Origin of the sequence: Flavobacterium zhoui (assembly GCF_042787235.1) — a bacterium.
Lineage (GTDB): Bacteria > Bacteroidota > Bacteroidia > Flavobacteriales > Flavobacteriaceae > Flavobacterium > Flavobacterium zhoui.
The window spans coordinates 115,343-173,013 of record NZ_JBHZPY010000005.1; the positions used below are offsets into that span (position 1 = coordinate 115,343).

Below are 57,671 nucleotides of genomic sequence, written 5' to 3' on the forward strand. Positions count from 1 at the left end.
AATTTAACGAGATGCAACTGGGGATGATTTCCGCCAATCGAGTTTTTGATATTTTGGACACTGAAGATCAGATTCAGGATACAGGAACAATTGAAGCGCCACTTTTTAAAGGCGATATTAGATTTGAAAATGTACGTTTTGGCTATATCCCTGAAGAAGATGTAATAAAAGGAATAGACCTTGACGTAAATGCCGGTCAAACTATTGCCATTGTAGGTTCTACGGGTGCAGGAAAATCAACGATTATAAACTTGTTAAACCGTTTTTACGAAATCAACAGTGGTTCTATTTATATTGACAATCACAACATCGAGAATTATACTTTAAGTACGCTACGAAATCAAATCGCGGTGGTTCTGCAGGATGTTTTCCTTTTTGCTGATACTATTTTCAATAACATCACATTAAATAACCCCGCTATTTCTCGTGAACAAGTTTTGGCTGCAGCCAAAAAAATTGGGGTGCACGATTTCATCATGAGTTTGCCAGATAATTATGATTTTGACGTAAAAGAACGTGGTGTAATGCTATCATCCGGACAACGCCAATTAATTGCGTTTTTGAGAGCCTATGTGAGTAATCCAAGTATCCTTATTCTGGATGAAGCCACTTCATCGATTGATACGTATTCTGAGGAACTGATTCAACGAGCCACCGAAACTATCACTGAAGGCAGAACTTCCATCGTTATTGCTCATCGTCTTGCAACCATTGTAAATGCTGATAAAATTGTAGTTATGGACAAAGGAGTAATAGTCGAAAAAGGGACGCATCAGGAATTAATCAACCGCGAAAGTGGGTATTACAAGAACTTGTATGATTCCCAGTTTTCGGTAGCTAATTAACTGTTAATTCGGTTATTTGTTTAAGTGAAAATAGCACAAAGTTTTAATTGATAAGGCTTCATAGCCGTTGTTCAAGTAATTACATTTAAAATAACAGTGAATTTCTGAAAATTTGTTAGTTTATTACTTTATTACTTTGAAACTTTCTCAAAACAGAATAAATCCTTAAATTCGCCCAATCAATTAAATAAGAAAAACACACATAATGAAATGAGTTTTTACGAATTCATTTTACCAATAAAAAACAAATAAAAAACTTTGAAATGAAATACGATATTATAGTTTTAGGAAGTGGTCCTGGAGGGTATGTTACCGCCATAAGAGCATCACAATTAGGCTTTAAAGTGGCCGTAATTGAAAAAGAAAACTTAGGTGGAGTTTGCCTAAACTGGGGTTGTATCCCAACAAAAGCATTACTGAAATCAGCTCAGGTTTTTGATTATCTAAAACACGCTTCTGATTACGGATTGACTGTTTCATCATTTGACAAAGATTTTCCTGCGGTAGTACAACGCAGTAGAACTGTTGCAGACGGAATGAGCAAAGGAGTTCAATTCCTGATGAAAAAAAATAAAATTGACGTCATCGATGGTTTTGGAAAACTAAAACCAGGAAAAAAAATTGATGTTACTGATAAAGATTCAAAAGTTACTGAATATGAAGCAGACCATATCATCATTGCCACTGGAGCACGCGCTCGTGAGTTGCCTAACTTGCCACAAGATGGCGTAAAAGTAATAGGATACCGTCAAGCAATGACTTTGGCTACACAACCAAAATCGATGATAATCGTAGGTTCTGGAGCAATTGGAGTAGAATTTGCACATTTCTATAATTCCATGGGAACTGATGTTACCATCGTTGAATTCATGCCAAATGTAGTTCCTGTTGAAGACGAAGACATTTCGAAACAAATGGAACGTTCTTTGAAAAAAGCGGGAATCAAAATCATGACCAGTTCTTCTGTAGAAAGAATTGACACAACTGGAGCAGGTGTGCAAGCATTTGTGAAAACAGCAAAAGGAGAAGTAGTTCTGGAAGCAGAAATCTTGCTTTCGGCAGTTGGAATCAAAACCAATATTGAGAACATTGGTCTTGAAGAAGTTGGTATTGCTACTGACAAAGATAAAATTTTAGTAAACGATTTCAGCCAAACTAATATTCCGGGTTATTACGCAATTGGTGATGTTACGCCAGGTCAAGCATTAGCCCACGTAGCATCTGCCGAAGGAATCAATTGTGTGGAAAAAATAGCAGGATTACACGTAGAACCTATCGATTACGGAAACGTACCTGGTTGTACCTATGCTACTCCTGAAATAGCATCTGTTGGTTTAACTGAAAAACAAGCTAAAGAAAAAGGATACGAATTAAAGATTGGTAAATTCCCATTCTCTGCTTCTGGAAAAGCGAAAGCTGCCGGAACACCAGATGGTTTTGTAAAAGTAATCTTTGATGCCAAATACGGCGAATGGTTGGGTTGTCACATGATTGGTGCCGGAGTTACGGATATGATTGCTGAGGCAGTTGTAGCGCGTAAACTGGAAACTACAGGACACGAAATCCTAAAATCAATTCACCCACACCCAACGATGAGTGAAGCTGTTATGGAAGCCGTGGCTGATGCTTACGGCGAAGTAATCCATTTATAGACATAAAACGCGTAGAGATGCACTGCAGTGCGTCTCCACAAAACAATATAAATCCGATTTGCGAAAGCAAGTCGGATTTTTTTATGGTTTTTCCTTACACACCTATTATCAATTAATTATGAAACTTTTCTAAATAATTTCGTAACAAAAAAAATTCGTCTAATCACGTACTTTGAATATATCAAAATAGTTAAAATATACGGAGTTCATTTTCTTTTTATAATTATTTAAAAGTACGTCTTATGAAAAATATTTATCTTAATACCGGAACAATAAATGAAGTTTTTACTGAACTTGAAACCTCGTTCAAAGGGATTTTAAATTCAAACAATAACGAATTTAAATTAGCCTTAGATTCCAATTTAATTAAGGGAAATATTGATGGAGTAACTTTTATAAATGGCATCACCTCTATTCAGGCCAGCATTACTTTTTCTGATGACACCGTGCTAAGTATTGAACCATTAAGTAAATCTTCCATTTTATTTGCGTACTGCACTGAGGGATCCGTCAAACATAGCTTTGGAGTATCTGGACACGAATCAATCCTTAGAAAACACCATTCGGCAGTAGTAACCAGTACCCGAAGTATAAATACTATTTTACATTTCCAAAAAAATATACCTGTTAAACTTTCTCTTATAAAAGTGGAAACTGAAGAAGCAGCACACGCTAACAGTTCCTTAATTTCACAATTGAAAAAGACATTTTTGCATAGAGAGCCGAATTATAGTTACCAAGGTCTACAAAATCTAAAAATCGCAGAAAAATTCGAGCAAGTCGCAGCCGTTACAGCGCATGGCATGATTGGCCACACAATCAAAAAAGAAATCTTACAATCCATAATAGCCCTCGAAATCGAAGATAATACCGCTAATTTGATTAAAATGTCCCGCGCAATCAAACGCTCGGCTCTAAACCAAATTAACGAATTAAAAAAGATATCTAGCTTTATCACCCATTATGCTGTTGAAGCAATTAATAATAAAGTTAGTATTGCAAAAAATAGGATTACAATTAAATAACCTTAAGTATTTAGCATTACCCTTGTTTTTCCAATTTTCTATTTGTAGAAACCTTCCAAAATATTTCCGTTCTTAGTAACAATAAATTACATTATAACTAAAAAACACCCTGTAATTTCAACAAATAAATCATTATTAATTCGTAAATTTAATAGTCCTACTGGTTATTTATGTAAAATATATTAAAATTTAATCCTTTAATTTATTTGCTATAAAAACACTACGACAATTCAGTTTAAAGCCCGTATTAATCATTATTAAAATTAATGCAACTTGCCCACCACGAGCAAATGATTTCAATACAGGTAATTACTTAAAGGGTATAACACCAATAGCTAACCAAAATAATGTTACTATTATTGTTACCGAAGGAACTTTGAAAATAACTTTTTATTGGGATTCAAATCTTAATGAAACAATTAATTTCAATTCATTTAATTTTAGTTTTGGAGCAAATAACGTATTAATAGCCACTGAAGGTACAAATACATATAAAGGAACCTGGTCAATTACAGATACAAATGGCTATATCGACTCTTTATCCAATTTTAAATTCGACATTACTTTTACCGCTCCAATTCATTTTGTGGAAATAATAGATGATTGGAAAATCATTGATGAATCCGCCAGTTATATCAAATTAAGATACGTTATAGAACGCAACGATCAAAAGGACTTTTTAGCATTTAGCAAAAATTAAAAATTGGGTTAAGCCCAAAAATAATCTGGTTTCAAAAACGAATATTTGAAATTCAATATTGCTTTTAAGAACACAAAAAAATCGTCCCGATATTTTACGAGGTGATTTTTTTTGATTAAACTTTTTAGCGGTACTGTGAATACAAAACCCCATAAAGCAAAGATTCAGCTATACAAAATATTACTTTTTTTAATTATATTAGCAAAGTAGTTAAAATCCGATTAGTACAATCGAAGGTTTAGCTCAATAGAAGTTTGACATGATTTCATTTTCGGCCCAATTAAAATTGGTCTAGTATTTAAAAATTAGTATCAAACCGAAAAAAATATTAATTTAGTCCTAACCTCTTTTTAATACTAGATCATTGTACATCAGCATCAAAAAAAACAAACTGAAATTTCAAACCACAACTATAATCAGAAAAAATGACAGAATTAAATTCCGATAAGAAAAACACTTCTAACATTAGTAACGGAGTAATGCTAAATGCATATCCAGATAGCATTGGAACCAATTTGAGTGATATTGTTACCATGTTAAAAATGCCACATTTTAAAAATACATTTTCGCTTTTTTATGTTTTACCTACCTTTTTTAATAGTGACTTAGACCGAGGCTTTTCGATTATAAATTATGACATTAATGAAGAATTGGTTTCAAAAAAAGATCTGCTAGCTTTACGTGAATTAAATATTATGTTAAAGTTTGACATTGTTTTAAATCATTTATCTGTTGCTTCACCACAATTTAAAGATTTAATTAAAAATGGAGATCAATCTAAATTTAAAGACTTTTTTATCGACTGGAACGAATTCTGGCAAGGCAACGGGGACCTTAACGAAGATGGAGTGATTGTTCCTAAAAAAGATTTTTTGGACAAGCTTTTTATGCGCAAATCAGGCCTTCCTATTTTAAAAGTTTTATTCCCTGATGGAAAAGAAAAACCATATTGGAATACATTTTACCAAAAAATCACCTATCAAAAAATTTCGACAGCAGATTTAAAATCTATAGTAAATTTAAGTACGGAAAACGCAGTTCAGATTTGCGAAAAAGCAAACAGGGCTATTGACGAAAATCAAGATTTACAGTCTTTAGATTTAGGCGATCAATCCGCGTTTAAAACTGATGTACTGCAAATACTAAATAGAAATCTCACCTATTTAGGTCAAATGGATGTCAATGCAAAATCGCCATTAGTCTGGGCATTTTATGAAGAAGTGTTGGCCAAGGTATCAAGTTACGGCGGTCAGATTTTGAGATTGGATGCATTTGCCTATTTACATAAAGAAATAGGAGAAACCAACTTTTTCAACAAGCCGGGGACTTGGGATTATTTGGCAAAAATAAATAAAATAGCAAAAAAAAATAATTTAGTACTACTTCCGGAAATCCATGCGGAGTTCGGATTGCATCTCCATGATGAAGTTGCTGAAAAAGGTTATGCTATTTATGATTTTTTCCTTCCCGGTCTCACTATTCATGCAATCGAAAAAGGCACCAATAAAGCGCTAATGACTTGGGCAAAAGAAATCATTACTAAAGGATTCAAAACTGTCAATATGCTTGGATGTCATGACGGTATTCCAGTATTGGATTTAAAAGGCAAAGAGGTAAACGGCGTTTATCATAAGGGACTTTTAGAAGATGAGGAAATTTCAGAAATGATGGATCTTATTATAGAACGTGGTGGTCAAGTAAAAAATCTTTATGGAGCAGATGGAAAAAAAATTTCTTACTATCAAGTCAATGCAACTTATTTTAGTGCTTTAGGTGAAAACGAGCAAAAACTACTCTTGGCCCGTGCTATTCAACTGTTTATGCCGGGCATTCCTCAAATATGGTATTTAGATATTTTTGCTGGAGCAAATGATTACGAAGCAGTTGAAAAAGCTGGAAAAGATGGACATAAAGAAATTAATAGAACCACTTTAAGTTTAAAAGATGTAGAAGATGGTCTAAAAAAAGAAGTGGTGACCAAACAGTTAGAAATTATTCGATTAAGAAATACTTCAAAGGCATTTTCAGGAACTGTGGCATTTAAGGAAACTACTGATGAGGAAATTAATATAATTTGGACCAATGATGGCGAATTTGCGCAATTGCAAGCAAATCTTAAAACACATGATTTTTCAATTCGATATTCCGAATTAGGTCACGAGAAAAGTATCAAATTATAAACAACGAACCGTCTATTAAAAGGGATTAGCTAAAGACAACAAAAACCATTTTATTTTTTTTTAAAATGGTTTTGTGTCTTAGGAACCAAATAAATATCATGCTGACATTTAACAAAAACTACTTTGCTTTAGCTGTTTTAATTTTTTTCATTGAAATTTTGATTACCCTATTTATCCACGATGATTTTATTAGGCCATATCTTGGAGATGTTTTGGTTGTTATTCTACTATATTGTTTTTTAAAATCATTTCTCAAATTGCCCGTTTTAAACGTTGCACTATTTGTTTTGATTATCTCCTTTACTATTGAATTTCTTCAATTTTTAAATATTGTCGAAAAGCTAAGCTTAGAAAAATCACAAATTGTCAAAACGGTTCTTGGAACTTCATTCTCATGGATTGATCTACTGACTTATATTGCCGGAATTACAATCATTATTGTCACCGAAAAATATTGGTTACAAAAAAAAATGAAATTTGCATATAAGCCATAACTCACAAATATTCTATAAATGAACGCTCCTTTAATCCTGAATTGGTTGAAACGATTATTTTGCGTTTTGATCTTTTTTTTATAGGAAATCTTGATTATTACCAAGGAATAGGGTTGTAATCTTTTAAGAATTTCCCACACCAATGTTTTCCAGAATTAATTCCGTCAAACAACGGGTCCATAACCCGTGCAGCACCGTCAACAATATCTAAAGGAGGTTGAAAGTCCTCTAATTCTTGTTTCTTTTTAGCTAATTCTGCTGGATCTTCATCGGTTACCCAGCCTGTATCCACCGCATTCATAAATATACCGGCTTTAGCCAGTTCTCCTGCAGCGGTATGAGTAAGCATATTCAAAGCGGCTTTAGCCATATTGGTATGGGGATGACGGGCTTCTTTAAAAAAGCGATGAAACTTCCCTTCCATTGCCGACACATTAATGATGTGCTTTTTCCCCGTATTGTCTTTCTTCATTACTTCAGAAAGACGGTTGCACAATACAAATGGCGCTACCGAATTCACAAGCTGTACTTCAATCATTTCGGTCGTTTCTATTTGCCCTAGCTTTAATCGCCAGCTGTTCGTCTTCCTTAAATCTACCTGCTGCAAATCAGCATCTAACTTCCCTTCTGGAAAAACTTCATTGGCTACAAGCGTGTTATCAAAACTGTACGGAATCTGAGATAATTTGGCAGAAGCCCTTAATCCAATTCCCGGTTCTGGGCCATGCCATGTGACCGGCATATTTTGATTTGACGAAACCCCTGCTGTTAGTACTTTTAATTCCTGTAGACAGTCCGTATGATCCTGTAATAAATCCTGGGCGTATTTTGGTAAAGAGACTATTGTACACTCTTCATTTTCCATTAAATGTGTATAGAAACCCGCTGGACGTCTCACGGTTTGCGCCGCATTATTAATCAAAATATCCAAACGTTCATATTTTTGTTCAATAAAATTGCAAAAAATCTCTACACTCGGAATATGACGTAAATCCAATCCATGAATCTTCAGTCGATGTCCCCAATCCATGAAATCTTCTTCCTTAGCGAAGCGCAATGCCGAGTCTACCGGAAAACGAGTTGTTGCAATAACTGTTGCTCCTCCTCGCAAAAGCATTAATGTGATATGATATCCTATTTTTAACCGAGAACCAGTGATAACCGCAATTTGTCCTTTTACATCAGCAGTTTGAAAACGTTTTGCATAATTAAAATTGCCACAATCCGTGCACATAGTATCATAAAAGTGATGCATTTTAGTAAACTCCGTTTTACATACATAACAATTTCTGGGTGTCTCTAATTCTAGTTGTTCTTTATTAGCCAAATCATTCATGGCCAGCAATTTTGGTGCAACAAAAACACTCGCTTCACGCGCATGGCGTATTCCTGTTTCCTTACGAGCTGTTTTATCCCGCTTTTCCATTTTTCGTTTTGCTGCTAATTTTCCATCCTTAACTCTGCGGGAAAACTCCTCACGATCCGGTCTGGAAAACATTCCGGCCTCTTTAATTAACGCTGTTCTTTGCGTTGTAGGAATATCAAATATTTGGTCTGTATTTGTATTCAATTGTGTCAAAATAGCGATGCACTTATCAATTTCTTCTGAACTAATTGCACTCTTAGTATCTATTTCACTAATCCTCATCATAAAAAAAATCGTATCGATCTCAGCGTAAATACCAAGGCCGCAAATATAGTTCTAAAATTTTGGCTGTCATTCCTTTTTTTCTGTTAGTCGCTACAAACTATTTGCCTTAAATTATTTAAATATATTTTTTTATGTTACTCCTCTTACTTTATTGTAGTTTGATAAAAATTTAACACTTTACAATATCAATTGTAATTGCAGAACAATCACTTTAAAAAAGCCAGAAAATAACTGACAGTTACCCCAACAGTAGTGAATTCCGAACTTAATACCACAATCTATGTAGTAACAATAACTAAAAATTAGTTGAAATTATAAGATCTTAAAAAAATGGTATTTGTTGGATTAATTCCTTTTTTCATATCTTTGTAAAGTAATAAAACACGGCCAATATCTCCCAAAATCATCACAGCTGCAAGAAGTTAGCATTAACCTACACAAACTTTACGTCTATCTTAAAAACAACGAAATGAGACGAATCATTTTTGCTTTAATTTTAATTGGAACATTATTATTGAGCTTAACAATTTCATCAAAAAGTTTGGAGAATACAATTTCTAAATCAGATAATTCAATAGAAGAAAAGCTTTTAAAACATGTTAATATAATAAAGGATTTAGTCCGTACAAATCCAAATTATAATAATGAAATTGCTTTTTTTATCGATATGGAAATCATGTCTGGAAAAAACAGATTTTTCATCTATGACTTAAAAAAAGAAAAAATAATTGATCAGGGTTTAGTTGCTCAAGGTTTTGGTTCAAGAATTAATGCGGAGGGGAAATTAAAATTCAGTAATGAAAACAATTCCCTTTGCACTTCATTAGGTAAATATTCTGTAGGGAATAGCTACTATGGACAATACGGTAAAGCCTACAAATTATATGGATTAGATGCCACAAACAACAATGCAGAAGTACGAAACATTGTGTTGCATAAAAATCAAAAATTGCCTTATGAAGAACAAGATAAACCAATAGGTTACAGTTTTGGTTGTCCTATGGTAAATGATATCTATTATTCCCGAATTGAAAAAATAATTGACAACTCTAAAAGAAATATTGTTTTAGATATTTACTATTAAACATATTATTATTAATGAGTATTTGTTAAAACTCGTGAACATCTAAACCCGTAACGTATGGGCATATTTGCTTATTATTTATCTCATCAACAATCGCTTAATCCTTACTATCAACTCGTTTGGACTAAATGGCTTAGTTATAAAATCATCTGTCCCTAATTCAAAAGCTTTCAACACCGTTTTTTCTAAACCTACGGCAGACAAAATAATGATTGGAATATCTAGTTTCAATTCGATTTTTACTTTATTTACTATATCAAGACCTGAAGCAAACGGCATCTCTATGTCGGAAATAATTAAATCTGGATTTTCCGAGACTATTTTCTCTAATGCTTCTTTGCCATCATTACATGAAATGACCTCATATCCTTCGCGAATTAGTTTAAACTCCATGGTTTTTAACATCATCTCATCATCCTCGGCAATTAGTATTTTCATTTTTTATTATTATTTTTTAAAAGCAAAATTAAACGGGTCTAACCTAAAATAATTCTTTTATTTAAGAGAAAAGATTTTAATTACAAACTCTGAAAATCATATTTAAATATCAATTTATAACTCATCTATTTATCAGCATAGCCATATAGAATTTCTAATTCTGCAAAAACCTGCTGGCAGATCTCATTAAACTTTTCAACTTCTTCTTTTCGCTTCTCTCCGAAAGGATTTACTTCGATTTCATTTTCAATAATTTCAATACTTTTAGATGCAGGTACAATTCCTAACAAAGTGATTGACGATTTTAATTTATGAATCTCAGCTTTTAAAATTTTAATATCATCCATTTGGTTTGAATTCAATATTATTTCTAAAGCCAAAGGGAGATTTTGCATAAACAAATCTACCATTTTTTGAATAAAAGCCGCGTCACCCTCGGCAAATTCATTTAAATAGGTAAAATCTACAAGTTTTGGGGTATTTATTTCCTGATTCACTTCGTCAATAAAACTGTTATTATTAGCGTTCATTAAATTATGATATATTTTTTCAATTAATTCATTAAAATCAAATGGCTTAGATAGATAATCATTCATCCCATTATCTAAGCAACGTTTTTCTTCAATTGAAGTGGCATGCGCAGTTAATGCAATTATGGGTATTTTTGATTTCGCTCCAAAGTGTGTTCGTATATATTTTGTTAATTCAATACCGTCCATTTCCGGCATTTGAATATCCATCAAAATGATGTCATAGTTGTTTTTCTCTATTTTATCAATTGCAATTTTCCCATTATCGGCAATATCAATTGTTTTATCAAATTTTGCAAAAACTTTAACCGCTAATAGTTGGTTGAGTTCATTATCTTCGACTAAAAGAATATTAGTATTTTTCAGGAAATCAGGATTTATCTTCTCTTTCCTTAATTTCACCGTTTTAACAATTCCTTTTTGCGCCTTTTTAAATTGAATTAAAAATGAAAATTTACTTCCTTTATCAATTTTACTTTCTACTGTAATTGAACCTCCCTGTAGTTCAATAAGTCTGCGGGTTATGGTAAGTCCTAGACCTGTCCCTCCAAATTTTCTTGTCGTTTCATTTGACGCCTGATTAAAACTTTCAAAAATTGAATCAATTTTATCATCAGGAATACCAACTCCTGTATCAATTATTGCAAATTCTAAAAAACTTTCCGTTTCTGATTCTTTCAACTGAGAAACAATTAATTCAACATACCCTTTATCCGTAAATTTCAAGGCGTTTCCAATCAAATTGATTAAAATCTGGGATAATCTTGTAGGATCTCCAATCAAAAAGTCATCTATTTTATTGTCAATGTTAAAAATTAATTTGATTTTTTTATCGTTTGCAATTGGAGAAAGCAGCTCCATTACTGCTTTTATATTTTGAGACAAAGAAAAATCTACTTCTTCAAATATCATTTTATCAGCTTCAATTTTAGAAAAATCAAGGATATCATTAATAACAATCATTAAATTCTTACCTGCTCTCTTTATTGCATTGACACTTTGCTTTTGTTCGTCATCTAAATTAGTGTCATCCAGAATTTTTGCAAATCCAAGAATTCCATTCATTGGCGTCCGAATTTCATGACTCATATTAGTCAGAAACTTCTCTTTTACGCGAGTTGATTGTTCCGCTAAATCTCTTGCTTTTATTAATTCTCTTTCTATTTCCTTTTGATCACTGACATCTTGAATAGTCCCTAAAATTTTGAGTGGTTCATTATGTTCTCCATTCAAGCATTTTATATATTCGTTGATATATTTGATTGTACCGTTTTTACTGATTAAACTGTGGGTAAACTGTACTTCTGAATTATTTTCTTTAACATAATTAAGGTTCTTTTCAAAAAGCAGGACATCAGTCGCATTAATCAACCGTGATTTTAACAGGTCAATAGTTGGGCTATTATCATTCTCGATTTCAAAAATAGTATAGAATTGATCCGAAATAAATACTTCACCGTCCTTTAGATTAATTTCCCAGCTTCCTATTTTTGCTAGTTGTTGCGCTTCAAAAAGTCTTTTTGCATTTAATTTTAAAGCTACCTCCGTCTTTTTACGAAGGATAAGACTTTCGTGTAGTTTAAGTGCATTTCGAATACTTTGCGAAACACCGTCAGGAGTCAATAATGTTTTTGGGATATAATCTGATGCGCCTCCTAATATAGCCTGACTTGCAATTTTTTCATCCCCTTGCGAAGTCACAAAAATAACTGGAGTTTCTATATCTAAATCTCTTAGTTTTTTCAGAAATGAAATTCCGTCACTATCCGGCATCATATAATCTAAAAAGATCAAATCATAATTAACTGCTTTAATCTTTTCTATTCCATCTCGAGCCGAAAAAGCACTTTCAACATCAGCAATAATTCCCGAATGTGATATCGAACGAATTATGGTTACCGTATCGACTTTGTCGTCATCAATTATTAATATTTTTAAAGTAACAGCCATTTTTAAATTTATTTAGCTTGAAAATTCTATACTATTCCAATAATCATTCAAAGTGGAAAAAAAATCGATCATTTCTCCTTTTTCAAATGGCTTATGCATATATCCTGCGATATTCAAGTTTAAAGCAGCACGTTTATTTTCGCTGTTATTTACATCGCTGACCACGAATATTAAAATCGATTTTAGTTCAAAATCAAGTCTAATCTTATTTATTAAATCAATGCCGTTTAATCCTTCAGCATTAATATCAATCAACATAATTTTTGGCATTGGCAATAATTTATCATCTCCTTTAAGCATTGACCATGCTTCGATGTCGTTCTTTGCAAAACGTAAAGTAGCCTGGATACCGATTTCAGAAAATGCTTTTGCAGCATTTTCGAAATAAGTTTTACAAGTATCCACTAATAATATGTTTGCACCTACCATAGATTATATTGTTTAAAAATTTACATCTCACATAACGACCAAAAATTCTTTAGTGTAGCAACTGAAGTAATAAATTTTTCAAAAGACAATGGTTTTAAAATATATCCGGCAACATTAAGATTGTAAGCATTAATCTTATCACTATCTTCATTAGAAGTAGTCATTACAAAGACAGATATGTTTTTAAGATTATCATCATCTCTTAAATTTTTAAGAAATTCAATCCCATTCATTTTTGGCATATTAATGTCCAAAATAATAATTCTTGGCAAGGGAACAATTGATGTACGCAGCATATCTAGGGCTTCGACTCCGTTACCGGCAACAAAAAGTTCATTCTTTATATTATTTTTTGAAAAGGCTCTTTTCACATTCATTACATCAACCTCATCGTCTTCTACTAATAAGATATTCACCAATTTTTGTATCATAATTTAATTTTTTAAGCTTATTATTTTTGGCCAATTAATCTGAAAAATTGAACCATTATTTATTCCTGGAGTGTAGTGAATTTTTCCACCAACCATTTCTACTATTTTACTGCTAATTGTTAACCCTGCTCCTGTCGAATCTAAAACGTCTTTTGAATTGACGGTATAAAAAATAGCGAAAATTTTATTTCTCATTTCTTCAGCTATGCCGGGACCATCATCACTTATTTTTATTTCATAATCGCTTTCATTTTCACTGACATCCACAAACACATTTTTGATTTCTTTATTGTGAAATCGAACCGCATTGTCTAGCAAATTAAAAACAACCTTATTCAATTTTTTCCCTAAGGTAATGCAGTTTTCATTGGACAAATTATAATTTACGTGAAACTTAACATTTACTCCATGATCCAGACTAGCGATACATTCCTCCACCATCTTAGGAAAATTAACTTCATATAGTTCCATTTCGGTTCTGTTGACTCTTGATAGTTCCAGTAAAGCATTCAGCATATTTTCAAGACGTCCTACCCTATTTTTTAATAATGTGAAATTATTTAAAATATCTTCACCAGCATCAGGACCTAGATCATCTTCAATCCATGTTGTTATATTAGAGATAGCTCTCATGGGTGTTTTTATATCATGAGAAACAATATAGACAAAGTCTTCATACTCTTTTTTTAGTGCTGACAACTCTTCCTGACAACTTTTAGCTGACTCTTCCATCTAGATTTCTTTAGGAATTGTAAAAATAAAACTTGCCCCTTTACCCTCTTCCGATTCTATGCGAATGGTCCCTCCCGCTTCGTCAATTATCTTTTTAACAATTGACAATCCTATACCGGTACTTTCTTTTTTGTCACGTGCTTCAATGGTTTGAAAAACTTTAAATACTTTTTGATGGTATTCTTCGGCAATTCCTGGTCCATTGTCTTTGATTGTAAACTGGTGAAAATCAGGCAAAGATTCATAATAGCATTCTATTTCCCCAATAGGTTTATCATTATACTTTACGCTATTACTTATAAGGTTACTGAACAACTGTTGAAACAATATTCTTGCAATTTTTATTTCAGGAATGTTGTCAGCAATGTAAATTTCAAATCCTTCCGTTGGAACAATTGAATCAACAATCTGATGTAACATAATTTTCAAGTCAGTGTCTTGTTTTTCAATTTTTGTCTTACCAATACGGGAATATTCTAATACGCCATTAATTAAATTCTCCATACGCATAATTCGACCGCGTAACAATCCAAAATTAGAATTTACAGCCTCAGGCATTTCAGGCATATCCTCGACAATCCATTCTGAAAGATTGTTTATGGCACGCAAAGGTGCCTTAAGATCATGCGAAACAATATAAGCAAACTGATCTAATTCTTTATTCGTTTTTTCAAGGTCTAACAGGGCGTTATCTAAATTTTCTTTGGCTAATTTCTGTTCCGTAACATCCGAGCTTATGGCTATATATTGATACGGTTTCCCTTCATTATCCAAAAATGGAACAATCGTTGAATTCACCCAATAATGGGAACCGTCTTTTGCTCTATTTTTAATATCTCCCTTCCATACTTTGCCATTGGCAATTGTTTTCCAGATCTTCTTTATAAATTGATTTAATTGGTACTCTGGGTTGTCAACGTAGTGATATTGCCCAATAAGTTCTTCTTTTGAATATTTAGAAATAGAGCAAAACTTATCGTTTACAAAAGTGATTACTCCTTTTTGATCTGTAATTGTTACGATTGTAGACTCATCTAATGCGCATCTGATATCATTTATTTCTTTTGCTTTTTCAGCAATTTTTTGCTCTGCAAGGCTTTTTTCAGTAACATCTAATATAGATCCCTGAAGTCCAATTACTTCCCCTTTTTCATTTTTAAATGGTTGACCTATTTCGGATATGTATTTTATCCTATTATCAGGAAATAAAATTCGGTAATTAGTTTTATAATCTTCCCCTGTTTTTATAATATTTTCATCAAACTCATCCAGTGTCGTTAAATCGTCATAATGTATTCTATTGCGATACGATTTATACAATTGGTCTGCAGGAACACCATCTAATTCAAAGATGCTGTAGTGTCCTTTAGACAGCATAAGATCTTTTGTAATTAAATTAAATTTCCAACTTCCAATTTTAGCAATACTTTGCGATTCATCTAATAATTTATTACTCTTTATTAAATTTTGTTCAGCGATCATTTTTTCAGTAATATCCTGAGTACTTCCCTGGGCACCAATTACCTGTCCAAATTCATTTTTAATAACTTGGCCTAGTGTCAAAATATGTTTAACTCTGTTATCACTAAAATCAATACTGTTCATAAACTCAAAATCCCGTCCAGTAGTTATGCTTTTTTCTATCGCCTTGTCCAAACGTACCAAGACTTCTGGACGAAGTATCTTTCGATATGCGTCGTATAATTTATTCGCAGGTAATTCTTCAAATTCAAAAATTTTATAATTCCCTTTTGACCAAACTAAATCCTTTGTAGTTAAATCAAATTTCCAGCTTCCCGTTTTAGCAATACTTTGGGATTCGGCTAATAATTTATTGCTGTTAATTAAATTCAGCTCTATTTCTTTTTCTTTAGTAATATCCTTAGATATACCTAAATACCCTGTCAGTTCACCTTCACTATTCTTTATTCCTGTAACTGATAAAACTATTGGGATCAGACTACCGTCTTTCCTCACATAAGTCCACTCATTAGAGTCTGCAACTCCTAATTCTCTCGCTTTGAATACAAATGTATCGTATCCAGGCGCTAGATCTTTTCCAAACTCTATTGATAAATCTTCTGTTCGTTTTACAACTTCATCCCATAAGTGAAAAATAGATGGACTGGTCTTTCCTATTACTTCTTCTGATTTATATCCAAGTAATATCTCCGCACCTCTATTGAATTCTTTAATCGTTCCATCTAAATCAGAGGATATTATTGAAAAATCAGTCGAATTAAGTATTGCCGATAATTCGCTACTAGTTTTAACCAATTTCTCTTTTTGCTGATACTCTAAAGTCATGTCCCTGGCAATACAATATAAATTTCCAGAAACTGGATCGGGAGATGTATTCCAGCTTAACACAATATATTCGCCATTTTTACAGCGGTACCGATTTTCAAAACTGATTGTTTTGTGTCCTTCTGCTAATTTAGCAACTTCTTTATAGGTTTTATCTAAATCATCCGGATGAACAAGATCAACAAAAAGCGTCCCTTCTAATTCTTCTTTTGAATATCCTAATACAGTCGAAAAAGCAGGATTTACTTTATAAAACATTCCATTTACATTAGCAATGCAAACCAAATCCTTTGAAAGGTCAATAAAATTCTGAAATTCCTTTTGGGTAGTATTTAAATCCGCATTCTTTTTTCGCAATTGCAATAATAAAACGACTTGGTTTGCCAGTAGTTTTAAAGCATTTTTTTGTTCTATATTCAAGGTCCTAGGCACTGTATCAATAACGCACAGCGATCCTAAATTAAAACCATCTGAATCTTTTAGAGGTGCTCCCGCATAGAATCGAATGTCGGGATTCCCAGTTACCAGAGGATTATCCGCAAATAATTTATTCTCTGAAGCATTTGTAACTTCATAGACTTCCTCTCCCATAATGGCATATTGGCAAAACGAAATCTCTCTAGGAGTTTCGGATACTCCTAATCCAATACTTGATTTAAACCATTGTCTTTCTTTATCCAACATACTGACTAAAGCTATTGGAGTTCCGCAAATATAGGAGGCCAGTTGTGTTATTGCGTCATACTGTTTTTCAGGCAAAGTATCCAGAATTGAATAACTTTCAAGAGCCGTTAGTCGGTCAGATTCATTTGTAGGTAACGGGATTTTTTTCATTAATTTGGGTGCTTATTCTTTTAAATTTCATTAAATATGAATTTAAGTCCGTTTAAATACCTTTTGATTATTAGCTAACAATTTTATAGCACTTCCCGCTTTAAGAAGGTGTACGTACAAAAATAATTTTTTTTTTGAATAATTGGAGTCTTAATACCATTTTATATGATAAAAACTAAAATCAAACTTAAATTTACCTATTAACCTTAGTTCAATTACTAAAATACTGATTTCATTGCTGTTTATAATCCTGCAAGGTTTTAAAAACCTTTTAGGTATATTTTTTTAAACTTAAATGCCTGAAAGGCCTAAAAAAGACTTTGCTGAAACGCTATTTATTCGTAAATGATTGAAAATTAATTTATTAAATATTGAGTAACAATCGAATTCAATCTATACTGACTCCAAAAGATTAATCTTAGCTGGGATAATAGACAATCGAACGAAAATTTCGTTCTTATTTTTCCCCCCAACTCAATAACAATTTGAACCTCAAATTATTTCAATATTTATATTTTGTAATACAATTCTATTTTTGTTTTTGGAACAAAAAGAATAATGGAAATTGCAAACTTTTGCGAAAGCTTCATGATTTTTAGAAATGGAAAAGAAGCATTTGATAAACTAAAAGCCATAATTATTGCTGATGCGAAACTTCCTGATTTAATTCTTTTGAATTTGAATATGCCAATATGGGATGGATGGCAATTTCTGGATGAGTTTATAAAAATCCCGTAACTACATACGTTGATCCTGCAGATATTGAAAAAGCCAAAACTTACGATGCCGTTAGCAATTATCTAGTAAAACCTATCACCATGGCTGAGTTAAAAAAGCTTATGGAATAAAGGGTAAATTATTTCTATTCAACAAGAGCTAAAATATATAAAACTATGATTTTAGTTCCTGTTAAATTTAAAATTTCAACTTTCCTTTTACAGTACTTTATAAATATGTTTTTTTTTTGAAGCAAAAATAGCTTTTTAGTAACCTAAAACTGTCTCGATCCTAACAAAAATAAAGCTACAAAAACCTAAAAATCAAATACATATTTAAAAAAAACAATCATTTTTATATTTTTTTTAAGTAAATTTATGTAGTGGTTTTTATACCAATAAATATTTGATCTAAACAAAAATTTAAATACCATAAACACGGTTAATAATAAAATTTAAACCAATTCTTATGGAGGCTCATATTGTTAAAGTGACAAAAGCGGTTTACATTACCCACGATGTAAAATGCTTTACAGTTGAAAAACCTGCAGGCTTTAATTTTATACCAGGTCAGGCAACCGAAGTTTCCGTAAATCTCCCATTATGGAAAAATCAATTACGGCCTTTTACCTTTACCTGCCGGAGAGAACAAGACTATCTCGAATTTATGATCAAGATTTATAGAGATCATCAAGGCGTAACCAATATGTTAGGGCGAACTAATGTAGGTGCCGAATTGATTCTGCACGATGTTTTTGGGGCAATTCAATACAAAGGCCCTGGCGTTTTTATTGCTGGTGGTGCGGGAATCACCCCCTTTATTTCAATTTTCCGTAATTTGTATCATAAAAATCAGATTGAAGGCAACAGCCTAATATACAGCAACAAAACCTCTGAAGATGTCATTATGCAAGACGAGTTGCAGGAGATGCTTAAAGACAATTTTATCAAACTGTTCACCCGTGAAAACGTTTTGGGTTTTAGGGGACGAAGAATTGATCGTTCCTACCTAATTGATCATATATCCGACTTCGGGCAGCATTTTTATGTATGCGGACCAACTGAGTTCGTAAAAAGCATTACCAAAGACTTAATGGAGCTGGGTGCAAGCATTGACATTATTGTAATTGAAATGTAATGCACTCAAAGCAGAGCTTTTCTAAAAACTAACATTACGATGAATATTTTTTTATTTACCACAAAAAATAGTCTACAGTAATTAAGCTAATAAAATCCTCTCCCTTTTCTAAGTTTGTCTTTTGATAAAAAAAAGAAAAATAAATTCTGCTATCTCACTAAAAAATCAAAAAAAATCCGACGACTGTCAAAAACTACCGTTAAATACTTAATTAACTGTATAACAAATATTTAAATTAGAAAAAACATCGTATTTTGTACCTACAAAAACATTATTTGATTAAATTTACTAGAATAAGATGCAAATCCTACTACTCTTTCATCTTAGCTCTAAAACCGGCTTTTAATATAAAGTACGCTTGGACAGCTTGTTTTTAATATTTTATAAGAAAAAAAAGGTCCCCAATCTTTTTTCTGTTGTCTTACTTAGCCAAAATAATGGTTTCTATTATTTAATATCATCTGAATGGAAAAGTATAAATACATATTATTTTTCAACGAAATCAGCATTACCTCCATTGATAAAGTAGGTGGTAAAAATGCCTCTTTGGGTGAAATGTACAATCAACTCAATCCTATAGGTATCAATATTCCTAGCGGATTTGCTTTGACTGCTAAAGCCTATCGTTTATTTCGTAAACAAAACAAGTTAGAAAAACCGCTCAATGATTTACTTTTTATATTAGATACAAAGGAATATTCAAATCTATCGGCAATTGGAGAGAAAGCAAGAGCTCTTATTTTATCGGCATCAATTCCTAGCGAAATATACGATGAAATCCATAGGGCTTATCAAACGCTAAGCGAACAATCCGGAACGGATAATCTTGATGTAGCAGTGCGCAGTAGCGCTACTTCAGAAGATTTACCATCGGCGAGTTTCGCAGGACAAATGCAATCGTTCCTGAATATTAGCGGTGATAATCAAGTCATGGATGCGATACATCGTTGCTTTGCATCGCTGTTTACAGACCGGGCAATAAAATACCGCCATGATATGGGGTTTGCAAATTTTGATATTGCCATTTCTGTAGGAGTACAACAAATGGTGCGAAGTGACAAAGCGGCTTCTGGTGTGGCCTTTACCATCGATCCGGACACGGGATTTCAGAATGCAATTATAATAAACAGTATTTGGGGGCTTGGTGAAAATATTGTTCAGGGAACTGTTACTCCTGACGAATGGATGGTCTTTAAACCTACTTTAGGAAAGGCAAATTTGAACCCCATCATAAAAAGACACTGTGGAAGAAAAGAATTCACGATGATTTATGCTGAAAAATCAAATGCTGAATCAGCAGAAAATACAATTATTAACACGGAAACCTCGCTGGAAAAGCAAAACCAATTTTCATTAACCGATAAAGAAGTAATTCAGCTTGCGCAATGGTGCTACCAAATAGAAAAACACTATGATAAAGCAATGGATATCGAATGGGCAAAAGACGCTTTGAACAACCAACTTTATATCGTTCAGGCACGCCCGGAAACTGTTCATGCCAAAGAAAATAAGCTGGTAAGAGAAATTTACCAACTCAAAGAAAAAGGTACTTTGTTGACCAAAGGAATTGCTCTTGGCGATAAGATTGCTACAGGCAAAGCTAGAATCCTGAATAATGCCCATGAAGGGAATCAGCTACTTGATGGTGAAATTTTAATAACTGACTTTACCAATCCTGATTGGGATCCGATAATGAAAAAAGCTTCGGCCATAATTACCAACAAAGGCGGACGTACCAGTCATGCGGCAATAGTAGCCCGCGAACTGGGAACAGTTGCTGTTTTGGGATCCGGAAATGCAACTTCAGTCATAAAAAATGGTCAGCAAATAACCGTGTCTTGTGCTGAAGGAAAGGAAGGAAACGTGTACAATGGCGAATTAAAATGGGAAATAAAAGAACATGATTTCAGCCTGTTAGCAGTACCTGTTACGAACCCAATGCTGATTCTTTCCGACCCCGAACGGGCTTTTGAATTAAGTTATTATCCCACTAACGGTATTGGATTAATGCGTGTCGAATTTGCTATTTCGAACACCATAAAAATTCATCCTTTGGCACTTTGTGAACCTAAAAAAATAAGTGACCCGTCCGTTCAATCAGAAATAGCAGCATTAACGAAAGACTATGATGATGGCAAAAATTATTTTGTTGATAAACTCGCCGAAGCCGTTTCTATTGTCGCAGCGGCTTTTTATCCTAAGGAGGTCATTGTGCGGATGAGCGATTTTAAAAGCAATGAATATGCGAATCTAATAGGCGGAAAATACTTTGAACCAGTTGAGGAAAACCCGATGATTGGCTTTCGGGGTGCATCGCGTTATTACAGCGATTTTTATCGAAAAGGTTTTGCCTTGGAATGTGAAGCAATGAAAAAAGTGCGCAATGAAATGGGACTTGATAATGTAAAATTGATGATTCCTTTTTGCAGAACCATTGAAGAAGGCAAAAAAGTATTAGACGAAATGAAAGCAAATGGTTTAGTTCAAGGAGAAAACGGATTAGAAGTATATGTAATGATTGAAATTCCAAGTAATGTGATATTAGCAAATGAATTCGCAAAACTATTTGATGGATTTTCAATTGGTTCTAATGACCTGACTCAACTTACGCTGGGACTCGACCGTGATTCCTCGTTGGTAAGCTATTTATTTAGCGAACAAAACCCAGCGGTCAAACATTTGATCTCAGAAACGATACGCGCTGCCAAGAGAAACAAAATTGAAGTGGGATTGTGCGGTCAAGCTCCAAGTGACATTCCTGAATTTGCTCAATTTTTAGTAGAAAAAGGCATTAACAGTATATCCTTCACTCCTGATGCTTTGATAAGTGGCATAGAAAATATTTTGAAAGCGGAATCCAAACATGAAGAAAAACGCAATGAAATGCTAAACACATTAAATCATGGAAACAATTTTTAAAGGTAAAGTAGCAGGGGTTACAGTGGGTGCATCTGGAATTGGCAGAGCAACCTCCCTCGCTTTTGCAAAACAAGGAGCCAAAGTAGCCGTTGTAGACTGGAAAGAAAATGACGAAATGGTAGGCCTCATCAAAGAATTGGGAAGTGAGGCAATTTTTATCAAATGCGATCTTTCCAAAGCGGAGGAAGTAAAAGCAATGGTTGCCAAAGCTATTGCGGCTTTTAGTAGATTGGACTATGCTTTCAATAATGCAGGAATCGAAGGAACCCAAGCCAATACATTTGATTGCACAGAACAAAACTGGGACAAAACCATAGGTGTCAATCTAAAAGGAATCTGGCTCTGCATGAAATATGAAATTCCAGAAATACTGAAACAAGGAAAAGGAGCAATAGTAAACTGTACTTCTGTAGCCGGGCAAATTGGTTTTGCAGGTTTACCAGCTTATGTGGCATCAAAGCATGGTGTCGTTGGGTTAACAAAAACCACCGCTTTAGAATACGCGTCCCGGCCTCATACAAACCCCAATGATTGATCGCCTGTCATGCCATGCCGGTTGATGGCGGATTTGTAGCTCAATAATTTTTATTAAAACTATCGCATCATGCATACTTACGAAGTAAATCTAAAATGGACTGGTAAAACAAAAGGAATTTTAAGTTCCACTATTTTGCCAAAGGAAATTGAAATGGTGACACCTCCAGAATATTCGAATGGAACGGAAGGCATGTGGACACCTGAGCACTTATTAATTGCAAAAATAAATAGCTGTCTAATTAGTACTTTTTTGACCATTGCCGAAAATTCTAATCTTGAATTTACAAGTTATGAAAGCAAATCGATATGCACTGTTGAAATTATAAGAGGAAAATACTTTATAATTGAAATTGTATTAAAACCAAAAGTAGTCATCCCCTATTCTCAAAAACCGGAAAGAGTCAAACAGATTCTGGAAATGAGTAAAAATGTGTGTTTGATCTCGAATGCCATTAAAACTCCAATACGACTTGATCCTGAAATTATAGTATCCGAAATTCAACTGAGTTTTTGAGTTAAATTTAGGAAGAGTCGATTTTGCTGAAGCAAGAACATTAAAACCTATGAAACTGTTGAAAGCCTTTGTTTATAGTGGGAAGAAGAGCTAACGCAAAAAAGAATAATAAAACACCTGTTTGTGCAACCTTCAAAATAAAGAATTATGGAAAATATCGTATTATGTCAAAGTTGTGGATTACCGCTTGCAAATGAAGAAGTAAAAGGAAAAGAGAAAAACGGCTTGAAGAATGATTTGTATTGTAAATATTGTTACGATGATGGTACGTTCACAAAACCAAACATGACTTTAGAAGACATGAAAGATATCGTATCTACACAAATGAAGAAATTAAAGCTTCCGATATATACTATTCAGAAAGCCATAACTATTTTACCATCATTAAGTCGCTGGAAAAACAAATAGAACTTTGACAATCCTGAAAAAGTTGTAGTGCAGTCAATTAAATTTTTGAACCCGAAAAACGATGCAATGAAAACATTAATTTACAGTATATCTGGTTTTGACAAACCATTTATTGAGAAAGCGTTGCATGGAAACATCGATTTGGCTTATACCGAGCTATCGCTGAATGAAAGCACGGTAAAAATGGCAAAAGGATTTGATGCTATTTCAATTTTCACTTCAGATGATGCCTCAGTATCAGTACTGCAAAAATTACATGCTTTAGACGTAAAATATATTGCTTTGCGCTCCAAAAGTTCTGATTATATTGATATGTACAAAGCGCATGCCTTGGGAATTAAGGTTGCCAATGTTCCAGATATACCTTCTGCATATGCTGTTGCCGAACATGCCATAGCCCTATTATTGGCTTTGAACAGAAAACTGATATTAGGTCAAAAAATGATGCAGCTGGGTGATTATAGATTAGATCATTTAGTCGGTTTTAATTTGCATGGAAAAACAGTGGGTATTATTGGAACCGGAAAAACAGGAAGTGCTTTCGCAAAAATTATGCACGGCTTTGGTTGCAAAATTTTAGCTTTTGATCCCGTAAAAGAGGAGGAACTGAAGCTTCAAAGTAATATTTTCTACACCACATTCAATGATTTATGTGCAAATTCAGATGTAATATCTATTCATTGTTCACTAAATAGCAAAACAAATCACCTGTTTAACCAAACTACTTTCGCAGTGATGCGCAAAGAAGTCATTTTGATTAATACCGCCCATGGCAGCATCGTAAATACAGCAGATTTATTAAAAGCTTTAGATTATGGAGTTATTGCTGCTGCAGGTTTAGACGTGTATGAACATGAAAAAGAAATCTTTTTCAAAGATCATACTCGCACTCCGATCAACGACGATTTATTCCTAAAACTGTATGCTCATCCGAACGTCATAATCACCGGTCATCAATCCTTCTTGACTGCGGAAGTACTGCATGGAATTGCAAGTACAACAATTGCAAATTTAAATGAATGGGCCTATAATAGCGTTTGCAAAAATGAAATCAGATAAAAAAAATCCTATCTTTTTTAGTTTTTCTCTATTAAATCCACGCATAATCTTCCTGTTTGATTTAAATTTAAAATTCGTTTTTTTTTCGTAACTTAGTTTGTAATTCATTGACAATCAATAACTATTATCTCAAAATTTGAGTGTTAAAAAATAGTTATACTGTGCTTGTCCAAATGTATTACAGAACCATTTTTATAAAAAATAAAAAAAATGAAAGGATCATTAAAACTCGGAAAAATAGCGGGAATAGGATTGTATCTTCACTGGACATTCTCACTGCTTATTCTATTCATTATTTTTATAAACTATAAAAATGGTCAAAATCTAACGCAAATTCTATGGTCCGTTCTTTTTATTTTAAGTGTATTTGTTACTGTTTTTTTGCACGAATTAGGACATGCTTTAGCCGCTAAAAAATATAATATAGTTACAAAAGACATCACACTGCTTCCTATTGGCGGGTTAGCCAGGCTCGATAGAATTCCTGAAAAACCCGTCGAAGAATTAGTGGTTGCATTTGCAGGTCCACTTGTAAATATAACTTTGGCGTTCATCACCGGATTTTTTATTACCATCCCAAATGATTCAAATCAATTAATGGCAGAACTATCAAAAGGGGTAAATGCAGATAATTTTTTTCTCAATTTCTTTATCGTCAATTTTTGGTTGGCACTTTTTAATTTGATACCGGCTTTCCCTATGGATGGAGGCAGAGTTTTACGTGCATTGCTGTCCTTCAAACTACAAAGAAATGTTGCTACAAAAATCGCTGCTCGAATAGGCCAATTCATAGCGGTTGGTTTTATTCTTTTAGGTTTTTTATACAATCCCTTTTTAGTGTTCATTGGGATTTTTGTAATTATAGGAGCCCAAGTCGAATCTGATTCTATAGAGTCAAAACACGTATTGACAGGCTATAAAGTTAGAGATGTCTTGATGCGCCAATATCCTGAAATTGACGCTCATGAAAAACTAAAAACAGCTATTGATTTGTTACTTGACAGTCAAAACAAGAATTTTTTAGTAACCGATAATACAATTCCCGTAGGTACACTAAACCGCGATCAAATTATTATGGCATTAGCTAAAAACGGAGAAAATGAAACAATCGCTAATGTAATGGACCCGAATTTGATTTTTCTTGATGCTGATTCGGCATTAGAAAATGTCTTTGAAGACATGTACAAAAACAAAGAAACCCTAATGCTCATCATGGAAAACAACAAACTCATAGGGACGTTGGACACAGAGAATATTTTAGAATTTATTTTGATAAAAGAAGTACATTTGAAAAAAGACCATGCCGCATAATAAAAATTCCAATGTTGTATCTGAAAACATAGTGCTTGTGCGCAGCGGTGAAGATTATTTTTCCCGTTTGGAAAGTATTATCCACAATTCAGAATATGAAATTCATATCCAAGTTTACCTTTTTGAAAATGATGCAACAGGAAACAGGATTATAAATGCACTAAAAGAAGCCGCTTCCCGTCAAGTTAAAATATATCTTATATTAGATGGATTGGGTTCCTTATCGTTTCCTTCAAAAATTAGAAATGATTTGGAACAAAGCGGTATTAACGTTCGTTTTTTTGCCCCATTATTTTCCGCTTATACCTTTTATCTGGGTCGTAGATTACATCAAAAAATAGTAGTTGCCGATTCTAAGGTCGCTCTGATAGGCGGAATTAATATTGCTGACAAATATCATGGAACCCCAACCGAAGCGCCTTGGCTTGATTATGCAGTGCAATTAAACGGAGAAATTACAAAACCCATCCAGGAACTATGTAAAGCAATTTTTTTCAAAAAGAGACGCCTGCACAGTCAAAAAATAAAATCTGTTTTTCATCTTCAAGAAGACACCTTAGTTCGTATTCTTCAAAATGACTGGTTAAAAAGAAAAAACGAAATCAGTAATGCTTACATAAAATCAATTGGCAGTGCCAAAGAAGAAATAACAATAATGGGAAGTTATTTTCTTCCTGGCAGAAGAATAACTCAAGCCTTGAAAAAAGCGGCCAAAAACAAGGTTAGAATTAGATTAATTCTATCCGGAATATCAGATCTTCCCATGACAAGAAGAGCAACTTGCTATCTATATTCCAAACTTCTTAGTTACGATATAGAATTGTACGAGTGGAATAGTTCAATATTGCACGGAAAAACGGCTGTTATAGATAGTTATTGGACAACAATTGGATCCTTTAACTTAAACAATCTAAGCTCATATGGCAGCATCGAGACGAATGTCGAAATAAATTCGTCCATATTTGCTCAAATGTATCAGGAAGACCTCAACCAAATAATAGCTCAATGTCAAAAAATAACTCCCCAAACACTTGCAATCAAGAATACAGCATTGTCAAAATTCACCAATTGGATTTCCTATTATAGCACTCGATTTATAGAAATAATTGTCACTTTCACTCCCTACAGAAGATTCTATAATTGACAGATGTAAAAGATAGCATAAAAAACGCTTTTTCAATCCAAAAAAATAAAAATCACCTTAAAATTTATTATTATTAATACTGTTAATAAATTATTATTTTGTAACTTTAAAAGTATAATTAAAACATACAAAATACTAATAACAAGATACTTAAAAAATTAAAAAATCTAAATTAGACATTAAATAAATGGAACCTCCTAAAATAAAAAACAAGAAAAAAGAGGAATGGATTCGAAAAGATTTCGAGCATAAAATCCCGAAGATGGACAAAAGAATATTATTTGTTCCCCTTCAAAGGGAGTTGTTCTTTTAATCGAATTCTTAAAGAACTCACATAGCCTTGGCTAGTGACGGAACCGTGAGTCACTGTTCTGTATTTGAACGCTTTTTCAAGCACCAGGTTTAAAAGATCCTCCGCAGAGCTCCGAACTTTTAAACCGGTATTCTTAATTGGGGTTAGGGACAAAACAGTCCCTACTCCATTAACGATTTGTAATTATGGATTTTACACATTACAAAGAAGCCTTTATCCAGGAAGCCTCTAAAAATAGCTTCTCAGAATATAATATTGAAAGATGTTTAGAATATGCCGCAGTATTGTTTTTAAATAATGTCCCTGTAATTTACAACACTTCCCATCTATCTGCACTTGTAGGCTACAAAAAAGAATATCTCAAAAAAGCATCCCTTTATCCCAAATACTTTTATCGCGATTTTGAAATCATAAAAAAGAACGGGTTAAAAAGAGCCATTTCCGAACCGCTTCCCAGCTTGAAAGAAATACAAATCTGGGTTCTAAAAAATATACTTTACAAAATACCCATAAGCGCTTTTGCTAAAGCGTATAAACCTAATTCAGGTCTTATCGAAAACTTAAAATTTCATAAAAAACAACCCAAAGTATTCACTTTGGATTTGGAAAATTTTTTCCCCTCTATTTCGATTAAATCAATTGAAAAAGTGTTTGTTACTTTAGGCTATTCGCGAATGGTATCAAAACTACTTTCAAAATTATGTACGCGCGATGGAACCTTACCGCAAGGAGCACCAACCAGCCCTTATTTATCAAATCTTATTTTTAAAGATGATGATGCTGTCATTTCCAGTTTTTGCATAGAAAGAAAAATAAGATACACTCGCTATGCTGATGATTTGAGCTTCTCCGGTGATTTTGACGAAAAAGAACTGTTGTCAAAAATTACCACTATAGTTGAAAACTTAAATCTTCATATCAATACTGCTAAAACAAAACTCATGACGCCCAATATGAGACAAACCGTAACTGGCATTGTAGTCAATGACAAACCGCAGGTCGCATTTCATAAACGAAATGAATTGAGACAAGATATGCATTATATCAAAAAATTTGGCATAGACGAACATCGCGAATACAGGGAGATTAACCATAGTTATTATCTGGAACATCTACTAGGAAAAGTAAATTTTGTACTGCAAATAAACCCAAAAGATGTAGAATTTATAGGCTATAAAGCAGTATTGATTGCTCTAAAAAAGAAACAGCAGAAAACAAAAATGATCCAACCACTGCTCATGTAACGAGAAGTACTGCCAGTGTGAAACATTGACATCATAAATAGCTCCGTTTTTGCTTCCGTCTGGACACAAGTTTAAAATAGGAAACAGATAGCACTGATTAAGCAGATTTACAGTGATTTTTAAGTTGATATTAAAAAGTTAAACATAAATTTCACGAATTTACACGAATTAATTTGTGCAAATTCGTGAAATTCGTGTTTAAGATCCTACCCAATTTTTGTGCCCGCATGATAGCTTTTGGCTCTTTTTCTAATTTATATAGACGGAATCTGTTTGACTAAAAATTGAAATTAATGAAATCTAAACTGATACTTATTAAAATCATACACACTCTGATTTGGCTATTTTTCAATTTAGTAATTTTCTAAATGCTATATGCCGTAGTAGCTGATAAACTAGATAAATGGCTGTGGATAGGTTACGGATTAATAATTATGGAAGGAATTACTTTATTAGTCTTTAAATTCTTTTGCCCGCTGACTATTTTGGCGCGTAAATATTCCAATTCTACAAAAGACAATTTTGATATTTACCTTCCCAATTGGTTAGCAAAGTATACTAAATTAATCTATTCCGGAATTGTGGCTATTATCCTTTTGATAATAATTTATCGACTTCTGGACTAAGGAAAATTATTGAAATCTACAAGAAACCTAAGCTCCATTTTTTTATTACATAACTATCTGAAATAAAATGTTTTAATTTATTTTAACCATCAAATAATTGATTAAATTTGATAGACGAATAGCTAAAAATTACAATCATTTACACCATTGATTTGGTCAATACAAAATTTCTAAAATCTTTATCGAATATTTAAAAAAATTAATCCATGAAAAAAATTACAGCAATTATCGCAACCTTATTTTTCTCTACTTTTCTATTGGCACAAACCACATGGAAAGCAGATCCAATGCATTCAAAATTAACTTTTAGTACCGTGCATCATGGCATTTCTGATATTGCCGGATTATTCAAAATATTTGAGATAGACGCGACAGCTACCAAAGCTGATTTTAGTGACGCCTCTTTTGAACTTTCAACAGAAGTGGCCTCCATCAATACCGAAGTGGAGATGCGGGATAATCATATACGGAGCGCTGAATTCTTTGATGTGGAAAAATATCCTAAAATGACTTTTAAAAGTACATCTATAAAAAAAATCGGAAAAGAAAAAGGTAAATACAAACTAACGGGGAATCTCACGCTACACGGAATCACAAAGCCAGTAACCATCAATATGTGGTATAGAGGAACTATAACAAATCCGCAATCAAAAGCAATTACCGCCGGATTTCAATTTAGCGGAATTATAAAACGTTCCGATTTTAACGTCGGTTCAAAATTTCCTCCTCCAATGATTAGTGATGAAGTGAAAATTAAGGCAGACAGTGAATTTGTAAAACAATAAATTTCTTCTAAGGGATTTAAAATCTTGTCAATCATAAGCTAAAATAATTATAGAAAAAACAAATTTCTTCTCTTGAGTAGTCCAAAAAAAAATGCCTTTTTGAGCTACTTCATTCATAACAAAACACTTAAATCCTATTTTAACAATGAAAAATTGATTAAATTTGAAAGTCCAAATCGACTGATAGCAGGATATTATGTTTTACTTCCGAGCGCCGAAAAGATTAATAAAACAGCAATTATAAAAATCAAAGGACATGGACAACACGAAAAAATTAATAATAGCAGTTGACAATGATCCCACATCCGAAAAAATTGCTTTAAATGGGTTTCAACTAGGTAGTCAACTAAATGCCGAGATTGCATTACTAAGCGTTGTTGACCTAACAATGCTCATAACAGAAGGTGCCGTTACGCCAAAGGAATTTGCAGATATCACAATAAACGACTATCGAAAAAATCAGCAAATGCTCATTGAAACCCTATTTAAGGACTATAAAGTTTCGACGTTTGTAGAAGAAGGGATTCCCTATGAAGTAATTTTGAATGTGGCCAAAGAATGGCGCGCAGATATAATCGTTATGGGTACGCATGGCAGAACCGGAATTTCACATTTGATTATGGGCAGTGTAGCTGAAAAGATTGTCCGACATTCGGAAATACCCGTATTCATAATCCCTATTTAACCATGACAGAAAAACTTTGTCCCAATAGAAACAATCCGCAGATAAAATCTCATAATTGCAACACTGATAATTATTAAACTAATCTACGATGGCATTTATAGACTATTACAAAATCCTAGAAGTGGATAAAAAAGCAACGGAAGCCGAGATCAAAAAGGCGTATCGAAAAATGGCTCGAAAACACCATCCTGACCTAAACCCAAATAACAAAGAAGCCGAAAGAAAATTTAAGGAAATCAATGAAGCCAATGAGGTACTAAGCCATGTTGAAAATCGCAAAAAATATGATGAATACGGCGAAAACTGGCAACATGCTGAGCAATATGAAAAAGCAAAACAGCAAGGACAGTATTCGCGAGGTGGACAACAAGGTGGTTATGAAGGTGGGGGATTTTCAGGATTTGGTGGGGGTGGCGATTATTCAGACTTTTTTGAATCAATGTTTGGTGGTCGTCAATCAGGGAGACAAGGAGGACGTAGTGCCCAGTTTAAAGGACAGGATTTTAATGCTGAATTGCACCTTGATTTAAAAGATGTGTATACAACCCACAAGCGAACATTAACCATCAATGGCAAAAACATCCGAATAACTATTCCTGCCGGAGTAGAGAATGGTCAGCAGATAAAAATTAGTGGTATGGGCGGTGAAGGTTCTAGTGGCGGACCAAAAGGAGATTTATACATCACTTTCACAGTGGAGAACCACACCAATTTTAAGCTAGACAAGCACAATTTATACTCCACAGTGACTCTGGATTTATATACCGCTATATCAGGTGGTGAGGTGACTGCAGACACTTTTGACGGAAAAGCAAAACTTACAGTAAAACCCGGAACTCAAAACGGTACAAAAGTAAAACTAAAAGGAAAAGGATTTCCGGTATATAAAAAAGAGGGAGAATTTGGAGATTTATATATTACCTATCAAATTCAAATACCTATCAATCTTTCTGAAAAAGAAAAAGAATTATTTATGGAACTTGCTAAGTTAAGAACGTCATGAACATAGAAAAACTCATCCCCTTGTCCTCGTTATACAACCATTACAATGTAGAAATGTCATTCATTTTTAATTTAAATGAAATTGGATTAATCGAGATTCTTACGATCGATGAAACCAAATACATTAGCCCTGACGCAATTTATGAAATCGAAAAAATGATCCGCATGCATCAGGAGCTAGCTGTTAATATTGAAGGAATTGATGTGGTATTTAATCTCTTGCAGCAAATAGATAAATTACAAAACGAGTTGATTTCTGTCAAAAACAGATTGCGGTTGTATGAAAGTTGAGATTGATATATCAAAAAACATTTTTGATGTTCCGTAAAAAGTAAAAAATAAAGTTATGAACTGGCATCTACTCCCTCTTTCAGAAATAGCTAGCTTATTAAATACAACCCCATTAGGTCTTGATCAAACAACGGCTTCACATCTTTTGACCGAACATGGGAAAAATCAAATTGAAGACTCGAAAAAGAAAACTATTTTACAGATGATTCTTTCTCAATTGTCTGATTTTATGATTCTGATTCTGATCGCGGCAGCAATCATTTCGGGAATAATAGGTGATATAACGGATACGGTTATTATTCTCGCTATCGTAGTAATCAACGCTTTTGTAGGATTAATTCAGGAATACCGTGCAGAAAAAGCAATGGAAGCCTTAAAAAATATGGCCGCTAACCATGCGCTGATTTTACGTGAAGGAAAGAAGTTTAATATTCCTGCTTCTGATCTAGTGCCCGGAGATGTCGTTATTCTAGAAGCAGGAAATATCATTCCTGCTGATGTCCGTTTTTTTGAAACGAACCAAATAAAAGCGGATGAATCAGCACTTACAGGGGAATCTAATAACGTGGAAAAAATCCCAGAAGAACTTTCAGGAGGGGACTATTCACTTGGTGACCGCAGCAATATGGGCTATAAAGGTACGTCTATAACTAACGGGCGAGGACTTGCTTATGTGGTCGCAACGGGAATGAAAACCGAACTGGGGAAAATTGCAAAAATGCTTCAAACGGATGAAATCACTACCCCCTTACAAAAAAGGTTAGGTGCTTTTGGCAAACGATTATCATTAGGTATTCTGATAATTTGCACCATAATTTTCTTTATTGGATGGTTGCGGGGAGAATCTGTGATGACCATGTTGATTACTTCTATTTCGCTTGCTGTTGCAGCAATTCCAGAAGCTTTACCAGCATTAGTAACCATTGCATTGGCTTTCGGCGCCAAGAAATTAGCCAAAAATAATGCACTTATACGCAAATTGCCAGCTGTGGAAACACTGGGTTCCGTAACCTACATCTGTTCTGATAAAACAGGAACGCTTACACTAAATAAGATGACCGTACAAGAAATTTTTGAAACAGCAGATACTGAAAACAATTCCCTTTTTCTGGAAAATAATCCGTTGCTGCATGCAATAGCCTTAAATAATGATGTTTCAGAGGGGCAAAATGGTAAATGGATTGGAGATTCAACTGAAGTAGCCTTAGTTCAATATGCCTTTGAAAAAAACTCAAATCGAGCCGATCTAGAATCAAAATTTCCCCGAATTGCAGAACTACCTTTTGACTCCAAAAGAAAATGTATGACCACAATACATCAAACCCAAAATAGTGATGCTGAAATCCTAGTGATTACAAAAGGAGCCGTTGATGTGTTGTTTGATAAACTGAGTGCCGATCAAAAATCACATATTGTCGAATTTGAACACAAAGTCAACGAAATGGCAGCGAAAGGCTATCGAGTGTTAGGATATGCCATAAAAACGATTCCTTTTTTGCCTGAAAATTTAGATGCTAACACAATTGAAACGGATCTTACCCTTATTGGTTTTGCCGGGATGATTGACCCTCCGCGTGAAGAAGCTAGGCAGGCTGTCACTGAATGCAAAGAAGCAGGTATTATTCCCGTGATGATTACGGGCGATCATAAGCTCACTGCCAAAGCCATTGCAGAAAAACTTGGGATTATTTCTACGGACGAAGATCTTGTAATGACAGGTTCAGAACTTTCCCATTTAACACAGATTGAGTTTATAAATATCGTCGAAAAAGTAAAGGTATATGCCCGAGTAAATCCGGAACAGAAATTAAGAATTATTAATGCCTTACAATCCAAAAAACATTTTGTAGCCATGACAGGTGATGGTGTGAATGATGCGCCTGCACTTAAAAATGCCGATATAGGTATTGCAATGGGAATCAACGGCACAGAAGTTTCCAAAGAAGCCTCACACATGATTTTGCTTGACGATAATTTTGCCACTATCGTAGTTGCGGTTATGCACGGCAGAAAAATATTCGATAACATCCTAAAATTCATAAAGTATATTATGACTGGAAATTCTGGAGAAATATGGGCAATATTTTTAGCCCCATTTTTCGCATTGCCCATTCCGTTGTTGGCCATACATATTCTTTGGATTAATTTAGTTACCGATGGTTTACCCGGATTAGCACTAGCTTCAGAACCATCCGAATCAAACATCATGAAACGACCACCCAGAAATCCGCAAGAAAATATTTTTTCAAATGGTATGGCGGTACATATTTTGTGGGTGGGATTTTTAATGGGTGTTGTCACCATTGCGATGCAAGCCTATGCAATACACGTTGCGAACTCACATTGGCAAACGATGGCTTTTACGGTACTTTGTTTCAGTCAGCTGGGTCACGTAATGGTAATTCGTTCCCAGCAATCCATTTTTAAGATTGGATTATTCTCCAATAAACCCATGCTCGGTGCTTTATTAATTACTGTTGCATTACAGTTTATGATTATTTATACCCCTTTCTTTAATCAAATTTTTAAAACACAACCACTAACTATCTATGAGTTCCTATTAACCTTAGCAGTTTCAAGTATTGTATTTTGGGTCGGTGAAATGGAGAAATGGATAAAAAACAGGAATAAACAAACGATAATCGTCTTTTAATTATTTATTCCATTTCCGCAAAAAAAAGCTATTAATGGATAACGTTTCCCGAAGAATATTTTCCCCTCACGACAATGAACCATTGAAGTGAAATTTCTCTTATTGAAAAATAAAAAGAACCGTTCTATAAGTATCTCTATTTTTCTAAATGCCTTTTTTTTCGACAAAACCATCAAAAAAACAAATTAACAAACATTCAAAATCTCTGATATTCAGACAAATAATCGTATATTTGAGTAGCCATTTTCTGTTAAAAATTAATTCATAGACTAATGAATAGTATTTTTAAAATAATAGAATTATTCAAAAATTTTCTACTTGAAATAGGTGAACTCTCCTATTTTGCCGGTCGTTTTTTCAAGGAAGCATTTAAGCCTCCTTCAGAATTCAAAGAATTTCTTCGTCAATGTTTTAATATGGGAAATCGTTCCTTACTTCTTGTTGCTGTAACTGGATTTATCATAGGTTTAGTTTTCACCTTACAATCACGGCCTACCCTTCAAGAATTTGGTGCTGTTTCCTGGATGCCCTCCATGGTGAGTATTTCCATCATTAGAGAAATTGGCCCTATTATTACCGCTTTAATTTGTGCTGGTAGAATTGGTTCAGGAATTGGTGCCGAATTAGGTTCCATGAGAGTAACAGAACAGATTGATGCAATGGAAGTTTCAGGAACAAATCCCTTTAAATATTTAGTGGTCACCCGTATTTTGGCTACCACTTTTATGCTTCCCGTATTAGTTTTTTTTGGAGATGCTATCGCAATTTTCGGCTCCTACTTGGTAGAGAACTTAAAAGGAAATGTCTCTTTTTTATTATATTTCAATCAGGTATTTAATGCTCTGGAATTTGGCGATCTAATACCCTCAACAATTAAAACCTTCTTTTTTGGTTTTGCCATAGGATTAGTCGGTTGTTTTAAAGGGTATTATTGCAAAAAAGGAACGGCAGGTGTAGGTTTAGCGGCAAATTCTGCGGTGGTTTTCACTTCAATGCTTCTCTTTATTATTGATTTTATCGCGGTTTTTGTTACTGATATTTTTTATGATTTATAGATTAATATGGATACAACAGTTCCAAATTTAAAACCCATTATAGAAATCAAAGATCTGATGAAGAGCTATGGTGAAAATCACGTATTAAATGGTTTCAACATGGTCTTGTATGAAGGTGAAAACTTGGTTATCATGGGGAAATCCGGCTCCGGAAAATCCGTAATGATAAAATGTCTCATCGGATTGGAAGAACATGACAGAGGCTCTATTCAAGTGATGGGAAAGGATATCAGTGAGCTCGACCGGGAGGAATTAGACGAACTTCGAACAGAAGTTGGATTTCTTTTTCAGGGAAGCGCGCTCTATGATTCTATGACGGTTAGAGAAAATCTAGAATTTCCGTTACGGCGTCACACCAAAAAATTTGGAGTAATCAAAGACACCACGCCACTGGTGATGGAAGCCCTAGAAAGTGTAGGTTTAGCAAATACGATAAATTTAATGCCGGAAGAACTTTCGGGAGGAATGAAACGCAGAATTGCTTTGGCACGAACGCTAATCCTTCGACCCAAAATAATTCTTTATGATGAACCTACGACTGGGTTAGATCCTATTACTGCAAAAGAAATTCTGATGCTAATGAAATCCATTCAGGAAAAATACAATACATCATCAATCATAATTACTCATGATGTTGACTGCGCGAGAGTAATTTCAAATAGAATGATATTATTGGTAGAAGGTAAGAATTATATCGAAGGAACTTTTGAAGAACTATCAATCTCAACTGATCCTAAAGTACAAGCATTTTTTAAATAAGGATAGAAATGAAACAAACAGCATCACAAAAAATACGTCTTGGAATCTTTGTAATTATTGGGTTACTAATTTTTATTGTAGCCGTCTATTTTATTGGGGACAAGCAAAAAATGTTTGGGAAAACAAACCATTTAAAAGCGGTATTCAATAACGTAAATGGTTTACAAATAGGCAATAACGTGCGGTATTCAGGAGTAAATTCAGGAACGGTACGAGGAATCAATATGGTCAATGATTCTGTTATAGAAGTAGATATGATCATTGACAAAACCCTTTTTAGTCATATAAAAAAAGATGCAGTTGCCATCATAGGCTCTGATGGTTTGGTGGGAAGTATGATCATCAATATTATACCCGGCAAAGGAATATCGCTTCCGGTTGAGCCCGGAGACGAAATAAAATCGATGAACCGCGTTCGCACAGATGAGATGTTAAATACTCTGGGAGTTACCAATAGAAATGCAGCTCATCTTACGGCAGATTTACTTGAAATTACGTCACAAATAAACGAGGGAAAAGGAACAATTGGCCTATTGATTAGAGACTCTACTTTAGCAAAAGATTTAAAGGAAACCATGCACTATTTAAAAATAACAGGAAAATTAACTACCGAGTCTGTAACAAAATTGAATAATCTTATTGGCTCATTAGATAATAAAAATAATGTGATTGGTGTAATGAAAGACACTGCTGTGGCCAATAATATCAAAACAATTGTACACAATTTAGACAAATCTAGCGCAGAAATAAATAAAGTGTTAAGCAATCTCAACTTAACGATCGCAAATGTTAAGGAAGGAAAAGGAGCCATAAATTATCTATCAAACGATCCAAAATTAGTTTTGAAAATAGATTCCACTATGGCAAATATTAAAGAAGCTAGTTTCCGTTTAAACGAAAATATGGAAGCCTTGAAGCACAATTTTCTATTTCGGGGTTATTTTAAAAAACAGGAAAAAGCAAAACTGAAAGAGCAAAAAAAATAGATTAATGAAATTAATATTGAATTAGAAAAGAATATAAACCATGGTTACAATAGAAAAGCTAGGAATAATTCTGAGCCCCACTGACAAAGAATTTGAAAATACAGGGGTTTTAAATCCTGGTATTTATCAAGAGGGCAATACAGTTCATATTTTATACCGAGCAGCGCAAAAAGGACACTATTCTGCCATTGGATATGCAAGGATGGAAGGGCCTCTGAAAATAGTCGAAAGAATGGAACAACCTATTATTACCCGGGAATTTGATTATGAAAAACAGGGAGTGGAAGACCCTCGAATTGTAAAAATTGAGGATACGTACTACATAACTTATACAGCTTATGATGGTATCAATGCCATGGGAGCGCTTGCTACTTCAAAAGATTTAATTCATTTTGAAAAACATGGAATAATTACTCCCCAAGTTAACTATCAGGAATATGAAAGCTATGTAAATTTTTGCAATGCAACGAAACTAAATCCAAAATACCATGAATACTATAATCTTTTTGCGCAAATAGGGCTGAAAGGTGACGAAACCCGCTTATTACGTGATAAAGATTTGGTATTGTTCCCCAGAAAAATAAACGGACAATTTGTTCTTTTGCATAGAATTTGGCCGGGTATCCAAATTGTAAAGTTTGATAACTGGAAAGATTTAACGCTATCTTTTTGGGAAGACTATCTAACGAACTTGACCGATCATATTATTTTAGACCCAAAAGATGCATACGAAATGAGCTACATTGGAGCCGGGGTACCCCCAATTGAAACTGCTGATGGATGGTTATTAATTTATCATGGGGTACACGAAACTACAACTGGGAGAATCTACCATGCAAAGGCTGCTTTATTACATTTAGAAAAACCTGAAATGGAGATATCCAGATTGCCCTATCCGCTTTTTTCTCCAACGAAACAATGGGAAATAGAAGGTGAAGTCAACGATATTGTTTTTCCAACGGGTCATTCGTTATTTGGAGAGGACCTCTATATATACTATGGTGCGGCTGACAAACATATTGCCGTTGCTAAAATGAATATTCATGAATTACTTCTTGAATTGAAAAAACAACCTTAAAAAAAAAGAATTGCCATGAAATTTGAAAAAGGAATAAAAATGCTAATTGTAAGTACGTATCCGCCTAGAGAGTGTGGAATAGCAACTTTTTCAAATGATATTGTAAATGCAGTGAAAACTGTTTTTGGCAATACATTACCAATTGAAGTATGCGCTTTACAAAATAATGAATATCATTTTCAATATGGTGATGAAGTTGAATATATTTTACGTTCTTTTTTTTAGATGATTACAGACTGGTTGCTGAAAAAATAAACGAAAGAAGTGATATTGGATTAGTTTGTATCCAAGATGAATTTGGTCTTTTTGGTGGGGAATATGGAGATAACATACTGGCTTTAAACAAACCTATTGTAACCGTTTTCCATACCGTACTTCCAAATCCTAATGAAAAAAGAAAAAAAGTAGTTCACGCCATAAATGATTTATCGGATCAAATCATTGTACTCACCAAAAAATATAAATAAATTCTGACATATTTTTATGACTGCCATATATCTAAAACTATAATAATTCCTCATGGTAGTCACAACAACAAAAAAACCTTCTTTTCAGTCCATTTCTTATAAACTTTTCAATGCTTCTACTAGCAAATCAATATCCTCTTTTGTATTATAATGACTCAAAGAAATACGCAAACTTGGTTTTTTCAAATCTTCAGGAGAAAGCATTTCAGCTAAAACATGAGATGGTTTTATCGTACCTGATTGGCATGCACTTCCGCGGGAAACTGCAATTCCTTTCATATCGAGATGAAATAAAATCATTGCCGTTTTATCTTCTGAAAAAGGCAATAAAACATTCAACATATTATAGAATCCATCGACAGTTCCGTTTATCACAAATGCTGGAAATTCAATTTCAAGTTGACTAATCAAATAGCTTTTTAATTCGGAGATATAAGTTCTTTCCGTTTGTAAATTAGTGTAGGAAAGTTCTAATGCTTTTGCCATTCCGGCAATTTGATGCAGTGCTTCAGTCCCTGCCCTTAATCCTTTTTCTTGTTCACCTCCAAAAAACAAAGGTTGCAAACCGGAGTTCTTGCGAACAAAAGCAAATCCAACACCTTTAGGCCCGTGAAATTTATGCGCACTAGCTACTATGAAATCAACAGGAATAGCTTGTAAATCTATTTCTGTTTTTCCTATAGACTGTACTGTATCTGAATGGAATAATGCATTGTGCTGCTTGCAAATGCGTACTACTCTTTCTAAATCCAAAATAGTTCCTGTTTCATTGTTGACATGCATCAGGCTAACCAAAGTTTTTGTTTCCTGTGAAAGCAACTCCACTAGATCCGTAATATCAATTTCACCATTTGGTTTAACCGCAACATAATCGACTTGAATATCATACTCAGTTTGCAACGCCAGCAGCGTATACAAAACGGCATGATGCTCTATTTTACTGGTTATTATACGTTTTATTTTTAAATCTTTGACTGCCGAACGAAGAATCCAATTATTGGCTTCAGTTCCGCAGGATGTGAAAATAATTTCCTGTGCAGCAATATTCAATTGCTTTGCTATAGATTTTCTGGAAAGTTCTAAAATGCTTTTGGCATTTCTGCCAAAACTATGCGTTGATGATGGATTTCCAAAATCTTCCGTCATCACTTTGGTCATTTCCTGAATCACTTCAGAGCGAATGGCAGTAGTAGAGGCATTATCGAGATATACTTTTTTCATTATTTGAAAATTATAAAAATTATTTTAAGCCTTCTATTTCTGATGGAACTACTTTCATTTTTCTGGGAAATAGGAGTTTCTCATTAAACACCACGATAGAAACCAAAATCAGAAAATAAGAAAACAATTGAAGCACACTAACTTGTTCTTTGTAATAAAAAATAGCAATCAAAAACCCAATTATTGGATTTATATAAATCATAATCCCAACGGCTGAAGAATTAATTCCTTTCAGTGCGTACAAGTTTAAAAATAAAGGGATAATTGTAAAACAAACCACAATTACTGACAAACAACCGTAGAATAAAGTTTCTGTAGGCAACGTTCCGCTATAAGTTGGATAAAAAGGGATCAAAATCAGCGCTGTAAAGACCAACTGAATAGTTAACACCAAAAATTTATCCATTTCACTATTTTTTCGCTGACTAATAATATACAAAGCATAAGTTGCTGCAGTTATAAGGCTATAAAAGATATCTTCAAAATGATTTAATGATAATAAAACACAGCTAAAAACACTTAACAGCACAGCAAACCATTGCCATTTACTCAATTTTTCTTTCAATATAAAAAAAGCCAATATCGTAGTCAAAATGGGACATATTAAATAAGCTAACGAAGCTGCTTTTACACTTATATGATTCATTACATATATAAAAACAAACCAATTTGAAGACAAAAACACGCCGCCTCCAAGCGTCAAAACAACAACACTTCGTTTTTGTTTTGCAGTCATACTTTTGAACTGATTCCAGTCTTTTTTCAGTACTTTTTTTCTAAAGCAAAGATTAATCAATAGCATGGTAACAACACTAAAAAAAACGCGGTAAAATAAAATATCCAAAGAAGGGTAATTATGTAACGGTTTTAATGCTAAACTAAAAAATCCCCAAATAAAAAAGGCGGAAAAAGCGGCTAAATAGTATTTATTAAGTCTCATATATGCTATAAATTGTGGCAAAGATACTGATTTGTTTTCGCTTTAAATTACCGTAATCCATCCATTTCGATAAAGCTTCAACAGCCTTTCTTTAAAATTTAAAAAACTAATATGTTGTTAAATTCCATGTTTTTGAATAGGAATGTAATTGGAACAAATTAAAAATTCTATTTTTGTTTCAAATATTATAAAAATGAAAAGAGTTGTAAGCCTGTTGTTTGTTGCCTTGTTCCTGAATAGCTGTGATGACGGTAATTTAATACAAGAAGATATTAGTTTTGAAGCTGTTGCCACACAAAGTTGCGCTACCAATAATATCATTTACAAACTGAAAGATAAAGAATCATTAATTCTCGAAATACCTAAAAATTCTTTTACAAATGAACCAAGTTTGATTGGCGCACCAACAATCATCGATATAAACAGCGCAAACAGATTAGTTTACCGTTTTTATAACGGAACCATCTCTACGGCAAATATTTGTGAAACTATACCTCCTGTAACTCCTACTGTAACGGATCAATGGACTGCTACCGCCGGAAAAATACAAATATTTACCACTGCCGTAAAAACCACAAGCGCTACTGATAACAGCACGAGAATTACCGGTTACAATCACAATATCGTTTTCAAGAATGTCACTTTTGCTAAAAATAGCGGAACTCAGGTTTATGAAACATTCCCTTTTGGTGATTATGTTACCTCAGCAAACGCATTACCTTTCGGATTTGACCAAACAGTAGAAAAATGTAGTTCATCTAACCAGATTTACAATTACAATAGTAGTGAAGCCCTTACTTTGGACATAGATCCTACACTTATTGCAAGTGCAGCAACGTCATTAAATACGCCAAGAACCGGACTTATTGGTGATTCTAAGAACAAGCTTACTTACCGATTATTCTCCGGCTTACTTACTGGAAGCTATTTTTGTAACACAACCGTTCCTTCTACTCCTGTCATAAGTGAAGAATGGATTGCTGCAGCGGGAGTTTCGAATATAAGCGGAATTGTAGAAGTAACTACCACTGCATTTGGCTCTGGATTTAAACATACCATAGTGCTTAAAAATGTTACTATGAAGAAAGGAAGCAATGATTTTAAACTGGGGGATCGTTACATTTATGGTGATCTTTATACCACTAATTAACCCCAAATATTAGGCAAACTAAACCACTAGTAAAGCCTATTTTAAGCATAAAAAACGTCAGTTAAAGAGCCCATTTTCATTCGAAAATTTCTCTGACTGACGTTTTTTTTATTGACAAAAAGAATCTAAAACAATATTATTTGGTGCTTTGTTTGATAAAAACTTCTGTTGCACCTTGTCCGTATTTTTGATAATTCCCTTCCTGAAAAGCGATACTGTCATAACGGCCTAATAAGAAATCAAGCTCCGCTTTTAAGATTCCTTCGCCAACACCATGGATAAAAACAATCTTCGGAATGCGATTTCGAATAGCAAATTCTATGTGTCGTTTTGCTGTTTCAGTTTGCAAAGTAAGAATATCATAATTAGACATTCCGCGTTTATTAGGGACCAATTTTTCGATGTGCAAATCAAACTCAGGGGCTGAAATTTCGTGTTTGTCTTTGCGTTCTTTGACAAAACTGCGTGGTTTTGGTATCTCTTTTTCCTTTGCAATCTCATCTACATTAATTCTTCTAATAGAATCCATTAAGTTACTGGAAGAGTTTACCTTAATCAACTCTTTGACAAAAAATGTCATCACGAATCCATCCTCTGTTTCTATCGAAACTTCCTTTTCTTTGACTGAAAGCACCACTCCGTTTATAGCCTCGTCAAGCACTGAAACCTTATCGCCTTTGTTAAACATTTTCGTCTTCTTTATCTTGATTTTTACTTGGTATCTTGGCACTCAATTGCATCATTCCCATCATAAAAATTACGATTGCAATTACCATTACATACACATTTTTCTGGGCACTCACCTGCTCGTACAAAGCAATAATTATGGCCACAACCATTATTGGAATTATAATTTTTTTCATCTCTTTATCTATCAGTTTCCAAAAGTACTAAATTTAAAATTGCATCAATTTATTATCTCATTCGTTTCTTATTTTTTTGTAAAATTGTAAAAACAAAATAATTGGATTTAGAAAAATACATGATTCCTTGTTTGAGCAAAACACTGTTTGGAGTGGAATGTTTGGGATGCGGATTTCAGCGAGGATTAGTGTTACTTTTGAGAGGCAATTTCGCAGCTGCTTTTCAAATGTATCCAGCTATTTATACTACCCTATTATTTTTAGGAATTGTAGGTTTGCACTTTGTAGACAAACAAAGAAACTACAAAAATTTAATCATTGGAATGGCGATTATTAATGGCCTTTTTATGATTGCCGGTTACCTTTATAAACACTATTGAGTGACAACTTTATTTTTGCTTTTTCAAAACTTTCCACAAGTAAATCAAAATAAATTTACTCGCATTTATTTCCCTAAAAACAATTTTTAAATTAAAATAATTTAAAAGCTTTGAAAGCCATAAAAAATCTTATTTTTGAAGAAAGGAACCCCTTAGATTAATTGTAATACATAATTATTTTTTTTCCCTAAATTAAAAACACGATATATTTTAGCATCTATGAAGAAAAAGTATCTGAAAAAAATATCGATAGAAAAAATAGTGTTTTTTACAATTCTAGCTTTGGGAATATTTTATCTGTATTTTACCTATGTCAGATTTAGTGAGGATCGAACTAAAAGAGTATTGCAAATTGCAAAATCTATTGAAGTAACACTGCCTAAAGAATATTTAAAAAAGCTGGAAATAAAACCCAACGACATTAGTAAACCGGAATATCAGATTTTAAAAAATAATTTAAAAGAAGTCATCCGAGTCAATCCAGAAGCCAGATTTGCTTATTTGTTAACTCAAAAAAACCAAAAAGTATACTTCATTGTTGATTCGGAACCAGAAAACTCTAAAGATTACTCACCACCCGGTCAAGAGTACACAGAAGCTGATATAACTACGCATCAATCTTTCAAGAACGAAAAAGAGATTATTACAGAACCTTCTACTGACAGATGGGGAACGTGGGTAAGCGCATATATCCCTATAAAAGACAACATTACAGGCAAAACTATTGCTGTTTACGGAATGGATTTTGACGCAAAGTCATGGAATCGTACTTTACTATTCAACCTGATTGAATCCATTGTATTAATTGCATTGTTTCTATTAACTGCCTTATTTCTTTTTAAAATAATAGAAAAGAATAAAATACTGAATTACGATATAATCAACCGACGAACGGAAGAAGAAAAATTACGCAATGCCCTACTCATTTTAAAGAAAAAAAATGAGGAATTAGATCAATTTGCTTATGTTATTTCACACGACCTAAAAGCTCCATTAAGGGCAATCTACAGCCTTTCAGAATGGATTCAGGAAGATTTAGTTGGTGCGACGGATGACGTTCACAAAAATTTTAAATTACTGCAAGGAAGAATCGTGCGGCTGGAGAATTTAATTAATGGTGTCCTGGAATATTCCCGCATTGAAAACTCAAAAAAAGCCAGCGAAGCTTTAGATTTGAAGAAAATGCTGATAAAAATTGTCGAAACTACGGTTCCTTCTGAAGGATTTGAAGTTTATATTGCAGATGATTTCCCTGTTATTATTGCCGAAAAAAAATTAATATTCAAGATTTTCAGTAACCTCATTACAAATGCGGTAAATCACAACGACAAAGCTATAGGGAAAATTGAATGCACTTATGCATCTTTACCTGATTTCCATCAATTTACCATAAAAGACAATGGACCAGGAATTGCTGAAAGTTATCACACAAAAGTGTTTGGGATATTTCAAACGATTTTAGCTCGTGATGTGCAGGAAAACACTGGTATTGGTTTATCAATCGTTAAAAAAATAATCGAAGGAAAATCAGGTAAAATTTACATTGAATCTGAAGAAAACAATGGAGCAAGTTTTATTTTTACATTACCTAAAAACACATAAGTAACCGTATAACTAAACCACTATGGACTGAAAGTCCATAGATTTGGTTGTCAGACTTAAAGTCTGCATGGTTGCTAGTCTTCAATTATGAAGTTATCATTATTATTTTCATTCGGGTTTCTGTGATGTTCCAAATATTGATTTACCATTTCATCAGTGATATTACCCGTGCTCCAACATCCAAAACCTATTGCCCAAAAATGACGTCCCCAATATCTTCTTTTTAGGTCTGGGAATTCAATTTGTAGTTTTTTTGAAGAACGTCCTTTCATTAATTTAACCAAAGTACTTACATCTTGGGATGGGCGATATTCAATGTGCATGTGGACATGATCTTTTGATACAACTCCCTTTAGTATCTGAACTCCTTCTGCTTCACATATTTGTATCAAAATAGTTCTACAACGCATTTTTATATCACCTTGCAAAACTGCATACCTATACTTTGTAGCCCAAACTATATGAACTGATAATCTTGATACTGTATGTCCATTTGTTCTTTGAAAATCCATATTCAAATGTACATTTTTAGAAGCTAAAAGCGAAATGCACTAAAGTGCATAGTTTTAACTATTTTTGGGACCAATAAATCTTATTTACTTATTCGAGTCAAAATATCATTCATCATTTCGATTTGAACTTTTTGAATTTCTATTAACTCTTCCTGTTGGTGCATAATCAAATGATCCAACTTTTCATGAAGCATTCTGATTTCGAGTTCTGATTTCAGATTAATCATATAGTCTTTTTTCGCCCTTTCTCTGTCTTTCTCTTCCTGACGATTTTGACTCATCATAATAACCGGCGCTTGAAGAGCTGCTAGACAGGATAAAATTAAATTTAACAAAATAAACGGATAAGGATCGAATCCTTTATTCATTAGAATATAAATATTAGCCAAAATCCACAAAACAATAAATACTCCAAAAAGAATTATAAATTTCCAGCTTCCGCCAAAAGCTGCAACTTTATCTGCTATTACTTGACCAAAAGTGCGAACACCAATCTCCTCTTCCACTGTACTTACCAGAGATCTATCTTCCTCTAAAGAACCAATAACCTTAGCTTCCAGATTAGAAAGCTCCCCTATTTCAACCAGTAAGTAATTTGAAATGTACTTTTCCCTATACAGGTTTAACTCACCGATAGAAAGAAATTCATCACTGCTAAAATCAGGATAATCTTTTTGGATTAAGGCTAATATGGGATTTCTGATTGTTTTTCCGGAAACTTTATCCGCAACAGGGAATTCCTTTTTTGAGATATCGCTTATGAAAGTAGTATTCGTATCCATGCAAATTATTTTTCTTGCTAATTTACATATTAAAACCTTTTATTTTTCATTAACCAAAAATTTGAATCAACTGCTAAATTTATAAAATCGAATAGACTTTCATTTCCTTGCATTTATGCCACATCTTCAAAATTTCTTTATCAATTTTTTGCTTCTTTTTCTAAAAACGCCTTACTTTTACAGTTTTCATATAACAATTCAATTCTATAATCATGACAAAAGATCTGATTATCAAAAATATTAGTGCTTTAAAAAATGGTTTTACCATCAATTATAGCATCAAAACAAAAACAGAGGCTTTTACGGAGCTTCTATTTTTTTCTTTATTCGACACCAATGCTCCACTAAATAAAAGCATTGAGGAACTTGAAAAGCAGTTTAAAGAAATATCAGCCATCGCTTGCAAAAAACCGCATGCCCTATGCGATTCTATGTGGGATAAATTTTTTGAATCCTTGCCTTTAGTTCTTGAAAAACTGAATCAAGATGCCAATTATTTTTTAGCAAATGACCCTGCTTCAAACAGCATCGAAGAAGTGTATTTGACCTACCCTGGTTTTTACGCCATTGCAATCTATAGATTGAGTCATGAATTGTACCTCTTGGATCTTTTGTTGTTTTCCAGATTGATGAGTGAATATGCGCATCGAATCACCGGAACTGATATTCATGCAGGCGCAACTATTGCATCCCCAATCTTTATTGATCATGCCACCGGAATCGTAATTGGAGAAACTACCGTCATCGAAAAAAACGTAAAAATTTATCAGGGAGTAACTCTCGGTGCGTTAAGTGTAAGTAAAGACATGAAAAATTCTAAAAGACATCCTACCGTGGAGAAAAATGTTTGTATTTATGCCAATGCAACTATTTTGGGGGGCGAGACAGTGATTGGTAAAAACAGTATCATTGGTGGAAATTCATGGGTGACAAAATCAATTCCTGCAAAATCTATCGTAATGAATACCACCACGACTGAAGTAAAAATAAAAGAGATAAAATAATATGAAACCAAAAAAATTATTAGACCTCATTGGCAATACCCCTTTAGTGGAAACGGTCAATTTGGTACAAAATAAGAATGTAAAACTTTTATTGAAGCTAGAGGGAAATAATCCCGGTGGAAGCGTAAAGGATAGGGCTGCCTACAACATGATTAAATCCGCACTGGAAAGAGGCGAAATCAAAAAAGGAGACAAACTCATAGAGGCTACCAGTGGAAATACCGGAATTGCTTTGGCGATGATAGCACAATTATTCAATATAGAAATCGAGTTAGTACTTCCCGATGATTCAACCAAGGAACGCACACAAACGATGCTTGCTTATGGCGCTACTGTAATTCAAACTCCAGCAAGTACAGGAATTATAGGTTCCAGAGATTATGCGGATAAAAAAGTGGCTGAGGGAGGTTATATTATGCTCAACCAATTTGCAAATGAGGACAACTGGAAAGCACATTATAAAACTACTGGGCCAGAAATATGGAATGATACCGAGGGAACGGTAACACATTTTGTATCAGCAATGGGAACAACTGGAACTATAATTGGGACTTCTACTTATTTGAAAGAGAAAAACCAAGCCATTCAAATCATAGGAACACAACCAAGTGACGGCTCCCAAATTCCTGGAATTAGAAAGTGGCCGCAAGAATACTTGCCAAAAATTTTTGATGCTTCTAAAGTAGATTCTATTATAGAAGTAACTGAACAAGAAGCCCGCGAAATGACTAAACGTTTAGCGCTTGAAGAAGGTGTTTTTGCCGGAATGAGCAGCGGTGGTTCTGTAGCTACAGCTGTAAAAATTGCCAATACTTTAGAATCAGGAGTGATTGTTGCCATTATCTGTGACCGTGGCGATCGTTACTTGTCTTCGGATTTATTTGACTAATCCAATCATCTATATAAAATAGAAAAGGCTCGGTTTGTCTAAAACCGAGCCTTTTTTATATCAATCTTTATTTTTATACTAGAGTCGCAGTGGTAGAAATAGCAGCGTTCAATACTTTAGAAACGGGACAGTTTTTCTCTGCTTTTGAAACTTCTTGTTGAAAAGCATCGTCAGAAATCCCTTTTACCTTTGCATTGACTGTTAAATGAGAACTTACAATCGTACCATCTACTAAATCAATATCACATTTGGTTTCGATACTTTCAATTTCAAAACCGGCTTCAGTAATATAGGCCGAAAGCTGCATCGTAAAACAGCCTGAGTGCGCCGCTGCTATTAACTCTTCAGGATTTGTTCCTACTCCTTCTTCAAATCGGGATTTGAATGAATATTGGGTATTTTCTAACGTTTTACTTTGTGTCGATAATTTCCCGGCTCCCTCTTTTAGTGAACCATTCCAAACTGCGGTTGCATTTCTTTTCATAATTCTATTTTTTAATTTACTCAAATTTAGTTCATTTGTCAAAAAACACTTTCAGAAACTGGTTTTTTTAACGAAATTTTAAAAAATGTTTAAAATCATTAGATCAAGAACAGCGACATGGAGTTATGCTTAGGTTTCCAAATGCGAATTTGTTACGTTTGTTAGACGTAACGCATATTAATTTATAACTATGAAAACTAGGAACAAATGAGAAAAACAAAATTAATTTACTGTTTACTAGTATTATCAATCTTTATGGGAGGAAATGTAAAGGCTCAAGACTGGCCCAATTTAAATCGTTACCAAAATGAAAACACTGTTTTAAAATCTGCAGAAGTGGGACAAAAAAGGATTGTTTTTATGGGGGATTCCATAACCGAATTTTGGAGTACCGTTGATCCGGAATATTTCTCTGGCAAACCTTATGTTAATCGGGGTATTAGCGGACAAACCACGCCACAAATGCTACTGCGCTTTAGAGCCGATGTCATCGCCTTAAAACCCACCGCTGTTGTAATTCTTGCAGGAATCAATGATATTGCAGGAAACACAGGTCCTACGACCATTGAAATGATTCGGGATAATATTTTCTCTATGATTGAATTGGCGAAAGCAAACCACATCAAAGTAATTCTGTGTTCCGTTTTGCCGGCTTACGACTTTCCTTGGAAACCCAACCAAGAACCGATTGCTAAAATCAAAACATTGAACGAAATCCTGAAGAATTACGCTCTTGCAAATGAAATTGTGTATGTCGATTATTATTCGGAAATGGTTGATAAAAATCAGGGTTTAAAAACTGATTATTCGAATGATGGTGTGCATCCCAATAAAACAGGTTATCAAGTAATGGCGCCACTAGCCGATAAAGCAATTACTTTGGCTTTGCAGGTCAAATAATTCAAAAAACAATACTCTCTTTAATCCTACAAATAATTCAATATTTATTTCTAAAATTTATTTTATTTATTAAGAAATTTACTAAGTTTGCGCCACCAAAATTAACCTTACAAAATAAATTACTTATGCGAATTTTAAAAATTATCGTGTTATCCTCTTGCGCCTTACTGCTAAACAGTTGTGCATCTGGTTACAAATCCATTGATCCTAAAAACATTAACTACGTTTCAAAAAATGCAACGAATGATGTTTCTTTAGAATATAAATATGATTTATTAGATAATAAATACGCCAAAAAAGAAAAGAGTAAAACGGTAAAACTGATTGCCATTAAAGTTACCAATAACAGCAACAGAGATCTAGTTTTTGGCACAGACATTTCGCTTAGTTATGAAAATGACGCCACTCTGTATTTAATGGAAAAAGAAACGATTTACAAAACTTTAAAACAGAGTCCTGCCTCTTATTTATGGTTTTTACTTTTATCACCTTTACAGATTTACAAAACTGAGACTAATTCCTACAATAATCCTGGAACGACTAGTTCTTTTCCTGTAGGTTTAATTCTTGGACCTGGAATTGCAGGTGGGAATATGATTGTTGCTAGTTCCGCTAACAAAAAATTCAATGCTGATTTGAATAATTACAATATCAATGGAAAAACAATTAAAAAAGGAGAAACTGTTTATGGCTTAGTTGGAATAAACTCTAATAACTTTGATGCTATAAAAATAAAAGTGCAAGCACCTTTAGCATTTTTAAAATAACGTTATTTTCCAAAACGCACACAAAAGCCCAAATCAATTGATTTGGACTTTTGTGTTTTTGATAATAGAAACTAGCCTTTCATCCCTCCCTTTTGGCAGATTTCCATAATTTATATGCTCTTTTAAACTATAAACTCAAATGATCGAAACAGTAATATGTGGAATACAATAAAAGAAAACTATACTGATTTAATGGGTTTTATAAGAAATCCTACGGACCAATCGGCACCCGAACTTACTTTGACTGAAAAATCAAAAAAACTCTTGTCACTATTAATAATTGAAGTACCTCTAATGGGAATTTTGATTACACTAATAAGCGCATTAGAAACGATGGGACTTGTCAATTCTGAAGACCACAAGTTAAATGATGTAATCATGACATGGCCAATTTGGTCGGTGCTACTTTTTACTGTTGTTATTGGGCCATTTATTGAAGAACTAATTTTTCGATCGTATCTCCGTTATAAAAAAAATTATTTATTCAATTTTATCATTTCATTAGTTTCACTTTCTGGTTTTCGAAATGAGCAAAAAATAGAGACTTTTCTAACTTCCTTTTGGAAAAAGAGATACAAATTCATTTTTTATTTTTCTGCTATACTATTTGGAGTGATCCACATTAACAATTTTAAATTTTCCTATACAATTCTACTTTTATCGCCAATATTAGTAGCGCCACAAATAGTGTTAGGATTATTTATTGGTTTTCTAAGAGTTCGTTATGGATTTATTCTAGGATTTCTGCTTCACGTTATACATAATGCTATATTTATTGGAATTACATTAATTTTTATGATAAACACTCCTGGACATCGCAATATTAAAGAAACCACTTACTCAAACAAGATAGAGGAGATTAAAACCTAAAGAAAGAGTAATATCTGGGAGCTACAATCCATGCTCACAAACACAATAACAACTAAAAATATTCCATTTTTGGACTATTTTTTTTTAAAAACAAAATTAATTACCCCCAAAATGTTTAATAAATCGAATTTTAAAGAATGGTTTGACCGATACAAATATGCAGAATTGGCAGCCACAAGTTCAGCTTTGTTGAGTTCTCAATTTAGCAGAATTCTTAGCGGTTTGACTACGGCTTATTTGATAACGTTTGCTGAGTATTTGGCATTTTATGTAATCATAATTGCGCAATCGTATAAAAAACAGGCCAAAAAGAATCAAGAACTAGGGCAAAAAACCACTTTAAGGGAAACCCTTTTATTAGTAAAGAATTTGATTTTGGAGTTTGGTTATCCTGCTATTTTGGATTTCTTTTTCATTCGTCCGTTTTGTATGTATTGGATGCCATTATTGACCGGGAATTATTTTATGGGAATTATACTTGGAAAAATCACTGCCGATTTATGTTTTTATCTGCCTACGATAATTAACTATGAATTAATCAAGAAAAAAGACAATACCGTTTCGTAATTATTGCCCTTATTGGGTCAACTACTTTTTTAATCGAAAAATGGGTATAAATTGACCTTACAAAAGTCAATTTACACCCATCTTATTGATCGTTACTGATTAAGTTGATTACTTTTTACCCCTTAAAAGAGCTACTATTATTATTATAAAAACCGCACCACCAACTACTAAAATCCAGGGCTGTGCATACCAGTCACTTCCTTCTTTATTCACATTCAAATTTACATCCACTGTTTTATCTTATGCCCAAATAAGACTTTGAGAAAATAAAAGTGCGATTAATAATAAAGACTTTTTAAAAGTTGCGCTGATGTTGGATAATTGTTTCATGTTGAATCGATTTTAGATTAATTATATTTTTTAGTTTTAATATTACAAATATATTGACACTAAGTTAATGAAATATTACTAAATTAAACAAAAACATTACATAATTCACATAATTCAACCTTTAAGCCTACGAATAACACTAAAGGCAAAAATGAATATAGTTAAAATAATCAAATTCTCATCACCAATCCCGCCCCCGATTACTTCACTTAACTTTATTTTTCAGATGTGTTCAGTGAACTTCGTTTATAGCAAAAAAACCGCAGCACCGAAAGCTTTGGAACTCTTGCCCGTAAAGAGCGACTGAAGGAAGCTCCTTTACGGGCTTAGCGTTCCAGCTTACGGAATTGCGGGTTTGCAGCGGAAAGCGAGATTGGGCCCAAATAAAAATTAATACTTTTTGAAAATATTTCACAATTTGAATTTATAAAACCATTCAAACGCTTATTTTTGCGCTATGGCAAAGAAAAATACAGACAAAGTTGTCTTTCATCAAATAAAAGTCCTTGATGCTGGTGCAAAAGGCGTTTCGGTAGCAAAGGCTCCCGATGGTAAAGTGGTTTTTATCCCGAATGTCGTTCCCGGCGATGTGGTTGATGTGCAAACGTTCAAGAAACGTAAAGCGTATTATGAAGGAAAAGCGATCCATTTTCACGAATATTCTGAGCATCGTGTAGAACCTATTTGCGAACATTTTGGTGTTTGTGGAGGCTGTAAATGGCAAAATATGAAATACAGCCAACAGTTGTATTACAAGCAAAATGAGGTGAAAAACCATTTGCAACGCATAGGAAAAGTGGAACTTCCAGAATTTGAACCGATTTTAGGTTCGGAAAAACAGTTTTTTTACAGAAATAAAATGGAATTTTCGTTTTCGAACAGCCGTTGGTTAACCGAAAAAGAAATTGACAGCACAGAAGATTTGGGAAACAGAAACGCACTTGGTTTTCACATTCCGAAAATGTGGGACAAAATCTTGGACATCAACAAATGTCATTTGCAGGAAGATCCTTCGAATGCGATTAGAAACGAAGTTCGTGCTTTTGCAAATGAGCATGGCTTAACTTTCTTTAACCCAAGAGCGCATGAAGGTTTGTTAAGAACTTTGATGTTGCGTACGGCTTCGACTGGTGAAATTATGGTTTTGATTCAGTTTTTTGAAAACGATAAAGCCAACAGAGAATTACTTCTAGATCATATTTACGAAAAATTCCCTCATATTACTTCGCTGCAATATGTTATCAATAATAAAGCGAACGATACTTTATACGATACTGACATTAAATTATACAAAGGAAGAGATTACATCCTAGAAGAAATGGAAGGTTTGAAATTTAGCATTAATGCGAAATCTTTTTACCAAACCAACTCTGATCAAGCGTATGAATTATATAAAATAACGAGAGATTTTGCTGGTTTAACTGGAAACGAAGTTGTTTATGACTTGTATACCGGAACAGGAACTATTGCACAGTTTGTCTCTAAAAACGCCAAAAAAGTAATTGGTGTTGAAAGTGTTCCTGAAGCAATTAAAGACGCTAAATTGAATGCAGAACGCAATGAAATCACCAATTGTGAGTTCTTTGTAGGAGATATGAAAGTCGTTTTTAACGATAGCTTCATAGCACAACACGGGCATCCTGATGTTATTATTACAGATCCACCAAGAGACGGAATGCACAAAGATGTAATTGAACAAATTATGAAAATTGCTCCTGAAAAAGTGGTGTATGTAAGCTGCAATTCTGCTACACAAGCGCGTGATCTGGCTTTGATGGACGAGAAATATAAAGTAACTCGTGTGCGTCCTGTGGATATGTTCCCGCAAACGCATCACGTTGAAAATGTTGTACTTTTGGAAAGAAGAAATTAGTATTCAGTGTTCAGTCGCAGTTAGCAGTTGTTGCAATTGAAATTGATTTTTGCATTGCCATTCCTATTTTAAAGATTTATGAAAAAGTTACTTTTATTTATATTCGTTGTAACATTATTTTTCTCCAGTTGTGAGAAAGATGATATTTGCGATGCCAATACGGCTACAACACCAAGACTGTTTATTCAGTTTTATGATTTTGCCAATCCCTCTGTTTTAAAAAATGTCACTAATCTTAAAGTCGTTGGTGCTGGAATTACAGATGGAATTATTTTTAATCCAACTGCAACCGGTGAATCAAAATACCTGGCTAACGGCAATACCATTTCGATTCCGTTAAAAACAAACGATAATACCACTATTTACACCTTTACCTTGAATTCGGGAAATTCGAATCCGGCATTAATCAACTTAGATAACATACAGTTTGATTACACCAAAAATGATATTTTTGTATCAAGAGCTTGCGGTTTTAAGACGATTTTCACATTGAACCCAACAAACCCTTATTCACATACGATTGCCACCGATAAATGGATAAAATATATCTCTGTTGAAAAAAGTAATATAGAAAACGAAAATGAAACACACATTAAAATATTTTTTTAGTTTTTGCCTCGTTTTGTCCATTTCTTTGGCAAAAGCACAAGACACGAGCCCAAAAGGCGAACTGACGAAGCAACCTACACCAAAAACAGATGGTGTAATTCCTGAAAACCCTGAACCTTTCAAAAAAGTTGATTTATCAGCAAAAAAGAAGGATTCTATTATTCTTGTTCCTGCTAAAACGGATCGTTACGGCGTACGCGTTGGTGTTGATTTATATAAATTGACGAGAGCTTTATACGACAAAGATTATAAAGGAATTGAATTTGTAGGAGATTATCGCTTGACAAAAAAATACTTTTTGGCTGCCGAGCTCGGAAATGAAAATAAAACTACGGATGATAGCCGATTGAATTCAACGACAAAGGGCTCCTATCTAAAAGGAGGTTTTGACTACAATGCCTATCAAAACTGGCTGAACATGGAAAATATAATTTCCATAGGACTGCGATATGGTTTTAGCACTTTTAGCCAACAATTGAATTCCTACAAAATCTACAATGCCAATCCTTATTTTGGAGAAGTTCCTCCAATTCCTTCGGGACAAAAATTCAACGGATTAACAGCCAGCTGGATTGAAGTGGTAGCAGGAGTAAAAGCAAAAGTATTTGACAATGTGTTTGTGGGCTTTAGTCTGCAACTGAAGCGATTCGTCAGTAACAAGCAACCCGATAATTTCGAAAATTTATACATTCCAGGATTCAACCGAACCTACAACGGTGATTTTGGAGTAGGATTCAATTATACGGTTACGTATTTTGTTCCTATTTACAAGAAGAAAGTAAAACCTGTAGAAGTTTCTAAAAAATCGGATAAGAAAAAGTAAGTTAAAAAGAAATACAAATTTCACTGAATAAAAATATCGCAGAGAAAACTGTTTTCCTTGCGATATTTTTTTATACTTATTTAAGACTAAAGACCTATCCTATTTCCTTAATTCCCTTTATAAAAATCCATTTCATAAATAATTTCTCTCCGTCTTTCGTTTTTACGGCCTGAAATTTTGGAGCTAAAATTGTTCCAATTACAAAAGCGGTAAAGGGAATCCAAAAACCGGTTAACATTGTATATCGGTTCATTACATATCGAAAGGATATAAAAAATATTGCAAAAGAGCCTAATTGATATAAAAAGGCACGTACTTGTAATTTGGTCATACTAAATGCTGAGTTATGAGTTATTTCTTTTAATCTGAAGCTACTAACCTATTCTACTATTTCATCCTTATTAACGTTTTCTGAATTTTCAGAACTGTCATCCGTAACTTGAAACTTCGTTCTCTTACTTCCCTCATACATTTCGTATTTCACTAATCTAGCTTCTAAACTCGCGTTAAAAAGTTTGATTTTTCTGGAAGGTTTTAATCCAACGTATTTCAGCGCTTCCAGATTTGCTGTAATAAACCAAGCATTTGTACCAGGATAATTTTTCTTTAAAGTATCGCCAATGCTTTTGTAGAATTCTTCCATATGGATATCCAAACGCTCATCATAAGGCGGATTGAAAACCATGTGTAACTTACCCTGTGACGTTTTTTCGGTATTAAAAAAGTTCTTTTCCTCGATGGTGATGTACTCATCAAGATTGGCATTTTTGATATTGTCTTTGGCTTTTTGAACCGCACTTGGTGCCTTATCGTAACCTTTTATAGTGTAATGAAACTCTCTGACTCTTTTCAGTAAGCTGTCCGAAATACTATCAAATAAATCATTGTCCCAATCGTTCCATTTTTCGAAAGCAAATTCTTTACGGTTAATGTTTGCTGGAATATTACAGGCAATCATAGCTGCTTCCGCCAGAAAAGTTCCAGAACCACACATTGGATCCAAGAAATCACCTTGACCATCCCAACCCGACAGCAACAAGATTCCTGCTGCCAAAACTTCGTTGATAGGGGCAATATTCGTAGCTGTCCTATAACCACGTTGATGCAATGAATTTCCAGAAGTATCCAATGCAACCGAAACCTGATCTTTGTCAATGTGGATATTAATTCTCAAATCAGGAAAAACTTTATCAATACTGGGACGTTGCCCGGTTCTTTCTCTAAATTGATCAACAATCGCATCTTTACATTTTTGAGAAACAAATTCTGAGTGATTAAAATATTCCGAATGTACCGTAGCGTCAATCACAAAAGTCTGATTGGCGTTAAGTAATTTAGACCAATTTACTCCCGAAATGCCTTTGTATAAAGCCTGTTCGTTATTAGCCTTGAAAAAATAAATAGGTTTTAAGATTTTCAAAGCCGTACGCAAAGATAAATTCGCTTTGTACATAAACCCTTTATCCCCTTTAAAACTTACCATTCTCACACCTTGTTCAACGTTTTGCGCGCCCAACATCTGCAATTCTTTCGCTAATATTTCTTCAAAACCAAAAAAGGTTTTGGCAACCATTTTAAAATTATTTTCCATTGTAAAATCAAGTATTCGTTGCAAAAATACACTAAATTTGCCTGAATCGAATTAATTGAAAAAGAATAAATGTCTGCAGCACAAAATCCACCAACTGAAAATCAATTGAAATCATCTGAAAACTGGTACACGTCTTGGTTTGACACTCCGTATTATCACATTCTTTATAAAGAAAGGAATTATAGAGAAGCTCAGGTTTTTATGGATAATATTACACATTACCTTAATCTTCCCGAAAACGCAAAAGTACTGGATTTAGCTTGCGGCAAGGGACGCCATTCTATTTATTTAAACCAATTGGGATTTGACGTTCTGGGCGCTGATCTTTCTGAAAATAGTATTGCTGAAGCTTCTAAAAATACCAATGAAACACTACATTTCAAAGTTCATGATATGCGTGAACCTTTTGAAGAAAAATACGATGCTATTTTCAATTTGTTTACCAGCTTTGGCTATTTCGAGAATGACGAGGACAATCTAACCACTTTAAAAGCCATCAAAGACAGCTTATCAGAATATGGTTTTGCCGTGATTGACTTTAT

At 33.7% G+C, this 57,671-nt stretch carries 57 protein-coding genes (2 of these 57 running past the window's edge); 41 read left to right on the forward strand and 16 right to left on the reverse strand.

Translation table 11 applies throughout. From position 1 onward, the window contains the following. The 6 genes from ACFX5F_RS07700 to ACFX5F_RS07725 form a co-directional block, all read left to right on the forward strand. Window positions 1-845 carry the 3' portion of an ABC transporter ATP-binding protein gene (locus ACFX5F_RS07700; RefSeq protein ID WP_379851485.1) on the forward strand. The gene continues 910 nt to the left of window position 1, outside the view, so the window shows 845 of its 1,755 coding nt (coding positions 911-1,755); the start codon falls outside the window, past its left edge; the stop codon is at window positions 843-845. Between the two features lie 263 nt (window positions 846-1,108). After that, window positions 1,109-2,497, forward strand: coding sequence for a dihydrolipoyl dehydrogenase (gene lpdA / locus ACFX5F_RS07705; RefSeq protein WP_379851487.1), 1,389 nt, complete (start codon window positions 1,109-1,111; stop codon window positions 2,495-2,497). 242 nt (window positions 2,498-2,739) lie between these two features. Continuing rightward, window positions 2,740-3,522: a hypothetical protein gene (locus tag ACFX5F_RS07710; protein WP_379851489.1), complete on the forward strand. Its 783-nt coding sequence runs from the start codon at window positions 2,740-2,742 to the stop codon at window positions 3,520-3,522. A 376-nt stretch (window positions 3,523-3,898) separates the two neighbouring features. Beyond that, window positions 3,899-4,222, forward strand: coding sequence for a hypothetical protein (locus ACFX5F_RS07715; RefSeq protein WP_379851491.1), 324 nt, complete (start codon window positions 3,899-3,901; stop codon window positions 4,220-4,222). A gap of 425 nt (window positions 4,223-4,647) precedes the next feature. Continuing rightward, complete coding sequence (locus ACFX5F_RS07720) at window positions 4,648-6,402, forward strand: alpha-amylase family protein (RefSeq protein WP_379851492.1); 1,755 nt, start codon at window positions 4,648-4,650, stop codon at window positions 6,400-6,402. Between the two features lie 98 nt (window positions 6,403-6,500). Further along, entirely contained in the window at window positions 6,501-6,896 is a 396-nt protein-coding gene (locus ACFX5F_RS07725; RefSeq protein WP_379851493.1) for a ribosomal maturation YjgA family protein, read from the forward strand. 97 nt (window positions 6,897-6,993) lie between these two features. Here ACFX5F_RS07725 and ACFX5F_RS07730 read toward each other — a convergent pair whose 3' ends face one another. Then, window positions 6,994-8,544 (reverse strand): SDR family oxidoreductase, encoded by a 1,551-nt coding sequence (locus tag ACFX5F_RS07730; protein WP_379851609.1) that lies wholly within the window; start codon window positions 8,542-8,544, stop codon window positions 6,994-6,996. 472 nt (window positions 8,545-9,016) lie between these two features. Between ACFX5F_RS07730 and ACFX5F_RS07735 the strand changes: the two genes are divergently transcribed. Continuing rightward, on the forward strand, window positions 9,017-9,631 hold the full coding sequence (locus ACFX5F_RS07735; protein ID WP_379851494.1) for a murein L,D-transpeptidase catalytic domain-containing protein: 615 nt from the start codon (window positions 9,017-9,019) through the stop codon (window positions 9,629-9,631). 78 nt (window positions 9,632-9,709) lie between these two features. Here the strand turns inward: ACFX5F_RS07735 and ACFX5F_RS07740 are convergent, their stop codons facing one another. The 6 genes from ACFX5F_RS07740 to ACFX5F_RS07765 form a co-directional block, all read right to left on the reverse strand. Then, window positions 9,710-10,069 (reverse strand): response regulator transcription factor, encoded by a 360-nt coding sequence (locus tag ACFX5F_RS07740; protein ID WP_379851495.1) that lies wholly within the window; start codon window positions 10,067-10,069, stop codon window positions 9,710-9,712. Between the two features lie 125 nt (window positions 10,070-10,194). Continuing rightward, window positions 10,195-12,549, reverse strand: a complete 2,355-nt coding sequence (locus ACFX5F_RS07745) for a response regulator (protein WP_379851496.1) — start codon at window positions 12,547-12,549, stop codon at window positions 10,195-10,197. A gap of 12 nt (window positions 12,550-12,561) precedes the next feature. Beyond that, window positions 12,562-12,978, reverse strand: coding sequence for a response regulator (locus tag ACFX5F_RS07750; protein WP_379851497.1), 417 nt, complete (start codon window positions 12,976-12,978; stop codon window positions 12,562-12,564). Window positions 12,979-12,998: 20 nt separating this feature from the next. Beyond that, on the reverse strand, window positions 12,999-13,409 hold the full coding sequence (locus ACFX5F_RS07755; RefSeq protein WP_379851498.1) for a response regulator: 411 nt from the start codon (window positions 13,407-13,409) through the stop codon (window positions 12,999-13,001). Window positions 13,410-13,412: 3 nt separating this feature from the next. After that, window positions 13,413-14,141 carry a sensor histidine kinase gene (locus ACFX5F_RS07760; RefSeq protein ID WP_379851499.1) on the reverse strand — a complete coding sequence of 243 codons (729 nt, stop codon included), beginning with the start codon at window positions 14,139-14,141 and terminating at the stop codon, window positions 13,413-13,415. Then, window positions 14,142-17,282: a PAS domain S-box protein gene (locus ACFX5F_RS07765; RefSeq protein WP_379851500.1), complete on the reverse strand. Its 3,141-nt coding sequence runs from the start codon at window positions 17,280-17,282 to the stop codon at window positions 14,142-14,144. 558 nt (window positions 17,283-17,840) lie between these two features. Between ACFX5F_RS07765 and ACFX5F_RS07770 the strand changes: the two genes are divergently transcribed. The 21 genes from ACFX5F_RS07770 to ACFX5F_RS07870 all read left to right on the forward strand — a co-directional run bounded on the left by ACFX5F_RS07770 (window position 17,841) and on the right by ACFX5F_RS07870 (window position 38,730). Beyond that, window positions 17,841-18,020, forward strand: a complete 180-nt coding sequence (locus tag ACFX5F_RS07770; RefSeq protein WP_379851501.1) for a response regulator — start codon at window positions 17,841-17,843, stop codon at window positions 18,018-18,020. 447 nt (window positions 18,021-18,467) lie between these two features. Then, on the forward strand, window positions 18,468-19,136 hold the full coding sequence (locus ACFX5F_RS07775) for an FAD-binding oxidoreductase (RefSeq protein ID WP_379851502.1): 669 nt from the start codon (window positions 18,468-18,470) through the stop codon (window positions 19,134-19,136). A gap of 465 nt (window positions 19,137-19,601) precedes the next feature. Then, window positions 19,602-22,055 carry a phosphoenolpyruvate synthase gene (gene ppsA / locus ACFX5F_RS07780; protein ID WP_379851503.1) on the forward strand — a complete coding sequence of 818 codons (2,454 nt, stop codon included), beginning with the start codon at window positions 19,602-19,604 and terminating at the stop codon, window positions 22,053-22,055. Then, window positions 22,039-22,590, forward strand: a complete 552-nt coding sequence (locus tag ACFX5F_RS07785) for an SDR family NAD(P)-dependent oxidoreductase (protein ID WP_379851504.1) — start codon at window positions 22,039-22,041, stop codon at window positions 22,588-22,590. Before ppsA ends, ACFX5F_RS07785 begins: the two co-directional genes overlap by 17 nt. Before the next feature lie 69 nt (window positions 22,591-22,659). Beyond that, window positions 22,660-23,106: an OsmC family protein gene (locus ACFX5F_RS07790; protein ID WP_379851505.1), complete on the forward strand. Its 447-nt coding sequence runs from the start codon at window positions 22,660-22,662 to the stop codon at window positions 23,104-23,106. A 147-nt stretch (window positions 23,107-23,253) separates the two neighbouring features. Further along, window positions 23,254-23,514: a zinc ribbon domain-containing protein gene (locus ACFX5F_RS07795; protein WP_073208023.1), complete on the forward strand. Its 261-nt coding sequence runs from the start codon at window positions 23,254-23,256 to the stop codon at window positions 23,512-23,514. A gap of 66 nt (window positions 23,515-23,580) precedes the next feature. After that, on the forward strand, window positions 23,581-24,573 hold the full coding sequence (locus ACFX5F_RS07800) for an NAD(P)-dependent oxidoreductase (protein WP_379851506.1): 993 nt from the start codon (window positions 23,581-23,583) through the stop codon (window positions 24,571-24,573). A gap of 210 nt (window positions 24,574-24,783) precedes the next feature. Next, on the forward strand, window positions 24,784-25,884 hold the full coding sequence (locus ACFX5F_RS07805; RefSeq protein WP_379851507.1) for a site-2 protease family protein: 1,101 nt from the start codon (window positions 24,784-24,786) through the stop codon (window positions 25,882-25,884). Beyond that, complete coding sequence (locus ACFX5F_RS07810) at window positions 25,874-27,028, forward strand: phospholipase D-like domain-containing protein (RefSeq protein WP_379851508.1); 1,155 nt, start codon at window positions 25,874-25,876, stop codon at window positions 27,026-27,028. The genes ACFX5F_RS07805 and ACFX5F_RS07810 overlap by 11 nt, the downstream gene beginning before the upstream one ends. Before the next feature lie 498 nt (window positions 27,029-27,526). Continuing rightward, complete coding sequence (locus ACFX5F_RS07815) at window positions 27,527-28,585, forward strand: reverse transcriptase family protein (RefSeq protein ID WP_379851509.1); 1,059 nt, start codon at window positions 27,527-27,529, stop codon at window positions 28,583-28,585. Between the two features lie 368 nt (window positions 28,586-28,953). After that, window positions 28,954-29,211: a hypothetical protein gene (locus ACFX5F_RS07820; protein WP_379851510.1), complete on the forward strand. Its 258-nt coding sequence runs from the start codon at window positions 28,954-28,956 to the stop codon at window positions 29,209-29,211. A 206-nt stretch (window positions 29,212-29,417) separates the two neighbouring features. Next, a complete protein-coding gene (locus ACFX5F_RS07825) occupies window positions 29,418-29,996 on the forward strand; it encodes a YceI family protein (protein WP_379851511.1) in 579 nt (192 codons plus the stop codon). Between the two features lie 256 nt (window positions 29,997-30,252). Further along, on the forward strand, window positions 30,253-30,681 hold the full coding sequence (locus ACFX5F_RS07830; protein WP_379851512.1) for a universal stress protein: 429 nt from the start codon (window positions 30,253-30,255) through the stop codon (window positions 30,679-30,681). Between the two features lie 88 nt (window positions 30,682-30,769). After that, entirely contained in the window at window positions 30,770-31,684 is a 915-nt protein-coding gene (locus ACFX5F_RS07835) for a DnaJ C-terminal domain-containing protein (protein WP_379851513.1), read from the forward strand. Beyond that, window positions 31,681-31,974: a chaperone modulator CbpM gene (locus ACFX5F_RS07840; RefSeq protein ID WP_379851514.1), complete on the forward strand. Its 294-nt coding sequence runs from the start codon at window positions 31,681-31,683 to the stop codon at window positions 31,972-31,974. The genes ACFX5F_RS07835 and ACFX5F_RS07840 overlap by 4 nt, the downstream gene beginning before the upstream one ends. A 55-nt stretch (window positions 31,975-32,029) precedes the next feature. After that, window positions 32,030-34,627 (forward strand): cation-translocating P-type ATPase, encoded by a 2,598-nt coding sequence (locus ACFX5F_RS07845; protein WP_379851515.1) that lies wholly within the window; start codon window positions 32,030-32,032, stop codon window positions 34,625-34,627. A gap of 272 nt (window positions 34,628-34,899) precedes the next feature. After that, window positions 34,900-35,682, forward strand: coding sequence for an MlaE family ABC transporter permease (locus ACFX5F_RS07850; RefSeq protein WP_379851516.1), 783 nt, complete (start codon window positions 34,900-34,902; stop codon window positions 35,680-35,682). A 6-nt stretch (window positions 35,683-35,688) separates the two neighbouring features. Then, window positions 35,689-36,441 carry an ABC transporter ATP-binding protein gene (locus tag ACFX5F_RS07855; protein ID WP_073207993.1) on the forward strand — a complete coding sequence of 251 codons (753 nt, stop codon included), beginning with the start codon at window positions 35,689-35,691 and terminating at the stop codon, window positions 36,439-36,441. Between the two features lie 8 nt (window positions 36,442-36,449). Next, complete coding sequence (locus tag ACFX5F_RS07860; RefSeq protein WP_379851517.1) at window positions 36,450-37,427, forward strand: MlaD family protein; 978 nt, start codon at window positions 36,450-36,452, stop codon at window positions 37,425-37,427. A gap of 40 nt (window positions 37,428-37,467) precedes the next feature. After that, complete coding sequence (locus tag ACFX5F_RS07865; protein WP_379851518.1) at window positions 37,468-38,505, forward strand: glycoside hydrolase family 130 protein; 1,038 nt, start codon at window positions 37,468-37,470, stop codon at window positions 38,503-38,505. 15 nt (window positions 38,506-38,520) lie between these two features. Then, window positions 38,521-38,730 (forward strand): hypothetical protein, encoded by a 210-nt coding sequence (locus ACFX5F_RS07870; protein ID WP_379851519.1) that lies wholly within the window; start codon window positions 38,521-38,523, stop codon window positions 38,728-38,730. 338 nt (window positions 38,731-39,068) lie between these two features. Here ACFX5F_RS07870 and ACFX5F_RS07875 read toward each other — a convergent pair whose 3' ends face one another. Continuing rightward, a complete protein-coding gene (locus ACFX5F_RS07875) occupies window positions 39,069-40,193 on the reverse strand; it encodes a cysteine desulfurase family protein (protein ID WP_379851520.1) in 1,125 nt (374 codons plus the stop codon). A gap of 19 nt (window positions 40,194-40,212) precedes the next feature. Further along, window positions 40,213-41,133, reverse strand: a complete 921-nt coding sequence (locus ACFX5F_RS07880; RefSeq protein ID WP_379851521.1) for an EamA family transporter — start codon at window positions 41,131-41,133, stop codon at window positions 40,213-40,215. Window positions 41,134-41,326: 193 nt separating this feature from the next. Here ACFX5F_RS07880 and ACFX5F_RS07885 point away from each other — a divergent pair, with 193 nt between their 5' ends. Further along, window positions 41,327-42,283, forward strand: a complete 957-nt coding sequence (locus ACFX5F_RS07885; RefSeq protein ID WP_379851522.1) for a hypothetical protein — start codon at window positions 41,327-41,329, stop codon at window positions 42,281-42,283. 136 nt (window positions 42,284-42,419) lie between these two features. On the opposite strand, the gene ACFX5F_RS07890 is transcribed toward ACFX5F_RS07885, so the two are convergent. After that, entirely contained in the window at window positions 42,420-42,971 is a 552-nt protein-coding gene (locus tag ACFX5F_RS07890; protein WP_379851523.1) for a DUF8465 domain-containing protein, read from the reverse strand. Further along, window positions 42,964-43,146, reverse strand: coding sequence for a hypothetical protein (locus ACFX5F_RS07895; protein ID WP_379851524.1), 183 nt, complete (start codon window positions 43,144-43,146; stop codon window positions 42,964-42,966). The genes ACFX5F_RS07890 and ACFX5F_RS07895 overlap by 8 nt, the downstream gene beginning before the upstream one ends. A 101-nt stretch (window positions 43,147-43,247) precedes the next feature. Between ACFX5F_RS07895 and ACFX5F_RS07900 the strand changes: the two genes are divergently transcribed. Then, window positions 43,248-43,526: a DUF2752 domain-containing protein gene (locus ACFX5F_RS07900; protein ID WP_379851525.1), complete on the forward strand. Its 279-nt coding sequence runs from the start codon at window positions 43,248-43,250 to the stop codon at window positions 43,524-43,526. 219 nt (window positions 43,527-43,745) lie between these two features. Then, a complete protein-coding gene (locus ACFX5F_RS07905) occupies window positions 43,746-45,128 on the forward strand; it encodes an ATP-binding protein (RefSeq protein WP_379851526.1) in 1,383 nt (460 codons plus the stop codon). A 74-nt stretch (window positions 45,129-45,202) separates the two neighbouring features. Here the strand turns inward: ACFX5F_RS07905 and tnpA are convergent, their stop codons facing one another. Both tnpA and ACFX5F_RS07915 read right to left on the reverse strand, forming a co-directional pair. Beyond that, window positions 45,203-45,640 (reverse strand): IS200/IS605 family transposase, encoded by a 438-nt coding sequence (tnpA, locus tag ACFX5F_RS07910; protein WP_379851527.1) that lies wholly within the window; start codon window positions 45,638-45,640, stop codon window positions 45,203-45,205. Between the two features lie 80 nt (window positions 45,641-45,720). After that, the gene (locus tag ACFX5F_RS07915; RefSeq protein ID WP_379851528.1) at window positions 45,721-46,422 is read right to left on the reverse strand and encodes a DUF1003 domain-containing protein; all 702 of its coding nucleotides are present in this window, start codon (window positions 46,420-46,422) and stop codon (window positions 45,721-45,723) included. A gap of 212 nt (window positions 46,423-46,634) precedes the next feature. Here ACFX5F_RS07915 and epsC point away from each other — a divergent pair, with 212 nt between their 5' ends. Further along, a complete protein-coding gene (gene epsC, locus ACFX5F_RS07920) occupies window positions 46,635-47,426 on the forward strand; it encodes a serine O-acetyltransferase EpsC (protein WP_379851529.1) in 792 nt (263 codons plus the stop codon). Window position 47,427: 1 nt separating this feature from the next. Further along, the gene (gene cysM / locus ACFX5F_RS07925; protein ID WP_379851530.1) at window positions 47,428-48,315 is read left to right on the forward strand and encodes a cysteine synthase CysM; all 888 of its coding nucleotides are present in this window, start codon (window positions 47,428-47,430) and stop codon (window positions 48,313-48,315) included. Window positions 48,316-48,388: 73 nt separating this feature from the next. On the opposite strand, the gene ACFX5F_RS07930 is transcribed toward cysM, so the two are convergent. Next, on the reverse strand, window positions 48,389-48,799 hold the full coding sequence (locus ACFX5F_RS07930) for an OsmC family protein (RefSeq protein WP_379851531.1): 411 nt from the start codon (window positions 48,797-48,799) through the stop codon (window positions 48,389-48,391). 207 nt (window positions 48,800-49,006) lie between these two features. Between ACFX5F_RS07930 and ACFX5F_RS07935 the strand changes: the two genes are divergently transcribed. The 7 genes from ACFX5F_RS07935 (at window position 49,007) to ACFX5F_RS07965 (ending at window position 55,538) form a co-directional block, all read left to right on the forward strand. Beyond that, window positions 49,007-49,699 carry an SGNH/GDSL hydrolase family protein gene (locus ACFX5F_RS07935; protein ID WP_379851532.1) on the forward strand — a complete coding sequence of 231 codons (693 nt, stop codon included), beginning with the start codon at window positions 49,007-49,009 and terminating at the stop codon, window positions 49,697-49,699. A gap of 125 nt (window positions 49,700-49,824) precedes the next feature. Further along, window positions 49,825-50,466 carry a hypothetical protein gene (locus ACFX5F_RS07940; RefSeq protein ID WP_379851533.1) on the forward strand — a complete coding sequence of 214 codons (642 nt, stop codon included), beginning with the start codon at window positions 49,825-49,827 and terminating at the stop codon, window positions 50,464-50,466. A gap of 156 nt (window positions 50,467-50,622) precedes the next feature. Beyond that, window positions 50,623-51,336: a CPBP family intramembrane glutamic endopeptidase gene (locus ACFX5F_RS07945; RefSeq protein WP_379851534.1), complete on the forward strand. Its 714-nt coding sequence runs from the start codon at window positions 50,623-50,625 to the stop codon at window positions 51,334-51,336. 111 nt (window positions 51,337-51,447) lie between these two features. Further along, window positions 51,448-51,903, forward strand: coding sequence for a hypothetical protein (locus tag ACFX5F_RS07950; protein ID WP_379851535.1), 456 nt, complete (start codon window positions 51,448-51,450; stop codon window positions 51,901-51,903). A gap of 787 nt (window positions 51,904-52,690) precedes the next feature. Next, on the forward strand, window positions 52,691-54,106 hold the full coding sequence (rlmD, locus tag ACFX5F_RS07955) for a 23S rRNA (uracil(1939)-C(5))-methyltransferase RlmD (RefSeq protein WP_379851536.1): 1,416 nt from the start codon (window positions 52,691-52,693) through the stop codon (window positions 54,104-54,106). A gap of 78 nt (window positions 54,107-54,184) precedes the next feature. Next, entirely contained in the window at window positions 54,185-54,715 is a 531-nt protein-coding gene (locus ACFX5F_RS07960) for a DUF6452 family protein (protein ID WP_379851537.1), read from the forward strand. Further along, window positions 54,687-55,538, forward strand: coding sequence for a DUF6048 family protein (locus tag ACFX5F_RS07965; protein ID WP_379851538.1), 852 nt, complete (start codon window positions 54,687-54,689; stop codon window positions 55,536-55,538). Before ACFX5F_RS07960 ends, ACFX5F_RS07965 begins: the two co-directional genes overlap by 29 nt. A gap of 94 nt (window positions 55,539-55,632) precedes the next feature. Here the strand turns inward: ACFX5F_RS07965 and ACFX5F_RS07970 are convergent, their stop codons facing one another. After that, window positions 55,633-55,869 (reverse strand): hypothetical protein, encoded by a 237-nt coding sequence (locus ACFX5F_RS07970; protein ID WP_379851539.1) that lies wholly within the window; start codon window positions 55,867-55,869, stop codon window positions 55,633-55,635. A 48-nt stretch (window positions 55,870-55,917) separates the two neighbouring features. Next, window positions 55,918-57,129 carry a THUMP domain-containing class I SAM-dependent RNA methyltransferase gene (locus ACFX5F_RS07975; RefSeq protein WP_379851540.1) on the reverse strand — a complete coding sequence of 404 codons (1,212 nt, stop codon included), beginning with the start codon at window positions 57,127-57,129 and terminating at the stop codon, window positions 55,918-55,920. Window positions 57,130-57,198: 69 nt separating this feature from the next. Between ACFX5F_RS07975 and ACFX5F_RS07980 the strand changes: the two genes are divergently transcribed. Beyond that, window positions 57,199-57,671, forward strand: the 5' portion of a protein-coding gene (locus ACFX5F_RS07980; RefSeq protein WP_379851541.1) for a class I SAM-dependent methyltransferase. It continues 292 nt past the right edge of the window; the window shows 473 of its 765 coding nt (coding positions 1-473); the start codon lies at window positions 57,199-57,201; its stop codon lies beyond the right edge, outside the window.

Coding starts and splice junctions, on each gene's coding strand:
- lpdA (WP_379851487.1), top strand. CDS start 1,109: ATGAAATACGATATTATAGTTTTAGGAAGTGGTCCTGGAGGGTATGTT.
- ACFX5F_RS07710 (WP_379851489.1), top strand. CDS start 2,740: ATGAAAAATATTTATCTTAATACCGGAACAATAAATGAAGTTTTTACT.
- ACFX5F_RS07720 (WP_379851492.1), top strand. CDS start 4,648: ATGACAGAATTAAATTCCGATAAGAAAAACACTTCTAACATTAGTAAC.
- ACFX5F_RS07725 (WP_379851493.1), top strand. CDS start 6,501: ATGCTGACATTTAACAAAAACTACTTTGCTTTAGCTGTTTTAATTTTT.
- ACFX5F_RS07730 (WP_379851609.1), bottom strand. CDS start 8,544: ATGAGGATTAGTGAAATAGATACTAAGAGTGCAATTAGTTCAGAAGAA.
- ACFX5F_RS07735 (WP_379851494.1), top strand. CDS start 9,017: ATGAGACGAATCATTTTTGCTTTAATTTTAATTGGAACATTATTATTG.
- ACFX5F_RS07740 (WP_379851495.1), bottom strand. CDS start 10,069: ATGAAAATACTAATTGCCGAGGATGATGAGATGATGTTAAAAACCATG.
- ACFX5F_RS07745 (WP_379851496.1), bottom strand. CDS start 12,549: ATGGCTGTTACTTTAAAAATATTAATAATTGATGACGACAAAGTCGAT.
- ACFX5F_RS07750 (WP_379851497.1), bottom strand. CDS start 12,978: ATGGTAGGTGCAAACATATTATTAGTGGATACTTGTAAAACTTATTTC.
- ACFX5F_RS07755 (WP_379851498.1), bottom strand. CDS start 13,409: ATGATACAAAAATTGGTGAATATCTTATTAGTAGAAGACGATGAGGTT.
- ACFX5F_RS07760 (WP_379851499.1), bottom strand. CDS start 14,141: ATGGAAGAGTCAGCTAAAAGTTGTCAGGAAGAGTTGTCAGCACTAAAA.
- ACFX5F_RS07765 (WP_379851500.1), bottom strand. CDS start 17,282: ATGAAAAAAATCCCGTTACCTACAAATGAATCTGACCGACTAACGGCT.
- ACFX5F_RS07770 (WP_379851501.1), top strand. CDS start 17,841: ATGGAAATTGCAAACTTTTGCGAAAGCTTCATGATTTTTAGAAATGGA.
- ACFX5F_RS07775 (WP_379851502.1), top strand. CDS start 18,468: ATGGAGGCTCATATTGTTAAAGTGACAAAAGCGGTTTACATTACCCAC.
- ppsA (WP_379851503.1), top strand. CDS start 19,602: ATGGAAAAGTATAAATACATATTATTTTTCAACGAAATCAGCATTACC.
- ACFX5F_RS07785 (WP_379851504.1), top strand. CDS start 22,039: ATGGAAACAATTTTTAAAGGTAAAGTAGCAGGGGTTACAGTGGGTGCA.
- ACFX5F_RS07790 (WP_379851505.1), top strand. CDS start 22,660: ATGCATACTTACGAAGTAAATCTAAAATGGACTGGTAAAACAAAAGGA.
- ACFX5F_RS07795 (WP_073208023.1), top strand. CDS start 23,254: ATGGAAAATATCGTATTATGTCAAAGTTGTGGATTACCGCTTGCAAAT.
- ACFX5F_RS07800 (WP_379851506.1), top strand. CDS start 23,581: ATGAAAACATTAATTTACAGTATATCTGGTTTTGACAAACCATTTATT.
- ACFX5F_RS07805 (WP_379851507.1), top strand. CDS start 24,784: ATGAAAGGATCATTAAAACTCGGAAAAATAGCGGGAATAGGATTGTAT.
- ACFX5F_RS07810 (WP_379851508.1), top strand. CDS start 25,874: ATGCCGCATAATAAAAATTCCAATGTTGTATCTGAAAACATAGTGCTT.
- ACFX5F_RS07815 (WP_379851509.1), top strand. CDS start 27,527: ATGGATTTTACACATTACAAAGAAGCCTTTATCCAGGAAGCCTCTAAA.
- ACFX5F_RS07820 (WP_379851510.1), top strand. CDS start 28,954: ATGCTATATGCCGTAGTAGCTGATAAACTAGATAAATGGCTGTGGATA.
- ACFX5F_RS07825 (WP_379851511.1), top strand. CDS start 29,418: ATGAAAAAAATTACAGCAATTATCGCAACCTTATTTTTCTCTACTTTT.
- ACFX5F_RS07830 (WP_379851512.1), top strand. CDS start 30,253: ATGGACAACACGAAAAAATTAATAATAGCAGTTGACAATGATCCCACA.
- ACFX5F_RS07835 (WP_379851513.1), top strand. CDS start 30,770: ATGGCATTTATAGACTATTACAAAATCCTAGAAGTGGATAAAAAAGCA.
- ACFX5F_RS07840 (WP_379851514.1), top strand. CDS start 31,681: ATGAACATAGAAAAACTCATCCCCTTGTCCTCGTTATACAACCATTAC.
- ACFX5F_RS07845 (WP_379851515.1), top strand. CDS start 32,030: ATGAACTGGCATCTACTCCCTCTTTCAGAAATAGCTAGCTTATTAAAT.
- ACFX5F_RS07850 (WP_379851516.1), top strand. CDS start 34,900: ATGAATAGTATTTTTAAAATAATAGAATTATTCAAAAATTTTCTACTT.
- ACFX5F_RS07855 (WP_073207993.1), top strand. CDS start 35,689: ATGGATACAACAGTTCCAAATTTAAAACCCATTATAGAAATCAAAGAT.
- ACFX5F_RS07860 (WP_379851517.1), top strand. CDS start 36,450: ATGAAACAAACAGCATCACAAAAAATACGTCTTGGAATCTTTGTAATT.
- ACFX5F_RS07865 (WP_379851518.1), top strand. CDS start 37,468: ATGGTTACAATAGAAAAGCTAGGAATAATTCTGAGCCCCACTGACAAA.
- ACFX5F_RS07870 (WP_379851519.1), top strand. CDS start 38,521: ATGAAATTTGAAAAAGGAATAAAAATGCTAATTGTAAGTACGTATCCG.
- ACFX5F_RS07875 (WP_379851520.1), bottom strand. CDS start 40,193: ATGAAAAAAGTATATCTCGATAATGCCTCTACTACTGCCATTCGCTCT.
- ACFX5F_RS07880 (WP_379851521.1), bottom strand. CDS start 41,133: ATGAGACTTAATAAATACTATTTAGCCGCTTTTTCCGCCTTTTTTATT.
- ACFX5F_RS07885 (WP_379851522.1), top strand. CDS start 41,327: ATGAAAAGAGTTGTAAGCCTGTTGTTTGTTGCCTTGTTCCTGAATAGC.
- ACFX5F_RS07890 (WP_379851523.1), bottom strand. CDS start 42,971: ATGTTTAACAAAGGCGATAAGGTTTCAGTGCTTGACGAGGCTATAAAC.
- ACFX5F_RS07895 (WP_379851524.1), bottom strand. CDS start 43,146: ATGAAAAAAATTATAATTCCAATAATGGTTGTGGCCATAATTATTGCT.
- ACFX5F_RS07905 (WP_379851526.1), top strand. CDS start 43,746: ATGAAGAAAAAGTATCTGAAAAAAATATCGATAGAAAAAATAGTGTTT.
- tnpA (WP_379851527.1), bottom strand. CDS start 45,640: ATGGATTTTCAAAGAACAAATGGACATACAGTATCAAGATTATCAGTT.
- ACFX5F_RS07915 (WP_379851528.1), bottom strand. CDS start 46,422: ATGGATACGAATACTACTTTCATAAGCGATATCTCAAAAAAGGAATTC.
- epsC (WP_379851529.1), top strand. CDS start 46,635: ATGACAAAAGATCTGATTATCAAAAATATTAGTGCTTTAAAAAATGGT.
- cysM (WP_379851530.1), top strand. CDS start 47,428: ATGAAACCAAAAAAATTATTAGACCTCATTGGCAATACCCCTTTAGTG.
- ACFX5F_RS07930 (WP_379851531.1), bottom strand. CDS start 48,799: ATGAAAAGAAATGCAACCGCAGTTTGGAATGGTTCACTAAAAGAGGGA.
- ACFX5F_RS07935 (WP_379851532.1), top strand. CDS start 49,007: ATGAGAAAAACAAAATTAATTTACTGTTTACTAGTATTATCAATCTTT.
- ACFX5F_RS07940 (WP_379851533.1), top strand. CDS start 49,825: ATGCGAATTTTAAAAATTATCGTGTTATCCTCTTGCGCCTTACTGCTA.
- ACFX5F_RS07945 (WP_379851534.1), top strand. CDS start 50,623: ATGTGGAATACAATAAAAGAAAACTATACTGATTTAATGGGTTTTATA.
- ACFX5F_RS07950 (WP_379851535.1), top strand. CDS start 51,448: ATGTTTAATAAATCGAATTTTAAAGAATGGTTTGACCGATACAAATAT.
- rlmD (WP_379851536.1), top strand. CDS start 52,691: ATGGCAAAGAAAAATACAGACAAAGTTGTCTTTCATCAAATAAAAGTC.
- ACFX5F_RS07960 (WP_379851537.1), top strand. CDS start 54,185: ATGAAAAAGTTACTTTTATTTATATTCGTTGTAACATTATTTTTCTCC.
- ACFX5F_RS07965 (WP_379851538.1), top strand. CDS start 54,687: ATGAAACACACATTAAAATATTTTTTTAGTTTTTGCCTCGTTTTGTCC.
- ACFX5F_RS07970 (WP_379851539.1), bottom strand. CDS start 55,869: ATGACCAAATTACAAGTACGTGCCTTTTTATATCAATTAGGCTCTTTT.
- ACFX5F_RS07975 (WP_379851540.1), bottom strand. CDS start 57,129: ATGGAAAATAATTTTAAAATGGTTGCCAAAACCTTTTTTGGTTTTGAA.